51 protein-coding genes (2 of these 51 cut by a window edge) are annotated in these 57281 nt (G+C 70.8%); 18 read left to right on the plus strand and 33 right to left on the minus strand.

Going from position 1 to position 57281, the window contains the following annotated elements:
• From AB0M63_RS28205 to AB0M63_RS28255, 11 genes are all read right to left on the minus strand, one after another.
• Window positions 1-586, minus strand: partial view of an acyl-CoA dehydrogenase family protein gene (locus AB0M63_RS28205; protein ID WP_366021402.1) — the 5' portion only. 563 nt of this gene lie to the left of the window's left edge; the window shows 586 of its 1149 coding nt (coding positions 1-586); it begins with the start codon at window positions 584-586; the stop codon falls past the left edge of the window.
• 11 nt (window positions 587-597) lie between these two features.
• Window positions 598-1743: a thiolase family protein gene (locus tag AB0M63_RS28210; RefSeq protein WP_366021403.1), complete on the minus strand. Its 1146-nt coding sequence runs from the start codon at window positions 1741-1743 to the stop codon at window positions 598-600.
• On the minus strand, window positions 1743-2564 hold the full coding sequence (locus AB0M63_RS28215; protein WP_366021404.1) for an enoyl-CoA hydratase-related protein: 822 nt from the start codon (window positions 2562-2564) through the stop codon (window positions 1743-1745). The genes AB0M63_RS28210 and AB0M63_RS28215 overlap by 1 nt, the downstream gene beginning before the upstream one ends.
• Window positions 2561-3757, minus strand: coding sequence for a CaiB/BaiF CoA-transferase family protein (locus AB0M63_RS28220; protein WP_366021405.1), 1197 nt, complete (start codon window positions 3755-3757; stop codon window positions 2561-2563). Before AB0M63_RS28220 ends, AB0M63_RS28215 begins: the two co-directional genes overlap by 4 nt.
• Window position 3758: 1 nt before the next feature.
• Window positions 3759-5342 carry a FadD3 family acyl-CoA ligase gene (locus AB0M63_RS28225; RefSeq protein WP_366021406.1) on the minus strand — a complete coding sequence of 528 codons (1584 nt, stop codon included), beginning with the start codon at window positions 5340-5342 and terminating at the stop codon, window positions 3759-3761.
• 15 nt (window positions 5343-5357) lie between these two features.
• Entirely contained in the window at window positions 5358-6497 is a 1140-nt protein-coding gene (locus AB0M63_RS28230) for an acyl-CoA dehydrogenase family protein (protein WP_366021407.1), read from the minus strand.
• Window positions 6494-7465: an acyl-CoA dehydrogenase family protein gene (locus tag AB0M63_RS28235; protein WP_366021408.1), complete on the minus strand. Its 972-nt coding sequence runs from the start codon at window positions 7463-7465 to the stop codon at window positions 6494-6496. The genes AB0M63_RS28230 and AB0M63_RS28235 overlap by 4 nt, the downstream gene beginning before the upstream one ends.
• 2 nt (window positions 7466-7467) lie before the next feature.
• Window positions 7468-8268 carry an enoyl-CoA hydratase/isomerase family protein gene (locus AB0M63_RS28240; protein ID WP_355915984.1) on the minus strand — a complete coding sequence of 267 codons (801 nt, stop codon included), beginning with the start codon at window positions 8266-8268 and terminating at the stop codon, window positions 7468-7470.
• A gap of 110 nt (window positions 8269-8378) precedes the next feature.
• Complete coding sequence (locus AB0M63_RS28245) at window positions 8379-9221, minus strand: FCD domain-containing protein (RefSeq protein ID WP_366021409.1); 843 nt, start codon at window positions 9219-9221, stop codon at window positions 8379-8381.
• 54 nt (window positions 9222-9275) lie between these two features.
• Window positions 9276-10043 carry an SDR family NAD(P)-dependent oxidoreductase gene (locus AB0M63_RS28250; RefSeq protein WP_366021410.1) on the minus strand — a complete coding sequence of 256 codons (768 nt, stop codon included), beginning with the start codon at window positions 10041-10043 and terminating at the stop codon, window positions 9276-9278.
• Window positions 10044-11210, minus strand: a complete 1167-nt coding sequence (locus AB0M63_RS28255) for an acyl-CoA dehydrogenase family protein (protein WP_355915975.1) — start codon at window positions 11208-11210, stop codon at window positions 10044-10046. It lies immediately after the preceding gene.
• A 141-nt stretch (window positions 11211-11351) separates the two neighbouring features.
• On the opposite strand from AB0M63_RS28255, the gene AB0M63_RS28260 reads away from it, so the two are divergent.
• From AB0M63_RS28260 to AB0M63_RS28270, 3 genes are all read left to right on the plus strand, one after another.
• On the plus strand, window positions 11352-11735 hold the full coding sequence (locus AB0M63_RS28260) for a MauE/DoxX family redox-associated membrane protein (RefSeq protein WP_355915972.1): 384 nt from the start codon (window positions 11352-11354) through the stop codon (window positions 11733-11735).
• Complete coding sequence (locus tag AB0M63_RS28265) at window positions 11732-12199, plus strand: peroxiredoxin (RefSeq protein ID WP_366021411.1); 468 nt, start codon at window positions 11732-11734, stop codon at window positions 12197-12199. The genes AB0M63_RS28260 and AB0M63_RS28265 overlap by 4 nt, the downstream gene beginning before the upstream one ends.
• Before the next feature lie 64 nt (window positions 12200-12263).
• Window positions 12264-14603 (plus strand): SpoIIE family protein phosphatase, encoded by a 2340-nt coding sequence (locus AB0M63_RS28270; RefSeq protein ID WP_366021412.1) that lies wholly within the window; start codon window positions 12264-12266, stop codon window positions 14601-14603.
• A gap of 9 nt (window positions 14604-14612) precedes the next feature.
• Here AB0M63_RS28270 and AB0M63_RS28275 read toward each other — a convergent pair whose 3' ends face one another.
• Window positions 14613-15047, minus strand: coding sequence for a cupin domain-containing protein (locus AB0M63_RS28275; protein WP_355915963.1), 435 nt, complete (start codon window positions 15045-15047; stop codon window positions 14613-14615).
• A 94-nt stretch (window positions 15048-15141) separates the two neighbouring features.
• Window positions 15142-15972 (minus strand): aldo/keto reductase, encoded by an 831-nt coding sequence (locus tag AB0M63_RS28280; protein WP_366021413.1) that lies wholly within the window; start codon window positions 15970-15972, stop codon window positions 15142-15144.
• 165 nt (window positions 15973-16137) lie between these two features.
• On the opposite strand from AB0M63_RS28280, the gene AB0M63_RS28285 reads away from it, so the two are divergent.
• The gene (locus tag AB0M63_RS28285; RefSeq protein ID WP_366021414.1) at window positions 16138-16695 is read left to right on the plus strand and encodes a HEAT repeat domain-containing protein; all 558 of its coding nucleotides are present in this window, start codon (window positions 16138-16140) and stop codon (window positions 16693-16695) included.
• A 128-nt stretch (window positions 16696-16823) separates the two neighbouring features.
• Window positions 16824-17798: a TauD/TfdA family dioxygenase gene (locus tag AB0M63_RS28290; RefSeq protein WP_366021415.1), complete on the plus strand. Its 975-nt coding sequence runs from the start codon at window positions 16824-16826 to the stop codon at window positions 17796-17798.
• Between the two features lie 2 nt (window positions 17799-17800).
• Here AB0M63_RS28290 and AB0M63_RS28295 read toward each other — a convergent pair whose 3' ends face one another.
• The 5 genes from AB0M63_RS28295 to AB0M63_RS28315 form a co-directional block, all read right to left on the minus strand.
• Window positions 17801-18829, minus strand: a complete 1029-nt coding sequence (locus tag AB0M63_RS28295) for an LLM class flavin-dependent oxidoreductase (protein ID WP_366021416.1) — start codon at window positions 18827-18829, stop codon at window positions 17801-17803.
• A 67-nt stretch (window positions 18830-18896) separates the two neighbouring features.
• Window positions 18897-20402: a metallophosphoesterase gene (locus AB0M63_RS28300; protein ID WP_355915949.1), complete on the minus strand. Its 1506-nt coding sequence runs from the start codon at window positions 20400-20402 to the stop codon at window positions 18897-18899.
• Window positions 20403-20519: 117 nt separating this feature from the next.
• A complete protein-coding gene (locus AB0M63_RS28305; protein ID WP_355915946.1) occupies window positions 20520-21533 on the minus strand; it encodes an MHYT domain-containing protein in 1014 nt (337 codons plus the stop codon).
• 154 nt (window positions 21534-21687) lie between these two features.
• Window positions 21688-21870, minus strand: coding sequence for an antitoxin (locus tag AB0M63_RS28310; protein ID WP_355915943.1), 183 nt, complete (start codon window positions 21868-21870; stop codon window positions 21688-21690).
• Window positions 21871-21963: 93 nt separating this feature from the next.
• A complete protein-coding gene (locus tag AB0M63_RS28315) occupies window positions 21964-23214 on the minus strand; it encodes an MFS transporter (RefSeq protein ID WP_366021417.1) in 1251 nt (416 codons plus the stop codon).
• A 289-nt stretch (window positions 23215-23503) separates the two neighbouring features.
• On the opposite strand from AB0M63_RS28315, the gene AB0M63_RS28320 reads away from it, so the two are divergent.
• Complete coding sequence (locus AB0M63_RS28320; protein ID WP_366021585.1) at window positions 23504-25876, plus strand: M4 family metallopeptidase; 2373 nt, start codon at window positions 23504-23506, stop codon at window positions 25874-25876.
• 85 nt (window positions 25877-25961) lie between these two features.
• Here AB0M63_RS28320 and AB0M63_RS28325 read toward each other — a convergent pair whose 3' ends face one another.
• The 9 genes from AB0M63_RS28325 to AB0M63_RS28365 all read right to left on the minus strand — a co-directional run bounded on the left by AB0M63_RS28325 (window position 25962) and on the right by AB0M63_RS28365 (window position 34198).
• Entirely contained in the window at window positions 25962-27119 is a 1158-nt protein-coding gene (locus AB0M63_RS28325) for a glycoside hydrolase family 64 protein (RefSeq protein WP_366021418.1), read from the minus strand.
• A gap of 177 nt (window positions 27120-27296) precedes the next feature.
• On the minus strand, window positions 27297-28052 hold the full coding sequence (locus AB0M63_RS28330) for a dienelactone hydrolase family protein (protein ID WP_366021419.1): 756 nt from the start codon (window positions 28050-28052) through the stop codon (window positions 27297-27299).
• A gap of 100 nt (window positions 28053-28152) precedes the next feature.
• On the minus strand, window positions 28153-28773 hold the full coding sequence (locus AB0M63_RS28335; protein ID WP_355915933.1) for an L-threonylcarbamoyladenylate synthase: 621 nt from the start codon (window positions 28771-28773) through the stop codon (window positions 28153-28155).
• A gap of 205 nt (window positions 28774-28978) precedes the next feature.
• Window positions 28979-30205 carry a cytochrome P450 gene (locus tag AB0M63_RS28340; RefSeq protein WP_366021420.1) on the minus strand — a complete coding sequence of 409 codons (1227 nt, stop codon included), beginning with the start codon at window positions 30203-30205 and terminating at the stop codon, window positions 28979-28981.
• Window positions 30202-31419 carry a cytochrome P450 gene (locus AB0M63_RS28345; protein ID WP_366021421.1) on the minus strand — a complete coding sequence of 406 codons (1218 nt, stop codon included), beginning with the start codon at window positions 31417-31419 and terminating at the stop codon, window positions 30202-30204. Before AB0M63_RS28345 ends, AB0M63_RS28340 begins: the two co-directional genes overlap by 4 nt.
• Window positions 31416-32024: an ATP/GTP-binding protein gene (locus AB0M63_RS28350; protein WP_355915924.1), complete on the minus strand. Its 609-nt coding sequence runs from the start codon at window positions 32022-32024 to the stop codon at window positions 31416-31418. The genes AB0M63_RS28345 and AB0M63_RS28350 overlap by 4 nt, the downstream gene beginning before the upstream one ends.
• Complete coding sequence (locus AB0M63_RS28355) at window positions 31996-32358, minus strand: DUF742 domain-containing protein (protein ID WP_366021422.1); 363 nt, start codon at window positions 32356-32358, stop codon at window positions 31996-31998. Before AB0M63_RS28355 ends, AB0M63_RS28350 begins: the two co-directional genes overlap by 29 nt.
• Window positions 32355-32777, minus strand: coding sequence for a roadblock/LC7 domain-containing protein (locus AB0M63_RS28360; protein ID WP_355915918.1), 423 nt, complete (start codon window positions 32775-32777; stop codon window positions 32355-32357). The genes AB0M63_RS28355 and AB0M63_RS28360 overlap by 4 nt, the downstream gene beginning before the upstream one ends.
• On the minus strand, window positions 32774-34198 hold the full coding sequence (locus AB0M63_RS28365) for an ATP-binding protein (protein WP_366021423.1): 1425 nt from the start codon (window positions 34196-34198) through the stop codon (window positions 32774-32776). The genes AB0M63_RS28360 and AB0M63_RS28365 overlap by 4 nt, the downstream gene beginning before the upstream one ends.
• Before the next feature lie 225 nt (window positions 34199-34423).
• Between AB0M63_RS28365 and AB0M63_RS28370 the strand changes: the two genes are divergently transcribed.
• The 4 genes from AB0M63_RS28370 to AB0M63_RS28385 all read left to right on the plus strand — a co-directional run bounded on the left by AB0M63_RS28370 (window position 34424) and on the right by AB0M63_RS28385 (window position 39877).
• Complete coding sequence (locus AB0M63_RS28370) at window positions 34424-35506, plus strand: alpha-hydroxy acid oxidase (RefSeq protein WP_366021424.1); 1083 nt, start codon at window positions 34424-34426, stop codon at window positions 35504-35506.
• 216 nt (window positions 35507-35722) lie between these two features.
• Window positions 35723-37072, plus strand: coding sequence for a transaminase (locus AB0M63_RS28375; protein WP_366021425.1), 1350 nt, complete (start codon window positions 35723-35725; stop codon window positions 37070-37072).
• Window positions 37073-37095: 23 nt separating this feature from the next.
• Complete coding sequence (locus tag AB0M63_RS28380; protein WP_355914736.1) at window positions 37096-37536, plus strand: Lrp/AsnC family transcriptional regulator; 441 nt, start codon at window positions 37096-37098, stop codon at window positions 37534-37536.
• A 94-nt stretch (window positions 37537-37630) separates the two neighbouring features.
• On the plus strand, window positions 37631-39877 hold the full coding sequence (locus tag AB0M63_RS28385; protein WP_366021426.1) for an MMPL family transporter: 2247 nt from the start codon (window positions 37631-37633) through the stop codon (window positions 39875-39877).
• A gap of 3 nt (window positions 39878-39880) precedes the next feature.
• On the opposite strand, the gene AB0M63_RS28390 is transcribed toward AB0M63_RS28385, so the two are convergent.
• Window positions 39881-40975: a PP2C family protein-serine/threonine phosphatase gene (locus tag AB0M63_RS28390; RefSeq protein WP_366021427.1), complete on the minus strand. Its 1095-nt coding sequence runs from the start codon at window positions 40973-40975 to the stop codon at window positions 39881-39883.
• Between the two features lie 197 nt (window positions 40976-41172).
• Between AB0M63_RS28390 and AB0M63_RS28395 the strand changes: the two genes are divergently transcribed.
• On the plus strand, window positions 41173-42708 hold the full coding sequence (locus AB0M63_RS28395; RefSeq protein ID WP_366021428.1) for a DUF4331 domain-containing protein: 1536 nt from the start codon (window positions 41173-41175) through the stop codon (window positions 42706-42708).
• 50 nt (window positions 42709-42758) lie between these two features.
• Here AB0M63_RS28395 and AB0M63_RS28400 read toward each other — a convergent pair whose 3' ends face one another.
• The gene (locus AB0M63_RS28400) at window positions 42759-43946 is read right to left on the minus strand and encodes a beta-1,3-glucanase family protein (RefSeq protein WP_366021429.1); all 1188 of its coding nucleotides are present in this window, start codon (window positions 43944-43946) and stop codon (window positions 42759-42761) included.
• A 330-nt stretch (window positions 43947-44276) separates the two neighbouring features.
• Between AB0M63_RS28400 and AB0M63_RS28405 the strand changes: the two genes are divergently transcribed.
• The 3 genes from AB0M63_RS28405 to AB0M63_RS28415 all read left to right on the plus strand — a co-directional run bounded on the left by AB0M63_RS28405 (window position 44277) and on the right by AB0M63_RS28415 (window position 48287).
• Entirely contained in the window at window positions 44277-46694 is a 2418-nt protein-coding gene (locus tag AB0M63_RS28405) for a GH92 family glycosyl hydrolase (protein ID WP_366021430.1), read from the plus strand.
• Between the two features lie 224 nt (window positions 46695-46918).
• Window positions 46919-47809 (plus strand): GNAT family N-acetyltransferase, encoded by an 891-nt coding sequence (locus AB0M63_RS28410; protein WP_366021431.1) that lies wholly within the window; start codon window positions 46919-46921, stop codon window positions 47807-47809.
• Window positions 47810-47942: 133 nt separating this feature from the next.
• On the plus strand, window positions 47943-48287 hold the full coding sequence (locus AB0M63_RS28415; RefSeq protein WP_355914715.1) for a hypothetical protein: 345 nt from the start codon (window positions 47943-47945) through the stop codon (window positions 48285-48287).
• Here the strand turns inward: AB0M63_RS28415 and AB0M63_RS28420 are convergent, their stop codons facing one another.
• Window positions 48288-49175 (minus strand): Gfo/Idh/MocA family oxidoreductase, encoded by an 888-nt coding sequence (locus AB0M63_RS28420; protein ID WP_355914712.1) that lies wholly within the window; start codon window positions 49173-49175, stop codon window positions 48288-48290.
• Window positions 49176-49477: 302 nt separating this feature from the next.
• Here AB0M63_RS28420 and AB0M63_RS28425 point away from each other — a divergent pair, with 302 nt between their 5' ends.
• Both AB0M63_RS28425 and AB0M63_RS28430 read left to right on the plus strand, forming a co-directional pair.
• Window positions 49478-50335, plus strand: coding sequence for an aldo/keto reductase (locus AB0M63_RS28425; protein WP_355914709.1), 858 nt, complete (start codon window positions 49478-49480; stop codon window positions 50333-50335).
• A gap of 89 nt (window positions 50336-50424) precedes the next feature.
• Window positions 50425-52197, plus strand: coding sequence for an ABC transporter ATP-binding protein (locus AB0M63_RS28430; RefSeq protein WP_355914706.1), 1773 nt, complete (start codon window positions 50425-50427; stop codon window positions 52195-52197).
• Window positions 52198-52204: 7 nt separating this feature from the next.
• Here the strand turns inward: AB0M63_RS28430 and AB0M63_RS28435 are convergent, their stop codons facing one another.
• A complete protein-coding gene (locus AB0M63_RS28435; RefSeq protein WP_366021432.1) occupies window positions 52205-52717 on the minus strand; it encodes a GNAT family N-acetyltransferase in 513 nt (170 codons plus the stop codon).
• Complete coding sequence (locus tag AB0M63_RS28440; RefSeq protein ID WP_366021433.1) at window positions 52714-53682, minus strand: helix-turn-helix domain-containing protein; 969 nt, start codon at window positions 53680-53682, stop codon at window positions 52714-52716. Before AB0M63_RS28440 ends, AB0M63_RS28435 begins: the two co-directional genes overlap by 4 nt.
• Before the next feature lie 144 nt (window positions 53683-53826).
• On the opposite strand from AB0M63_RS28440, the gene AB0M63_RS28445 reads away from it, so the two are divergent.
• Entirely contained in the window at window positions 53827-54294 is a 468-nt protein-coding gene (locus tag AB0M63_RS28445) for a hypothetical protein (protein WP_366021434.1), read from the plus strand.
• A 4-nt stretch (window positions 54295-54298) separates the two neighbouring features.
• Here the strand turns inward: AB0M63_RS28445 and AB0M63_RS28450 are convergent, their stop codons facing one another.
• The gene (locus AB0M63_RS28450; protein WP_366021435.1) at window positions 54299-56338 is read right to left on the minus strand and encodes a SpoIIE family protein phosphatase; all 2040 of its coding nucleotides are present in this window, start codon (window positions 56336-56338) and stop codon (window positions 54299-54301) included.
• Between the two features lie 200 nt (window positions 56339-56538).
• Between AB0M63_RS28450 and AB0M63_RS28455 the strand changes: the two genes are divergently transcribed.
• Window positions 56539-57281, plus strand: partial view of a serine hydrolase domain-containing protein gene (locus AB0M63_RS28455; RefSeq protein WP_366021436.1) — the 5' portion only. Its footprint extends 406 nt past the window's final position; the window shows 743 of its 1149 coding nt (coding positions 1-743); it begins with the start codon at window positions 56539-56541; the stop codon falls past the right edge of the window.

Here is a 57281-nt window from a genome sequence, read left to right on the forward strand (position 1 = left end):
AGCCCGGCATGCCGTCCTCGACGACCAGCAGGGTGAGCCCGGCGCGCCGGTTGTCCGGGTCGGTCGACGTACGGACCACGACGATCACCAGGTCGGCGAGCAGGCCCCCGGTGATGAAGGTCTTCGCGCCGTTGAGGACATACGAGTCCCCGTCGCGGACGGCGGTCGTACGGATCCCGGCGAGATCGGATCCCGTGCCCGGTTCGGTCATCGCGATGGCGGTCAGCAGCTTCCCGGACGCCAGACCGGGGAACCAGCGGGCGCGCTGCTCCCGGTCGGCGTAGGTGAGGAAGTACGGCAGGACGACGTCGAGTTGGGTGCGTACCGTGCCCAACGTCACCAGGGCGCGGGCGGCTTCCTCCTGGAGGACGACGTTGTAGCGGTAGTCGTCGAGGCCCGCTCCGCCGTACTCCTCGGGGACGGCCGTGCCCAACAGGCCCAGCGAGCCGAGCTGTTCGAAGAACGAGCGGGGGAGCCGACCGGACTCCTCCCACTCGGCGTAGTGGGGGACCACCTCCTTGCCGATGAAGTCCCGCGCGAGCCGGCGGAACGCCTCGTGGTCGTCGGTGAAGACGTCTCGGCGCACAACATCCCCTGTCAGGAAGTGAGTTCGACGACGGTGGCGTTGGCGGTGCCGCCGCCCTCGCACATCGTCTGGAGGCCGTAGCGGATTCCGTGGTCCCGCATGTGGTGGATCATCCGGGTCATCAGGACGGCGCCCGACGCGCCGAGCGGATGCCCGAGCGCGATGGCGCCGCCGAGCGGGTTGAGGAGGGCCGGGTCCGCGCCGGTCTCGGCCAGCCAGGCGAGCGGGATCGGCGCGAAGGCCTCGTTGACCTCGAAGACGCCCACCTCCGACAGGCCGATGCCTGCCTTGCGGAGCACCTTCTCGGTCGCCGGGATCGGTCCGGTCAGCATGAGGACCGGATCGGAACCGGTGACCACTCCCGCGCGGTAGCGCACGAGCGGTGTCAGCCCCAGCTCGCGAGCCTTCTCCGGGGTCGTCACCAGCAGGGCCGCCGCACCGTCGGAGATCTGGGAGGAGTTGCCCGCGTGGATCACGCCGTCGTCCTGGAAGGACGGTGTCAGCCGGGCGAGAGTGTCCGTGCTGGTACCTCGCCGTATGCCTTCGTCCGCTGTCACCGTGCCCGTGTCGGTGGTCACCGGCACGATCTGTGCCTCGAACGCCCCGCCGTCCTGCGCGGTCGCCGCGCGTTCGTGCGACAGCGCGGCGAACTCGTCGAGGAGAGCACGGCCCAGTCCCCACTTCTGCGCGATCAGCTCGGCGGAGACACCCTGGTTGAAGTCGAAGTCCTCGTAACGGGCGAGGACTTGGGGGCCGTACGGCGTCCCGCCGGCCCGTGAGGCGCTGAGGGGGACCCGACTCATCACCTCGACGCCGCCCGCCACCACGACATCCTGCTGACCCGACATCACCGCCTGGGCGGCGAAGTCCAGCGCCTGTTGGCTCGATCCGCAGGCCCGGTTCACCGTGGTCCCCGGGATGGTCTCGGGCCAGCCCGCGGCCAGGACCGCGTAACGGCCGATGTTGCTGGACTGGTCGCCCAACTGGCCCACGCAGCCCCACACCACGTCGTCGACCACCTCCGGATCCAGTCCGGTGCGGTCGACGAGCGCGTTCAGGACGACGGCGGAGAGGTCGGCGGCGTGCACACCGGCCAGTCCGCCGTTCCGTTTGCCGACGGCGGTGCGGACCGCTTCCACCACGACTGCCTCACGCATCACGTGTCCTCCGTTGCTTTGGGCGCCGGTGTCCTCGGCACGGCCCAGCGGCCCGTGTAGCGCGCCGGGCGCCGCTCCGTGAACGCGGCGTACGCCTCCGGGACGTCCGTCGTGGCGAAGTTCATGGCCTGTGCCCGCGCCTCGCCGGAAAGGGCCTCGCGCAGGGTGCGATCGGCGTTCTCGTTGAGGAGTGCCTTGTTCTGCGCGAGGGCGACCGGTGCTCCGGCCACCAGCCGGGCGGCGAGGTCGTCCACGAAGGCGTCGATCTTGTCGGTGTCCACGACCCAGGTCACCAGGTTCAGGTCGCGGGCCTCCTCGGCGTCGATCGTCTCGGCCAGCAGCACCAGCCGTTTCGCCTGCTGCAACCCCACCAGCTTGGGCAGCAGCCATGAGCCGCCGCAGTCCATGGACAGGGCCCGGCGCGCGAAGATCTGCGAGAACGTGCTCTCCGGGGTGGCCACGACGAAGTCGCAGCCCAGGGCGAGGTTCCAGCCCGCGCCGACCGCCACACCGTTCACCTTGGCGATGGTGGGGATCGGCAGTTCGTGCAGGAGGAGCGTGACCTCGGTCAAGGTCCGCATCCGGTAAAGGGGATGCTCGTCGCTGACGCCTTTGCGGATGTCGGCACCGGAGCAGAACGCGCCGTCGGCACCGGTCAGTACCAGCGCACGCACCGTACGGTCACTGCCCGCTGCGGAGAGCGCCGCGCGCAGGGCGTCCCACAGTTCGGCATCGATCGCGTTCTTGCGCCACGGCCGGTTCAGCGTCAGGGTCCGGACACCGTCCGCGTCGCTCGCGAGAAGCACCGGCTGCTCGCTCATCGCACCGCTCCCTGCGTCCGGAGAACGGTGATCTCCTCGGCGGTGAGGCCGAGTTCGGCCAGTACGGCGTCGGTGTGCTGGCCGAGAGCGGGAATCGCGCCCATCGGAGGGTCGTATCCGGCGATGACCGGGGGCGGCAGCAGCGCCGGGACCGGACCGGACGGTGTGTCGATCTCGCGCCACCGGTCGCGGGCCCGCAGATGGGGGTGGGCGATGACGTCGCTGGTCGTGTTGTAGCGGGAGTTGCCGATCCCGGCCGCGTCCGCGCGGTCCTGCACCTCCGCGAGGGGGTGCCGTGCGCACCAGGCGCTGATCTCCGGCTCCAGCAGGGCACGGTGTTCCACCCGCCCGGCGTTGCTCCGGAACCGTGCGTCGTCCGCGAGGTCGGGACGGTCGAGCAACTCCCTTGCCAGGCGCTGCCATTCGCGGTCGTTCGTCGTTCCGAGGATCACCGTGTGGCCGTCGGCGGTGCGGTGGGCGCCGTACGGTGCCACGGCGGGGGAGCTCAGGCCGAGCGGCTGCTGTTCGACACCGGAGTGCTGGGTGTAGGTGAGCGGATACCCCATCAGCTCCGTCATCGTGTCGAACAGGCTCACCGCGACGGACGACATGCCCGGTCCGACCCCGCGCTCCTTGCCGCACAGCAGCGCGACGACCGACAGGGCGGCGTAGAGGCCGCTGCACACGTCGGCCATCGGCGGTCCCGGCTTGGCCGGCGCTCCGGGGTGGCCGGTCACCGCGCAGGCGCCCGACTCGGCCTGCACCAGGAGGTCGTAGGCACGCTTGTGGGAGAGGGGGCCGCCCGGGCCGTAGCCGTCGATCTCGACGGCCAGCAGGTCGGGGTGACGGGTCCTCAAGTCCTCTGGGGAGATGGCGAGTTTGGTCGTGGTGCCGGGGGTGAGGTTGGAGACGAGGACGTCGGCGCGCTCCAGCAGCCGGTGCAGGACGCCCATGCCGCCGGGTGACTTCAGGTCCAGAGCAACCGACTCCTTGCCTCGGTTGACCCAGACGAAGTGCGCCCCCAACCCCTTGACCACGTCGTCGTAGTGGCGGGCGAAGTCGCCGCCCTGCGGGTTCTCCACCTTGATCACCCGGGCGCCGAAGTCGCCGAGCGTGCGGGTGCACATGGGGGCGGAGATCGCCTGCTCCAACGCCACCACGGTGATTCCGGCCAGCGGCCCGGTGCTCGTCATGTCAGCCCGCAGCCTTGAAGCCGGCGCGGAGTTCGTCCTTCAGCACCTTCTGGCCGGCGTTGCGCGGGAGTTGGTCGACGAATCGGACGTGCCGGGGGACCTTGAAGTTCGCCATGTTCTCGCGGGCCCAGGCGATGATTTCCGTCTCGGTCGGCGGGTGCTCCGGATCCGGGACGACGAAAGCACAGCCGACCTCGCCGAGCCGTTCGTCGGGAACGCCGATCACGGCGACCTGATGGACGTGCTCACAGCCGAGAAGCAGCTTCTCTATCTCCGCCGGATAGGCGTTGAAGCCGCCCACGATGTACATCTCCTTCTTGCGGTCGACGATGGCGAGGTTGCCGTCGTCGTCGAGCCGTCCGATGTCCCCGGTGTGCAGCCAGCCCTCGGCGTCGATCGTCGCCGCGGTCGCCTCGGGGTCGTCCCAGTAGCCGCGGGTGACGTTGAAACCGCGCACGAGGATCTCGCCGTCGAGGCCGATCGGGACGTCGAGACCGTCGGGGGCGACGATCCGGACCTGAACACCGGGAATGGCACTTCCGGTCGTGCGCGCGACCGTCTCCTCGGAGTCCCCGACCCGGGTCGTGGTCACCAGCGCGGTCGACTCGGTCAGGCCGTAGGCGCTCATCACGATGTCGAACGACAACTCCGTCTTCATGGCGCGGATCAGCGATTCCGGGATCGTGGTGCCCCCCGTCATGGACACCCGCAGCGACGACAGGTCGTGGTCGGCCCGGTCCGGATGGTTGACCAGGTCGTGGAAGATGGTCGGCGGTCCGAGGAGAATGCTCACCCGCTCCCGGGCGATGAGGTCCAGTGCCCGCCCTGCGTCGAAGACGGGCATGGGGATGACGGTCACTCCGTGCATGAGGGAGGCCAGCCATCCCGCTTTGTAGCCGAAGCAGTGGAAGAAGGGCGGGATCACCAGGAAGGTGTCGGAGGCACCGAAGGTGTACTCCTCGGCCATCCACCCGTACGCGCGCAGGGACTGGCCGTGCGTGAGCAGCACGCCCTTCGGGTGGCCGGTCGTGCCGGACGTGAACATCACGTCCGACACGTCGTCCGGCGTCAACCGGTCGATCGACTCATGGGCCACGGACGCGGGAACGCCCTCTCCCGCACCGAGAAAGTCGTTCCAGGTCAACTCGGCCGCGCCCTGCGGACCGAGCACCGACACCGTCTTCTGGAGGGCCGGCAGTCCCGGATCGGCCTTGCGCAGTTCGCCGATGTAGTCGTTGCCGAGGAAGGGCGAGGCGAACACGGCCGCCGCCTCCGACTTGCGCAGGATGTACGAGATCTCCTGTGCCTTGAACCGGGTGTTGAGCGGAACCAGCACCGCCCCGGCACCGTGGATGCCCAGCGCGGCGAAGATCCACTCCGCCGAGTTGGGGGCGCACAGCCCGACCCGGTCCCCCGGCTTGACGCCGAGCGCGACGGTCGCGCGGACCGCGTCGATCATCCCCTGCTCCAGCTCCCGGAACGTCCACCGGCGGTCACCGTCGATGAGTGCCGTGGCGTCCCCGAAGCGCCGGGCGGCCAGTCTGATGACGTGGGGGATGCTCAGGAATTCGTCGTCGTAGCGCATCAGTTGGCTCCAGGGCTAGCCGTTCGAGGGGAGACGCAGGATCCGCTTGGCGATGATGTTCCGCTGGATCTGCGAGGTGCCGCCGTAGACGGAGGCCGCACGGGAGTAGAGGTAGTCCCCGAACAACTCGCCGCCGCCCTCGACGAGTTCGGCCGGGAAGACCTCGAGTGCCGTGTCATAGAGGCGCTGTTCGGTCCTCGTCATCAGCAGTTTGTCCACGGACGACTCCGGACCCGCGACCTGCCCGGCGAGACGTTCGGCGGTACGGCGACGGGCATGCGCCACGAGCACCTCGTAGTCCACGACACACCGGCCGATCCGGGACAGCAGACCGTCGGGAAGGCTGCCGGCCCGCTCGGCGGCATGGCGCCGCAGCCGCTCGACGAGCAGCCCGTACTTCGAGATGTGCCCGGTGTCCAGGGCGTTGCGCTCGTACGACACCGTCGTCATCGCCAGCGCCCAGCCGACGCCCTCGGCGCCGACACGCTCGGACTCCTCGATGCGGACGTCGTCCAGGAACAGCTCGCAGAACTCGTCGTCGCCGTTGGCCGCGCGCAGCGGCCGTACTGTCACGCCGGCGCGGTCCAGGGGCAGGACGAACGCCGAGATCGACTTGTGGGCCGGTGCCGAGCGGTCGGTGCGGGCCAGCAGCAGACACAGGCCGGAGTACTGGGCGTAGCTGGTCCAGAGCTTCTGGCCGCGCACCGTGTAGTGGCCGTCGTGCCGCTCGGCGAAGGTGCTCATGCCCGCCAGGTCCGAACCGGCGCCGGGCTCGCTGAAGCCCTGGCACCACACCTCGTCACCGGCCAACATCCTTGGCAGGAACCGCAGTCGCTGTTCCTCCGAGCCGAACTCCAGGAGCGCGTGGGCGAGATAGCCGATCCGGGGGACACCCGGCGCCCGGCAGGCGCCCAGTTCGTCGCTGATCGCGACCTGGTGCAGGGCGGTCAGGCCCCGTCCGCCGTAGCGCTCGGGGACGTCGAGGCCGACCCAGCCGCCCGAGTGCAGCAGCCGGTGCCAGCGGTGCAGGAAGACCGGTACCGGTTCGCCCGACTGCCGCTCGGGGAGCGGGTGTTCGGACAGCCAGGCACGGAACTCCTGCCGCAGCCGGTCCAGATCGGCCGGGTCACCGAAGTCCAGCGGAGTGTCGGTCATCGCGTCGCCTCCGGTACGGCCAGCGCGGGCAGCAGGTCGGCTGTCGTGGCGAGCAGCGTCACACCGAGTCGCACCTTCCGCAGATACAGGTGCGCGACGTGCTCCCATGTCTGGGCGATGCCGCCGAAGACCTGCATCCCGGCGTAGATCGCGTCCAGCGCCGAGGAGTTGACCTCGGCCTTGGCGGCACGTGCCGCCGCAAATGCCCGCTGTGGGTGCTCGTTGTCGAGGCACCAGGCCGCGTAGCGCGTGACACTGGTGCACGCCTCCACCAGGACCGTCGCGTCCGCGAGGAGATGCTGTACGGCCTGGAAGGAACCGATGGCCTGTCCGTACTGGCGGCGGACCTGGGCGTATTGGACCGCCTGCTCCACCAGCGAGCCTGCCGCGCCCACGAGTTCAGCGGTCACGACGACCAACGCGTAGGCCTGCCAGCGGAGGTGGTCCGGGGCACTGAGCCGGCCCACGGCCTCCACGGGAGCACCCGAGGGCACCGTGCGCAACGAGCGCACGAGGTCCGTGCTCGGCGCCGCCGGGCCCAACTCGACTTGGGTGACGGTCCCGTCGGAGGTGACGCAGAGCGCGCTGTCGGCTCCTTCGCTGTCCCAGGCGACGAGTTCGGCCGGCGTCCGTCCGGGGAAACGGAGTTCGCGGGTGAACGCGACGGTGGGTGTCGTGTGCGAGGCGTCGGCGCCGAGCAGCCGGAGCAGCTCCGGGGCGAGCAGGACCGTACCGAGCAGGGACGTGGTGAGCGGCCGGCGTCCGTGTTCCTCCGCGAGCAGCGCGCACTCCTGGGAGGTCGCCGCCGGGGGAGACGAGCGCCGTAGTTCTCTCAAACCCAGTTCTTCCAGGGCCTGTTGGGCGGCCGCCCGGGTCGACGGCTTGATCTCGTCCGCAGAGGTCACGCCGTACCGGGTCGCCAGTGCGCGCACCATGTCGCGGACCAGGACGAACTCCTCGCGCTCCACGCTCAGCGCTCCTCAGGGGGGTTCGCGCGCCGCTCGGCACGGGTCGCGAGCTCGGTGATGATGCGGATGTGGTCGGGGCTGGTCATCGTGGCCCGCTCGGCCATCAGCGCGGCCTCCATGCCGCCGCGCGAGACCTGCTCGACGACGGCGGCGAGGGCCAGCTTGGTGGCGCGGAGGGCCTCGGCGGGCTGGGCCGCGAGCCGGTGGGCCAGGGCGAGCGCCTCGCGCATGAGGTCGTCGGGCGGGACCGTGCGGTTGGCGAGGCCCAGTTCGACCGCCTTGGGGGCGGGGATGCGATCCCCGGTGAAGAGGTACTCCTTCACCCGCAGCAGGCTTGTGAGCAGCGGCCACAGCGTCACTCCGCCGTCGCCCGCCACCAGGCCGACCGAGATGTGCGGGTCGGCGAAATAGGCGTCCTCGGCCATCAGCACGAGGTCGCAGGCCAGGGCGAGGCTGCAACCCAGGCCCACCGCAGGGCCGTTGACGGCGGCGATCACCGGCAGCGGGAAGCGGATCATCTCGGTCTGGATGGTGCGGTCGAGCCGGATGGACCGCTCCCGCAGTTCCGGATCGGTGTGGTGGCGCAGGAGATGGTCGAAGTCGCCGCCGGCGCTGAACGCCCGGCCCGCGCCGGTGAGGACGACGGCTCGCGCCTTCGTGTCGTCCGCCAGCTCGCGCCACACCTCGGACAGCCGTCGGTGCAGTTCCTCGGACACGCCGTTCAGCCGGTCGGGGCGGTTCAGGGTGACGATGCGGACGTCTCCGTCGGCGGCCACGGTCAGGACGGGACTCACCTTGCTCATACCGTGATGGTATTAAAGGTCAGACCGAAACTGTCAATGGGGTTGCACCAAGAAGAGAATCACATTCTCGGGTTCGTTTGGTCCAGTTCTCCTGAGCCGGTTGTCCTGGCTCAGTTCTCCGGATCGGTGAGTTCTACGCCGTCCCGCCGGTCCACCTCTGCCGCGGCCCGGGCGAAGCCGCACACATGACGTGTCATACGGCGCATCGCCGCCTCGCTGTCGCGGTCCCGGATCGCCTCGGTGATCCGGGCGTGGGCGCGGGCGGTGAGCCTGCGGATGTCCGCGTCCATGAACTGCTCGATGTTGGTGGCCGCGTGGATCGACTGCGAGAGAGCGCTCATGAACCCGATGAGAAGCTCGTTCTCGCCGGCCCGCGCCACCGCGTTGTGCCAGTGGATGTTGGCGCGCAGAAAGCGCTGGATGTCCTCCCCCGCCGCGACGAGGTCCGCGTGGGCGTCGTCGAGTTCCGCGAGGTCGGCGTCCGTCCGTCGCCGGGCCGCGAGCGCCGCGCACGCCGGCTCGATCGCCTCCCGGGTCTCGTGCAGGTCCTCCAGGCGGATCCGCTGCCCCCGGATCACCAACCGCACGGTGTCGGCGAGCGATTCACGGCCCGGCCGGTGCACGAAGGCCCCGCCCCCGCGGCCCGGCCTGATCTCCAGGAGCCGTTCGACCTCCAGGATGCGCAGCGCCTCGCGCACCGTCGCCCGGCTCAGCCCCGTCTGCTCGACGAGCTGCCGTTCCGGCGGCAGTGCCATGCCCTCGGTGAACTCCCCGGAGAGGATCCGCTCGCGCACCTCCGCCGCCAGCACGTCCGAGGCCTTGGGGACGGTGAGCGTGCCGAAGCGCGGCCGGGGCTCTCCGGCTCCGGCGCGTCCCCGGACGGTGCGGGAAGGGTGCTCGGCGCTCTGCACAGGTTCATGCCTCTCGTCGCAGGCCGCGCTCATCGCGCTCATCGCGCTCGTCGGCCTCTTTGGCTGAACCATTCAACACAGCACGCGCGCCGCCTGTCACATCACCATGCCGCCGTCCACCGGCAGCACCTGGCCGGTGATGAAGGAGGCCGCGTCCGAGGCCAGGAACACGAAACTGCCCGCGATCTCGGCCGGCTCGGCCCACCGGCCCAGCGGAATCCGGGCGAGCATCTGCGCCGCGAACCTTTCGTCGGTCCGGATCGTCTCCGTCATGGGCGTGGCGGCCAGCGGAGCCAGGGCGTTCACGAGGACGCGCCTGCGGGCCAGTTCACGGGCGAGGGACTTCGTCAGGCCGATGATCCCGGCCTTCGCGGCCGAGTAGTTGACCTGCCCGAGCGTGCCGACCAGGCCGGCCGACGAGGTGACGTTGATGATCCGCCCCTTCCCGTCGTCCGGCAGGAACGGCAGCGCGGCCTGCGCGCAGTGGAAGGTGCCCATCACATGGATGTCGAGGACCCGCCGGAACGCGTCCTCCTCCAGCTTGTCGAACATGGCCGGGGCGATGACTCCGGCGTTGTTGACCAGGATGTGCAGCGTCCCGTCGGCGAGCGCCGCCGCGCGTGCCACCGCCGCGTCGGCGCCGGACCGGTCCCGTACGTCGAGTGCGGCGCTGTCCGCCGTGAAGCCGGCGGCATTGATCTTCCCCACGACGGCCTCTGCGGCTGACTCGTCGACGTCGGTCACCAGGACCGCGGCACCCGCCCGCGCCAGCGCCTCGGCGACCGCGGCACCGATACCGCCCCCGGCGCCGGTGACCAGCGCCGACCGCCCGGTGAGGTCGAACAGCCCTGTGCTGTCGGTCATTCAGTAGCTCCTCGGGAGTCCCAGCGTGTGCGATCCCAGGTAGTTCAGGATCATTTCCTGACTGATCGGCGCGATGCGCATCAGACGGGCCTCGCGGAAGTAGCGGGCCACGCCGTACTCCTCGGAGTAGCCCATGCCGCCGTGGGTCTGCAGGGCCCGGTCGGCGGCCGTGAACCCGGCGTCGGCGCACAGGTACTTGGCGGTGTTCGCCTCCCGCCCGCAGGGCCTTCCGTTGTCGTAGAGCCAGGTCGCCTTGCGCAGCACGAGTTCGGCGGCGTCGAGGCGGGCCAAGGAGTCGGCGAGCGGGAACTGGATGGCCTGGTTCATGCCGATCGGGCGGCCGAAGACGACGCGCTCCTTGCCGTACTGGACGGCCTTGTCGAGTGACGCCCGGCCGATGCCCAGCGCCTCCGCCGCGATCAGCATGCGTTCCGGGTTGAGGCCGTCGAGGAGATAGCGGAAGCCCTGGCCCTCCTCGCCGACGCGGTCCTCGACAGGGATGCGCAGATCGTCGATGAACAGCTCGTTCGAGGTGACGGCGTTGCGGCCCATCTTCGGGATCGGGCGGATGTCGATCCGGTCGCGGTCGATGTCCGTCAGGAACAGGGTCATCCCGTCGGTCTTCTTGCTGACCTCGTCGGCCTTGCTGGTGCGGGTCAGCAGCAGGATCTTCTCGGACTCCACGGCCTTGGAGATCCACACCTTGCGGCCGTTGACGACATAGTGGTCGCCGTCGCGCCGTGCGTACGTCGTGATGCTCGCGGTGTCGAGCCCGGCGCCGGGTTCGGTGACACCGAAACAGACGTGCAGGTCGCCGCTCGCGATCCGGGGGAGTGTGCGGCGCTTCAGCTCCTCGGAGCCGTGCACCACCACCGGATGCATGCCGAAGATGTTCAGATGGATCGCGCTGGCCGCGTTCATGCCGCCGCCCGACCGCGCCACCTCCTCCAGCAGCAGGCTGGCCTCGGTGATGCCGAGGCCGTGGCCGCCGTACTCCTCCGGGATCGTGATCCCGAGCCAGCCGCCGCCCGCGACGGTCGCGTAGAACTCCGCCGGGAACTCGTGCGCCTGGTCCTTCTCCATCCAGTACTGGTCGTCGAAGTCGCGCAGCAGTCCGGCGACGGACTTGCGGATCGTTTCCTGGTCCTCGGTCAGTTCGAAGTCCATGGACTGTGGACCCTTCTTCGGTCTGGTTTTGAAACATATCAAAGGTCAGACCGAAGCAGTAGAGCCCGGTAAGCAGGCCTGGACGCCGCCGCCTCCCTACCGTCGAGTAATATCGCGCGCCAGGCCACCAGAGGAGGAACCGTGCCACGGTCCGAACGCTCGTCGCTGCTGCTTGCCGGGCTGTTGGCGACTGCCGGGGTCGCCCACTTCGCGGCGCCGAGACAGTTCGACGCGACCGTCCCGAGGGCTCTGCCGGGCACACCGCGGGCGTGGACGTATGCGAGCGGTGCCGTCGAACTGGCGCTGGCCGCGGGGATCGCGGCGCCGCGCACCCGTCGTACGGCCGCACTGGCCGCGGCGGCGTTCTTCGTCGGGGTGTTCCCCGCCAACGTGAAGATGGCGGTGGACTGGCGCAACCGTCCGGCCCCGCAGAAGGCGGCGGCCCTCGGGCGGCTGCCGCTCCAAGTGCCCCTCGTACTGTGGGCGCGCAGTGTCGCGAAGAACAATGGGGAGGGACAGTCGTGACGGGACGCCCGAACGTCGGTGACAAGATCGAGGACTTCACGCTGCCGGACGAGACCGGCGCGGAGCGCAGCCTCACGGAACTGCTCACCGAGGGGCCGGTGGTGCTGTTCTTCTACCCGGCCGCCCTGAGCGCCGGCTGCACCGCCGAGGCCTGCCACTTCCGGGACCTGGCCGCCGAGTTCGCGGCCGTCGGCGCACGACCCGTCGGCATCAGCGGTGACACGGTCGACAAACAGCAGGAGTTCGCCGGGAAGCACACCCTCGGCATGCCCCTCCTCTCGGATGTCGACGGGGCGATCCGGGAGCGGTTCGGCGTGAAGCGCGGATTCTCGCTCGCGCCCACCAAGCGGGCCACCTTCGTCATCGGCGAGGACCGCACGATCCTGGAGGTCGTCTCCAGCGAACTCCGGATGAACACCCACGCCGACCGCGCCCTCGCCGCCCTCCGCGCCCACCGGAAGTGACACCGAGGCCGCAAAAGCCGTATCGCGGTTGATGCCGCGCGGTAAAGGGACCATCCTGGACGATATGGAGCAGGCCTCCGCCGCGGCGGTCATCGATGCCCGGGGCATCGTGACGGGGTGGAGCGAGGGTGCCCGGACACTGACGGGATACCCGGCCGAGGAGGCCGTGGGACGGTCGGTGGGGGCACTCCTCGCCCAACCCCCGTCCGCCGCGTCCGTGGCCGCGCTCGCCGGCCCGGTGGTGCTGCGGCACCGGGACGGTTCCCCGCTCGGGATCGACGTGCGGGCGTCGGCGATGCTCGGCGCGGACGGTACGCCGCAGGGATACGTCCTCACCGTCGAACCGCCCGCTCCACCCGCGCCCACTCTGGCCGAGCAGGCCTTCGAGCAGGCGTCGATGTCCCTGTCCGTCTTCGACACCCAGCAGCGCTATCTCCGCCTCAACGACGTCGCCTGCCGCGTGATGGGCGTACCCGAGGACGTCCTGATCGGCCGCTTCTTCCCGGAGAGCGTGGAGGACGCCGAACACAGCCGGGGCTTCCTGCGCAATCTGCGCCTGGTCGCCGAGACGGGCCGGCCGGTCCGCTACGACAGTTGGGCGGGCGCCCCCGCGCTGAACCGGGAGCACGCCTGGAGCATCGAGATGTGGCCCCTCAAGGACGCCTCCGGAGAGCCGACCGCGGTCGCCCTCGCGGCGTTCGACAGCACCGAGCAGTATCTCGCCCGGCAGCGGCTGGCCCTGCTGAACGAGGCGGCGGCCGGCATCGGCACCACCCTCGACGTGGTGCGCACCGCCGAGGAACTGGTGGAGCTGCTGGTTCCGCGCTACGCCGACTTCGCCAGCGTGGACCTGCTGCCGTGGGTGCTCGGCGCGGACGAACCACCAGCCGCCCTGGACGGCGAGATCGTGCTGCGCCGGGTCGCCCACGGCTCCCTCGAGGAGGGCACACCGGGTGCCGCCGTCCACCTCGGGCAGATGGACAGCCACCCACCCTCCTCGCCACCCGTGCAGGCCCTGCGCGAGGGGCGGGCGGTGCGCAGCCAAGCCGGCGAACCCGACTTCGTCCGCTGGGTCGAGGACCGCAACGCGCGCTCCCCGGAAGGCCGTTCACACCGTGAGGGCGTCCACTCGATGATCGCGGTGCCCTTGCGGGCGCGCGGCACCACGCTCGGCGTGGCGGTGGCGGTCCGCATGGCCCACCCGGACGACTACGCGGCCGACGACGCCGTACTCGCCGAGGAGTTGGCCAGCCGCGCCGCCGTCTGTATCGACAACGCGCGCCGCTTCGCCCGCGAACGCTCCACCGCGCTCGCCCTCCAGCACAGCCTGCTGCCCCGGGGCCTGCCCGGACAGGCGGCGGTCGAGGTGGCCCACCGCTATCTGCCCTCCGGGTCGCTCGCGGGCATCGGCGGCGACTGGTTCGACGTGATCCCGCTGTCCGGCAGCCGGGTCGCCCTGGTCGTCGGCGACGTCGTCGGACACGGCATCCCGTCCTCGGCGACCATGGGCCGTCTGTGCACGGCCGTGCGTACGCTCGCGGACGTCGACCTGCCGCCCGACGAACTCCTCACCCACCTCGACGACCTGGTCACCCACCTCGCGACGGACGACACCGGCGACGAGGTCGCGGAGCTCGGCGCCACCTGCCTCTACGCCGTCTACGACCCCGTCTCCCGCCGCCTCACCATGGCCGCCGCCGGACATCCGCCGCCGGCGCTCGTGCTCCCCGACGGCACCGCGAGCCTCGTCGCCATGACGGCGGGACCACCGCTCGGCGTCGGCGGACTCCCTTTCGAGGCGGTCGAGTTGGAGCTGCCCGAGGGGTCCACCGTGGCCCTGTACACGGACGGCCTGATCGAGGACCGCGACCGCGACGTCGACCACGCCGGCGTCGAACTGTGCCGTGCGCTCACCGCGTCCGCCGAGTCGCTCGACGCGCTGTGCGACTCGGTGCTGAAGGCCGTGATGCCGGAGGAACCCAGCGACGACGTGGCCCTGCTGCTGGCCCGCACCCGCGCGCTGGGCGCCGACCGCGTCGCCACCTGGGACATCGAACCGGACCCTTCGCACGTGGCCGGCGCCCGGCAGGCCGCCACCGAGCAACTCACCGCCTGGGGACTGGACGAGGAGGCCTTCGTGACCGAACTCGTCGTCAGCGAACTGGTCACCAACGCCATCCGCTACGGCGTACCGCCCATCCAGCTCCGCCTGATCCGCGACCGTGCCCTCATCTGCGAGGTCTCCGACGGCAGTTCCACCTCACCGCATCTGCGCCGCGCCCACGTCTACGACGAGGGCGGACGCGGACTCCTGCTCGTCGCCCAGCTCACCCAGCGCTGGGGCAGCCGGCAGACCGGCGGCGGCAAGACGATCTGGGCAGAACAGCCGCTGCCGCCGCGCTGACCGGACCGCTCACTCGAAGGGACAGCCGGGGTTCGGCGCGTCCTCCGAGAACGGGGCTCCGTGCGGCAGGACGTACAGCACGTCGAGGACGAGAGGCGTGCTCCCCAGGTTGCGGCCGATGTGCACATTGCCCGAACCGGCCGGCTCCTGGATGGGACTCCCCGCCCGGTACACGCCGTCGGAGGCGCAGCTCGCGTCGAAGTGGCTGAGCGTGCCCTGCTTGACGAAGCCGTACAGGGGGCCGTCGTGGTAGTGCCAGCCGGTGGCCTGGCCGGGCGGAATGGTGATCTCGCGCAGGGTGTAGTCGGTGTCGCCGACCGTGGTCTGGCTGATCAGCCGGGCGGTGACACCGGGGCCCGCAGGAGTCGCCTGGGCGGCGGTGCCGACCAGCAGGGCCGCGGCGGCCACCGACCCGGTCACGGCGGTACGGAACGCGTTGCGCATACGAGGGCCTCTCGGCTAGATCCTGAGCATCCGCCGTGAACATAGAGGCAGGGAAGGGCAGTTGGCAGCCACAACACGAACTTCCCCGGAATCCTCAGAACTCCTCGTGCGTCTCCGGATCCCCGCCCAGGCGCTGCGGAGCGTGCTCGGAGAGAGCGGCCAGTTGGGCCGGGCCGAGCTCGAAGCCGAAGATGTCGAGGTTCGCGCGCTGCCGGTCCGGGTCCGCCGACTTGGGGATCGGAAGCGCCCCCAGTTGGGTGTGCCAGCGCAGCACCACCTGCGCGGGCGTCACACCGAAGGCCTCCGCGACCGTCAGCACCGTGGGGTCGCCGAGCAGCTCGGAACCGCGACCGAGAGGGCTCCAGCTCTCGGTGAGAACGCCCTTCTCGGCGTCGAAGGCGCGCAGTTCGTCCTGCGGGAACAGCGGATGCAGCTCGATCTGGTTGACGGAGGGCAGCACACCGGTCTCCTTCTCCAACCGCTCGATGTGCTCGGGCGTGAAGTTGGAGACGCCGATCGACCGGACGAGACCCTCCTCGCGGAGCTTGATCATCGCCTTCCATGACTCGACGTACTTGCCGACGCGGGGCAGCGGCCAGTGGATCAGGTACAGATCCACGTACTCCACGCCGAGCCGCGCCCGGGACTCCTCGAAGGACGCGAGGGTCTCCTCGTAGCCGTGGTGGCGTCCCGGCAGCTTCGTCGTCACGAGGATCTCCTCGCGCGGCACCTCGCTGCGGGCGATGCCACGGCCGACGCCGGTCTCGTTGCGGTAGTTCGTGGCCGTGTCCACCAGGCGATAGCCCATGCGCAACGCGCCGTCGACGGCCTCCTCGGCCGTCGCGTCGTCCATCGGCCAGGTTCCCAGGCCGATGGCGGGGATCTTCGTTCCGTCGTTGAGGGTGTGCGTCGGGATGCTGATCACGGTCGACCTTCCCTTGACTGTGCGGTACACCAAGTATGGGCAGCCGACGCCACGGCCCGCGAGGCAGGGCCGTCCGGCCTGATGGAAAAGGCTTTGTGAGGGCCGAGTTCAGGGGCGCAGACTCGTCGTGGCAGAAAGGCGGAAAGGCGGAAGGAAGGAACCCCGATGTCACCGACCGCCATCCCCGAAACCGCACTCGTCGACGCGCTGGGCAGTGAGCCGCGCCGCCCCGGCGCCTTCCGCGAGCTGCTCCGGCGCGGACCCGATGCCGTACCCGCCGTCCGCCAGGGGCTGCGCCACGCGCACCCGCGGGTGCGCGAGCAGTGCTGCAAGCTGCTGGACGAGCTGCTCGTCCCGGACGCCGTGGACGACCTGACCGCCCGGCTCGACGACCCCGACGCACGCGTGCGGATCGCGGCCGTGCACGCCCTGTCCTGCGACCGGTGCAAGCCGGACGCGCAGGCCTGCTTCCCGGACCGCGTCGCGCTGCTGCCCCGCGCGATCCGGCTCCTGGAGCGGGACCCGGACCCCCAGGTGCGGGCCAGGGCCGTCGAACTCGTAGGCCTGTGGGTGCACAGCCGCCCGGACGCCCTCGCGGCCCTGACCCGCGCCCGCGACGCCGACCCGTCCCCGCCCGTCCGCAAGAAGGCCGGGTGGTTCACGCCAGGCGGACCGATCCACCGCCGGACCGCCCCCGGGCCCGCGCGCGCCACGAGCCGCTGAACCAGGCCCGGCCGGCAGCCCGGTCGCCGCCCACGGTGATCGCTGTCACGATCTTCCTTGGAACCGGTACGACCTGGGTACGACCCGGAAGGGACGACCGACCGGGCACGTACGACGACGGAGCACGCATGACGACGGACAGCGGTACGACGGACGAGCCGACACGGGTGGACGGCATGGAGGTGCGGCCGGCCGCCGGGCACATCGGCGCCGAGATCACCGGTGTCGACCTGGCCGGCGACCTCGACGACGCCGTGGTCGCCGCGATCCGCGCGGCGGTGCTGCGCTGGAAGGTCGTGTTCTTCCGGGACCAACGGCTCGATCACGCCGGACACGTGGCGTTCGCGCGGCGGTTCGGGCAGCCGGTCGTGCTCGGGCGGCGCGGCAGCGCCTCACCCACCGGCTTCCCCGAGGTCGAAACGACCGCCGACCGGCTGGAGTTGGGCGGCCGGTTCGGCATGGAGCACGAGGAGTGGCTGGAGCGGCGCCGGCACACCCTGCTGCGCGGCTGGCACTGCGACCACGGCGCCCGCGTCGACCCGCCGGCCGCGACGATCCTGCGCGCCGAGACCGTCCCGCCGTACGGCGGCGACACCACCTGGTCGAACCTGGCCGCCGCCTACGCCGGACTGTCGCAGCCGGTACGGGAGTTCGTGGACGGACTGCGGGCCGAGCACCGGCTCGGCGTCGGCTACCAGCCCCGGCCCGGCGACGACGCGTACGTCCGCCATCTGCTGGACCACCAGGTCGCCTCGGTGCATCCGCTGGTACGGGTGCATCCGGAGACGGGGGAGCGGGTGCTGTTCGTCAACGGCTACTACCTGGAGCAGATCACCGACCTCTCCCGCGCGGAGAGCGCCGCGATCCTGGAGCTGCTGCTCGCGCAGGCGACCCGGCCCGAGTACACGGTCCGGTTCCGCTGGGAGCCGGGCAGCGTGGCCTTCTGGGACAACCGGGCCACCATCCATCTCGCCCCGAGCGACAACGCCCACCTCGGCTTTCCCCGGACCATGCACCGCGTGATGCTCACCGGCGACATACCGGTCGGGGTGGACGGCAAGCCGTCGGAGCCCATCGTCGGTACCGAGCCCGGCCGTTGGTGAGGTCAGACGGCGTCCTGCCACCCGAGGGCCGGACCCAGCCTCGTCGCCATGTCGGTGAGGATCTGCACATAGTCCTCGTGCTCGAAGGTGAACGGCAGCGCGAACGCCACCTCGTCGACCTCCCTGAACGCGGCGTGCGCGTGCAGGAGTTCGGCGATCTCCTCCGAGGTGCCGACCAGGTCCGGCGCGAACATCAGCCGGGCCGGACCCTGCGGTGACGCGGTGCGAGGGGTGCGCTTGCGGGCGAACTCCTCGTACTTCGCCCGCTGTTCGGGCGACGCGGAGTCGGTGGGGATGACCACCAGCCCCTGCGAGACACGGGCCGCGTCGCCGTCGGGGTGATGGGCGCGGAACGTGCGGATGTGGGAGAGCTGGATCTCCGCGAAGTCCCTTGACTCGTCCGGCCCTTCGGCCTTGACGACACTGCTCGTCAGGAAGTTCATGCCGTGCTCACCGGCCCACTTCGCCGAACTCGTGCTGGCCCCGCCGTACCAGAGACGACGGCCCAGGCCGGGGGAGTGCGGCTGCACCCGGTCGGAGAACACCTCGAAGCCCTCGACCCCGCTGAAGTCGGTGGCCGGCTTGCCCCGCACGAAGTCCAGGAGCCGCCGCACCCGCTCGTAGCCGAAGTCCTCGGCGTCGCCCGTGTCGGGGTACAGCGCCTCCTTGACCTGGTCGTAGTGCATCGGCGGGCCGACGCTGACACCCGGGTTGATGCGGCCCCCGGACAGGATGTCGACGGTCGCCAGGTCCTCCGCCAGCCGCAGCGGGTTCTCCCAGCCGAGCGGGATCACCGCGGTGCCGAGTTCGATGCGGCTGGTGCGCTGCGAGGCCGCCGCCATGATCGCGACGGGGGAGGAGATGCCGTACTGGAGGTGACGGTGGCGCAGCCAAGCGCTGTCGAAGCCGAGCCGCTCGCCCAGTTCGATGATCTCCAGCGTCGACTCGTGGCCCCGGCGCGGATCTGCCTCGTCGAACAGGCCGATCGTCAGGAATCCCAGCTTCCGCAACGGGCGTGAGGTGGGCGGCACGGGCTCCTCCAGCGGTCGTGCGTCAATTCTGCCCTGATTGTCGCACCCGGACATTGCGGGAGTGTGATCAGTTCAGCGGGATGACGACCTCGTCCTCGACCGGCGGATCGATCTCCTGCGCGCGGTTGCCGGTGGCCGCGAAACAGCGCAGGCGGACCGCCTCCGGGGTGACGTCCAGCCGCAGGAAGCACTTGAAGAACGGCGGGCTGTAGGTCACCGAGCTCGGCGAGAAGAGCTGGGTGTAGATCTTGCGCACCGGAAGGCGGAAACGGGAGGTGCGCTCGGGCCGCCCGCCCGCGCCCAGCAGACTCGCGACCAGCCGGATCCGCCGGGTGACGCGGACCGGCGGGCCGGGGGTACGGGTCGGTGGGATGCCGAGGCGCTCGCAGATCACGGCCGACGCCTCGGCCTCGGTGAGGGTGAAGAAGCGGCGCAGCCGCAGCCGGCGTCCGTACAGCCCGCTGTAGAAGGCTAGGGAGTCGCCGCGCAGCGGATAGCAGCGGAAGTCCTGCTCGGTGACGTTCGCGATGTTCACGCGCGGGACGGTGTGGGTCGCGTGCATGAACGCGCCGCCACCGCCCGCGACCACGTACTGGAGCGTACGGCCGTCCGCCAACCGCACCGGATACCGCTGGTAGTTGTGGATGTCGCCGCCTATCGCGGCCACGAAGTGATGGGCCGGGTCGCTCACGATGTCGTCGACCGTACCGCCGCCCTCGATGGCGCAGGGGTGGTGCTCGCCGTCCACGTACAGCGGCGAGCCGGTGATCAGGATCTTCGGCGTCGGTCCCTTCGCCACTTCCCGTAGCCAGGCGCCCTGTTCGGCGTCGATCGTGCCCAGCAGGCCGGTGTCGATGCCTATGATCCGCACCGGTCCCGCGTCGATCGCCCAGTAGGGGCCCGGCTGGACGGCCTGTTGCAGCGGAGAGGACCGCAACTCCCGAGCCTTGTCCAGGTGTTGGCCATCGGACGGTCGGGGGCGGTGCCACAGCAGTGCACGCCACCAGGCACGCGTCAGCGGGCGCGGCGACCGCGGTGCGGGCAGCGGGGGCGCGTCGTCGCAGAAGACCCGCATGAAGCCGCCGAGGCCCTCGTACCAGTCGTGGTTGCCGGGTATCGCGTAGATGGGCGCCGGATAGTGCTGGTACGGCCGGAAGAACTTGGTCTCGTAGTCGTCGGCCGTGCCGACGGGATAGATGACATCGCTCGCGATGACGGCGAAGTCCGTCCCCTGACTCACCTTCAGAAAGCCCGGTACGACCGCGTATTGAGGATCGTCGCCCTCGCCCGTGTCGCCGATGACCATGAAGGAGAAGGTGTCCGCGTCATCGCGCCGGATCACCTTGTCGGCAGGTGCGCCGGCGGCCGTGCGCTGCGCCACCCAACGGCTTCGGGTGCTGCCCGTGGGGTCCCCGAACCAGGACGCCAGCACCCCGTTGCGCGCGGCCCACAGGGTCTTGGGGTCGAGCCACGAGACCTTGTCGACATGGGACGGCATGAGCTGCTGGTACGCCCCGCGCTCCGCCGATCCCCAACCGGCGCCCTCGGGAGTATCACGTGAGGATTCAGACACCGGTGCACCGTAACAACGAGACCTGGCGGGGAGATCGGCAGGGCCTTGGCAGCATCACCCCGCATCCTCATCGAGGTGTACGGGCGACCGAACTCCGGTCGTGGCGCCCGCGGTTGGTCACCACTCCCGGCGCCGGCGCTGCGTCCCGTACGGGTCCTGGCGGCCGGGTGAGGGGTTGGGCGGGGCGCTGTAGGCGCTTCGGGGACTCGCCGGTGGGGCGGCGGGGCCCCGGTAGGTGGCCCGGCCGCGGCGACTGCCCGGCGGGGCGGGCGGGCTCTCGTACCGGCCCGGAGCACCGGCGGTCGGTCGGCCCGCTGTGTCGACGAACGCGTCGGGCTGCTTGCGGGCGGTGTCCGAACCCGCGACGGGGTGGTGGGCGAAGGAGCGGTCCCAGTTGCCCTCGCCCATCACCAGCAGCGGGTCGAACATCACGACGACCCCGGCCAGCACCAGGAAGACGATCGGCCCCAACAGCATGGGAAGCAATAAGGAGTTGGGCGAGTCGCCCGACCATGCCCCGCCGGTGCCGTGCAGATGGACGCTCATGGCGGCCATGCCCGTGTAGTGCATCCCGGTCACGGCCACGCCCATCACCAGGCTGGCGCCCAGACTCGTCAGGAAACCCCGGATGGAGACAGCCGCCCACAGGGCCGCCGTCGCGGCGACGATGGCGATCACCACCGAGAGCGCGACCGTGGTGGTGCGGTACTCGATCGTGCCGTTCAACTGCAGGGCCGCCATGCCCAGATAGTGCATGGCGGCGACTCCGAGACCGGTGATGACGCCGGCCGCGGACAGTGTGCCGGTGGTGGCGCCGCGGTAGCCCACGGCGAACACACCGATGCCGACCACGATGATCGACACCGCCAGACTCAGCACCGTGAGGCCGACGTCGTAGCCGATCCGGGTCTCCTCGACCTGGAAACCGATCATCGCGATGAAGTGCATCGTCCAGATGCCGCTGCCGATCGATGTCGCGCCGAGCGCGAGCCAACCGGCCTTCCACGACTGCTGGTTGTGCAGGGACCGCACCACGCAGCGCAGTCCCAGAGCCCCTCCGAGACAGGCCATCAGATAGGCCGCCACCGGGGTCACCGCACCATAACGGAACCCGTCGATCGTGCCTTGCATGAGCCAACTCCCCCCAGAGTTCTGGCTTCTTGTGGAGGGAGTATGTATGGATCGAGGCCCAGCCGCGCAACCTTTTCACACCGGAAGTCGACCAACTCTCAGCTTTCGGGAGGCTACTTCGGTCGCAACGGGGTCGATACGGGGACAGAAGCGGTCAGGGCTGTTGCGGCTTGTCGCGGTCGATGTAGTCGTTGGCCTTGTCCTGCGCCATGTCGACCTGCTTGGCGTGCTTGCCGCCCGTGCGGTCGTCGATCATGTCTCCCGCCCGGTCCACGCCTTGCTTGGCCTTGTCGGGGTGCTGACCCAGCATTCCCTTGACCTTGTCCATGAACGACATGGGTGTCCTCCTTCGGACGTGCGTTGGCCCTCCCAGCATCCCCCGCCTTCCCGCGAGCCGCATTTCGGTGCGTACCGGCGGCCGGGACCGGCGTCATACCGCGCAGGTCGGGGCAGGTTCTGCCGCATCCGTGTCGCGGGCCTCGCGGGTGCGGGACACGGCGAGCAGGAGGGCCTGGAGGACCGCTCCGGACAGGCCCACCCACAGGGCGAACCGGTAGCCGACCCGGTCGGCGAGCAGGCCGCCCAGCGGTGCCCCGACCGCGACCATCCCCCAGTTGAACGAGCGGATCGTGGCGTTCATCCGCCCGCGCAGCCGGTCGGGAGTGACCGCCTGGCGGTAACCCATCTCCACGGGACTCTCGACCGCGATCGCGAAGGAGACGACGAAGAAGGCCGACGACACCGAGGCCAGGGCCCACGGCCCGCGCTGGGCGAGGACCAGCGGCAGCCAGCCGACGGCGGCGAGGAGACGGCCGGCGATCAAGGTGACGGCGACATCGAACCTCCGCGCCACCCGTGCGGACAACGCGCCGCCCAGCACTCCACCGAGGCCCGCGCAGGCATACGCCACGCCCAGACCGAAGTCCCCGACCCTCAGCTCACGCAGCGCGAAGACCACGAAGACGGTACTCACGACGGTATTGAAGAGAAGCATCAGATGCGAGGTCAGCGCGATGGACGCCAGGGTGCGATGGCGGTAGACCCAGGCCACCCCCTCACGCAGTTCGCGGACCACACCGAGCCGCGCGTCTCGATCGGGCACGGGATCGTCGGCCCGCACCGAACCGAGCAGCAGGCCGGACACCAGATAGCTGACGGCGTCCACGAGCACGGCGAGCGGCGCGCCGACGAGCCTGATCAGCACGCCGGCGATCAGCGGTCCGGTCGACCCGGCCGCCGCGTCGGCCTGCCCCACCCGGGCATAACCCGCGTTGAGAAGCTCCTTGGGGACGAGCCGCGGCACGTAGGAGTGGTTGGCGGCGTCGAAGAACAGACACAGTGTCCCGAAAGCGAAGACACACGCGCACAGTGCGGCGATGCCGAGCCGGTCCAGGGCGTACAGCAGCGGGATCGCACCGAGCAGGGCGGCCCTGCCGAAATCCATCGCCACCATCACCGGCTTGCGCCGGCAACGGTCCACCAGCACCCCCGCCACCAGGCCGAACAGCAGATAGGGAGCCCAACGGGCCGCGCTGACCAGCCCCACGTCCGTCGCGGACGCGCCCAGGGTGACGGCGGTCAGGATCTGCAGCGCGAGCCCCGATACCTGCGAACCGAACGCCGAGACCGCCGAGGCGGTCCAGAACCGTACGTACCCAGGAACCTCCACCAGGCGCGGCATGATCGGACCGTATCAGCCAAGTGCCGCCGGACCGGCGGGAGTTGGCGGTCGGGAATCCGCGACAGAGGGAAAACCCTCGACTGCCCGGAAGCAGGGTGACATGGACGGGTCAACGCTGTCATCCTCCACGCAGCCACCCCCACGGATCCTCCACGGATTGGTCAAAGTTCTCCCAGTCCCGCACGGCTCAGCTCTGCCCGGACAGCAGACCCGGCTGCCCGGTCTGTCACCGGCCGCGTCCGCGGTCGTCGCAGGAGGAGTACGAGTGAGACGCATTCCCCGTAAGCGGATGGCGGTAGGAGCCCTGGTCTCCACCGCCGCCTTCCTGGCCGTCGGTATCCAGTCGGTGCCCGCGACCGCGAAGCCCGCGTCCCCCCACCCGAGTCCGCTGCTCACCGGCAGCCTGGAGGCGAAGCTCACCCCGGCCCAGCGCACCGCCCTGGTGAAGAGCGCCACCGCGAAGAGCGCGACGACCGCCCGCACCCTCGGCCTCGGCGCCAAGGAGAAGCTGGTCGTCAAGGACGTCGTCAAGGACAACGACGGCACCGTCCACACCCGCTACGAGCGCACCTACGCCGGCCTCCCCGTGCTCGGCGGCGATCTCGTCGTGCACACCCCGCCCGCCAGCCGGGCGACCGGCACGGTGAGCGCCACCTTCAACAACAAGCACACCCTCACGGTCCCCTCGACCACCGCGTCCATCGCCAAGTCGGCCGCCGAGACCAAGGCCCTGACGACGGCGAAGACCCTGGACGCCAAGGCGCCGAGCACCGACAGCGCCCGCAAGGTCATCTGGGCCGGCGACGGCACCCCGAGGCTCGCCTGGGAAACGGTGATCGGCGGCTTCCAGGACGACGGCACCCCCAGCCAGCTGCACGTCGTCACCGACGCCACCACCGGCAAGGAACTCTCCCGCTTCCAGGGCATCGAGACCGGCACCGGCAACACCCAGTACAGCGGCACGGTCTCGCTGAGCACCACGCTGTCCGGTTCGACGTACCAGCTCTACGACACCACGCGCGGCGGCCACAAGACGTACAGCCTCAACAACGCCACGTCCGGCACCGGCACGCTGATGACGGACGCCGACGACGTCTGGGGGACGGGTGCCGGCTCCAACACCCAGACCGCCGGCGCCGACGCCGCCTACGGCGCCCAGGAGACCTGGGACTTCTACAAGAACACCTTCGGCCGCAGCGGCATCAAGAACGACGGCGTCGCCGCGTACTCGCGCGTCCACTACAGCACGGCGTACGTCAACGCCTTCTGGGACGACAGTTGCTTCTGCATGACGTACGGCGACGGTTCCGGCTCCACCCACGCGCTGACCTCGCTGGACGTGGCCGGCCACGAGATGAGCCACGGCGTCACCTCGAACACGGCCGGGCTCAACTACACCGGTGAATCGGGCGGGTTGAACGAGGCGACCTCCGACATCTTCGGCACCGGTGTCGAGTTCTACGCCAACAACAGCAGTGACGTCGGCGACTACCTCATCGGCGAGAAGATCGACATCAACGGCGACGGCACGCCGCTGCGTTACATGGACAAGCCGAGCAAGGACGGCGGCTCCGCGGACAGTTGGTACTCCGGCGTCGGCAACCTCGACGTCCACTACTCCTCGGGCCCGGCGAACCACATGTTCTACCTGCTCTCCGAGGGCAGCGGCACCAAGGTCATCAACGGCACCACCTACACCAGCACCACCTCCGACGGCGTGGCCGTCGCCGGTATCGGCCGGGCCGCCGCTCTGCAGATCTGGTACAAGGCGCTGACGACGTACATGACGTCCAGCACCAACTACGCCTCGGCGCGCACCGCCGCGCTGAACGCCGCGGCAGCGCTGTACGGCACGAGTTCCGCGCAGTACGCGGGAGTCGGCAACGCCTTCGCGGGCATCAACGTCGGCAGCCACATCACCGTGCCGACCAGCGGTGTCACGGTGACCAACCCGGGCAGCCAGTCCTCCACCGTCGGCACCGCGGTGAGCCTGCAGGTCTCGGCCAGCAGCACCAACAGCGGCTCCCTGACCTACGCGGCGACCGGACTGCCGACCGGCCTGTCGATCAGCAGCTCCACGGGCGCCATCACCGGTACTCCGACGACGGCGGGCACCTACAGCACCACGGTGACCGTGACCGACAGCACCGGGGCGAGTGGCACCGCGTCCTTCACCTGGACCGTGAGTTCCAGCGGCGGGGGAGGCACCTGCACCTCGACGCAGTTGCTGGGCAACGCGGGCTTCGAGTCGGGCAACACGACCTGGACCGCGACCAGCGGAGTCATCACCAACGACACCGGTCAGGCCGCGCACGCCGGCTCGTACTACGCCTGGCTGGACGGCTACGGCTCGACCCACACCGACACGCTGACCCAGTCGGTGGCCGTACCGAGCGGCTGCAAGGCGACGCTCACCTTCTATCTGCACATCGACACGGCCGAGACGACCACCAGCACCGCGTACGACAAGCTGACGGTCACCGCCGGATCCACCACCCTGGCCACCTACTCCAACCTCAACAAGGCCACCGGGTACACGCAGAAGACCTTCGACCTGTCCTCCTTCGCCGGCACCACCGTGGCGTTGAAGTTCAGCGGCGTCGAGGACTCCTCGCTGCAGACCAGCTTCGTCGTCGACGACACGGCATTGACGACCAGTTGATCCGCGCGATGCGTCCGATCCACCCGTGAGTCCGGCACCCCGCACGCGCTCCCAGGCGTGCGGGGTGTTCGGGTTCCGGTTTCCCTCAGCTCAGCGGGTCCAGTGTCAGGTAGGCCTGTTGCGGGTTGCCGTCGTTGACCAGGGACTCCTGGGCGCCGACGTCGTCGAACGCGAACGCGTACGCCTTGCCGTCGGCCATCTGCGCGTGGATCTTGCGGGCGTAGTGGTTGGTCACCACGTCCTGGTAGAAGTTCGCCGTGGTGGTGTCCGGCTGGTTGGGGTTGACCAGCAGTGTGGAGCGGTTGAAGCCCGCGCACAGGGTGCGCGAAATGGGCCCGCGCACCAGGTCGTTGGGCGCGTCGAGGTACTTGTAGCAGCCGAAGATGCTGGCCGCGTCCGGCTTCTGGAAGCTGGTGACGACCGCGCCGGCGCTGTTGGTGAAGTTCATGACGTTGCCCGACACCCGGCCGTAGTACTTCGTGTTCGGCTGGTCGGCGAACGGTGTCACGGTCAGCGTCGAGGTCGAGTACTTCGACCAGACGCGGTTGACGTAGTCGTCCATCACCGTGCTCGGCAGGGCGCCGGTCTCCACCCCGTACCCCGGTGAGAGCGCTCGCAGGACCGTGCCGTCGGACCGGGTCTGGATCAGGTTGGCCCAGCCGCCTGGCTGTCCGCGCAGGGCGTTGAAGAACCCGGTGTACCCGCCCGACTTGAGGTGCCCGGTGGAGGCCGTGGTCCCGTCGGCACGCTGCACCCCGACCGCGTAGGGCGCCGAGAACATGTCCACCTGGGTGCTGTTGATCCACAGCCCGGAGTCGGACCAGTTGAAGAGGATGTCGCGGTTCGGGTCGGTCGGGTTCTGCACCGCGGGCTGCACCAGGCCGCCGGTGGTCAGCTTGAAGACGAGCTTCTGGCCGTAGGAGAAGTAGATACGGCCCGAGAACTTGGGGATGCGGATGGTCTTGGACTGCCCGGCGGCCGGTCCCGGGATCGACGCGTCCGGTGCCGGCGTGGGCGGGTTGCCTCCGGCCGGCCAGGCGTGGAACGTGCCGTTGGCGTCGGCCCAACCCTGCTGGCCGGTGGCCAGGTTGGTGCCCAGGTCGTAGACGTAGACCGCGTCGCCGCGGCCCGAGTTGTTGGTGATCTTCAGCGGGATGGTGGCGGGCACCGCGGCGTCCGCCGTCAGTGGTGTCGCCAGCGCGAGCATCGTGGCCACCGCGGTCGCGGCACCCATGCGACGCATGAGTCGGATGAGCACTCCTCACCTCCGTGTGGGGGGTGTACGGAATTGGTCCGTACCTATCTGAGAGCGCTCTCAGAGTCGCGCCGAGACACGTCCATGTCAATGCGGGGAACGAAAGGCGCCCACGGCAACTCATGCCGTGGGCGCCCGGGTTGGATCGGAGGGGGCGGTCTTCGATCAGAAGGTGCGCTTCAGCAGGTCGAGCAGTGCGGCCCAGTGACGCTCGTCGGCCGCCGCGTCGTACGACGAGGTGTCGGCCTGCGTGTAGCCGTGCTCCGCGCCCGGGTAGACCTCGCAGCGGTGCCGGACGCCCGCCGCGGTGAGCGCGTCCTCGAACCGCTTGATCTGCTCCTCGGGCAGCGAGTGGTCCTGGTCGGCGTGGCCGAAGTAGACCTCGGCGGTGATGTGTTCGGCGGCCAGGTGCGGGCTGTCCGGCTCGTCGGTGGCCAGCCGCCCGCCGTGGAAACCGGCCACCGCGGCCACCCGGTCCGGGTAGGCGCCGGCGGTGTACAGCGCCAGCCGGGCGCCCATGCAGTACCCGGTGACCGCGACCGGCCCGTCGGCGACCAGCGGTGAGTCGGTCAGCCAGTTCAGATAGGCGCCGACGTCCCGCCTGATCAGGTCGGGCGTCAGCCCCGTCATCAGCGGGCCGAGCTGCTGGAAGATCGCCGGACGCGCCTCGGGATCGATGAACTCGGGGAGCTCGACCACCGGCGCGCGGCCGTGCCCGTAGAACACGTTCGGGACGAGGACCGTGTAACCGGACCCGGCCAGCCGGTCGGCCATCGACCTCAGGTGCGGGCGCAGCCCGAAGCCGTCCTGGTAGAGCAGCACGGCCGGACGGGGGAGCTCATCGCCGGGACGCACCAGATAGGCGTCGGCGATGCCGTCCTCGGTGGGGATGTCCACGGCTGTGCCCTGTACGGCGGTCATGGTGGGGTGCCTCCCAGCGGATCGGCGCCGGGCCGGCTGCCGGTCCGGCGCGGCGTGTCCGATCATCGTGGCACGCCGGATCGCGGGCCCTTCGCCGGGGTCACTCGAAGCGGGAGACGTCCCCCGCCCCCTTGCGGACGATCTCGGCCTCGCCGCTGGAGAAGTCGATGACCGTGGTCGGTTCCGTGCCGCAGTCCCCGGAGTCGACCACCGCGTCCACCACGTGGTCGAGCCGGTCCTTGATCTCCCAGCCCTGGGTCATCGGCTCCTCCTCGTCGGGCAGGAGCAGGGTGCTGGACAGCAGCGGCTCGCCCAGCTCGGCGAGCAGCGCCTGGGTGACGACATGGTCGGGGATGCGGACGCCCACGGTCTTCTTCTTCGCGTTCAGCAACTGGCGCGGCACCTCCCTCGTCGCCGGGAGGATGAACGTGTAACTGCCGGGCGTGGAGGCCTTGATGGCGCGGAACACGTCGTTGTCGATGTGCACGAACTGGCCCAGTTGGGCGAAGTTCTGGCACACCAGCGTGAAGTGGTGCCGGTCGTTGAGATGCCGGATCGTACGGATCCGCTCCATGCCGTCACGGTTGCCGAGCTGGCAGCCCAGCGCGTAGCAGGAGTCGGTCGGGTACGCGATCAGCGCACCCGAGCGCACACTGTCCGCGACCTGGGAGATGGTGCGCGGCTGCGGGTTGTCGGGATGCACGTCGAAGTACTTGGCCACCCGCCGAGCTTATGCCGTGCCCGTGCGGGTCGTCGCGCGGGCACCGTCCGATGCCCGATTCGCCGGGCGTACCCCGGCGAATCGGGGGAAGCCGACAAGAGCGCTCGGGACTCTCCCCCGAACCCGGGCAGGACCGGCTCCGCCCGCGGCCCTCCTCCGAGGCCGCGGCGGGGCGGTTCCAGCGCCTGTCGACCGGGTGCCCGGCTCAGCCGTGCAGCCGGACCGGCACCTCCTGCCAGCCGAAGGCGATGAACGACGGCACCTGGCGCAACTCGTCCGCGTCGACGGCCAGCCGGGCGTCCGGGAAGCGCTCGAAGAACGCGGGCAGCGCGGTCAGGGCCTCCACCCGGGCGAGCGGCGCGCCGATGCAGCGGTGCACACCGATGCCGAAGGCCAGGTGGTCGTCGGCTCCGCGGGCGGCGTCGAAGACGTCCGCGTCGGGACCGTAGTGGGCGGGATCGAGGCCGGCCGCGGCGATCGTGGTGAGGATGGCGTCCCCCGCCGGCACGGTGACCTCGCCGACGGTGAGGTCACCGACCGCGAACCGCAGCGGCAGCGAGGCGATGGACGGGTGAACGCGCAGGGTCTCGTCGACGACCGCGTCCCAGCCGATCCTGCCGGCGCGTACGGCGGCCAGTTGCTCGGGGCGTCCCAGCAGGGCGACGATCGCGTTGCCGATCAGGTTGACCGTCGTCTCGAAGCCCGCGCCGATCACCAGCAGCAGCGTGTACAGCAGTTCCTCGTCGCTGAGCCGGTCGCCGTCCTCGTCGCGCACCCGGATCAGTTCGCTGGTGAGGTCGTCGCCGGGGTGCTCGCCGCGATGGGCGATCAGCGCGGACAGCACCGTGCCGATCTGGTGCTGCACGGACGCCGCGCGCTCCGGGGACGGGTCGGAGGTGTCCATGATGGAGGCGATCAGGTGCCTGGTGTCGTCCACCAACTCGTCGGGCACGCCGAACAGTTCGCAGATGATACGCATCGGCAGGGGGTGGGCGAGCGCCGCCTTGATGTCGACCACCTCGGCGTCGCCGGCCGCCACCGCGTCGAGGAGTTCCGCCGTGATCGCCTCCACCCGGGTCCGCATCGACTCGGTGCGCCGGTGGGTGAAGCTCGGTGCGACGAGCTTGCGCAGCCGCGTGTGGTCGGGGCCGTAGGCGGAGAGCATGTTGGTCACGCCGATCCAGCTCATGACCCAGGCCCAGGAGGGGTGTTCGCCGATCTCGGGCCAGAGTTTCCAGTGCGGCCGGGGGTCCTTGCTGACCTGCGGGTCGAGCATCAGTTGCTTCAGGGTGTCGTGGTCGGTGGGCGCCCAGGCGGGGATGCCGCCGGGGAGTTCGACGGGCACGATCGGGCCGAGGGCACGCAGCCGGGCGCTCTCGGCGGCGATGTCGGCGCCGAACGGGTCGAGCGCGATGCGGTCGGTCACGGTCACGACTGGTCTCCTGGCTGGTCGGGGGAGCGGGGGCTGAACCGGACGGGCAGAGACGTGAGAGAGCGGTGGAAGGGGCCGGGCCGCCAGGTCAACCGCTCGCGGGGCAGGACCGGTCGGAGGTCGGGCAGCCACAGCGTGAGCCGCTCTATCGCCTCCGTCGCGATGAGCAGCGTGTGCTGCTTGACCGGGCAGGCGTGCGGGCCCGCCGACCACGACAGGTGCGAGGCGTCCTTCGGATGCCGGCCGTTGACGACCTCCTGCTCGGCGAAGTGCGCGAGCGCGCCGTACGAGACGACGACCGGTACTGCCGGTCTGATCCACACGCCGTGGAACGTGACGGGCGAACGGGCATAGTGGATGCCGTAGTTGGCGAGCGGTGTCTCGTGGTGCAGGACCTCCGCCACGGCGTCCATGACCGGGCGGGCCCCACTGGTCAGGGTGGAGTAGTAGACCGAGGTGCCGAGGATGCGGGACAGCGCGTTGGACACCAGGTTCGCGGTCGGCTCGTGGCCCGCGCCGAGGGTGAGGAACACCTGCCAGGTGACCTCCTCCGGGCTCAGCCCGGCCGGATGGTCCAGGAGCCAGCTCGGCAGGTCGTCGCCCCGCGCCTTGGCCTTGGCCGCGATCAGTTCGAGGACGTAGCCGCCGAACTCGGCCTCGCCCTCGGCCGCTTGGGCACCGCCCTCCATCATCATGCCCAGTGCCCGGTCCAGCCGCTCGCTCTGGCTGTCGGGCAGCCCGAAGAGGCTGTTGAACACCAACGCCATCAGCGGCCGGGCGAAGTCGCCCACCAGGTCGGCCTCTCCGCGCGGTCCGATCCGGCTCACCAGCACATGCACCGCCCGGTGCACCCGGGCCCGCAGGTCGTGCGGCTCGATCCGCTCGAAGGCGTCGATCAGCGAGGCGCGGTAGCGGACGTGCGCGGCGCCGTCCGCGAACAGGGAGTTGGGCCGCCAGCGCATCATCCCGAGGACCGGGGAGTCCTCGGCGACCGTCGTCTCCCACGGCCGGGGATCGTGCGAGAACGTGTCCGTGTCGCGCAGCAGGTCCAGCGCGGCCCGCCGCTCGATGACCACGTACGCCGGTACGTCCGGGGCGAGTTCGGCCCAGCCGACCGGGCCCTGGGCCCGCAGGGCGGCGTAGTGGCCGTAGGGATCGCGCGCGAAACCGTCCTCCCACAGTCGGACGGGACGGGTGAGGGGAGTCGTGGTCACCTGTGCTCCGGAGGGTCGCGGTCGATCAGATGCTGGACCAGGGCGAGCAGGGCGTCGATCGACGAGTTCGCGTCCCGGGCGTCACAGGTCACCAGCGGGGTGCCCGGCGCCAGGTCCAGGGCGGCCCGCAGTTGTTCCTCGGTGTGGTGCCGGGGCGCGTCCGGGAAGGTGTTGAACGCGACGGCGTACGGCAGCCCGCTCTCCTCCACCAGCCCGAGCACGTCGAACGAGGCGTCGATGCGGCGGCCGTCGACCAGGACGAGCGCCCCGAGCGCGCCGTACGCGATGTCCTCCCACAGCGCCCGGAACCGCTCCTGCCCGGGCGTACCGAAGAGATACAGCACGATCCCGCCCGGCAGACTGATCCGCCCGAAGTCGATCGCGACGGTCGTCGCCGTCTTCTCCCGCACCCCGTCCAGATCGTCCACGTGGACGGACGCCTCGGAGAGCCGCTCCTCGGTGTGCAGCGGCCGGATCTCGGACACGGAGTCGATCAGGGTCGTCTTGCCCACCCCGAACGGACCCGCGACCAGGATCTTGACCAACTCGCGGGCGGTGTCCGGGAGATGGATGCCGCTAGGGGTGCTTGAGGGCGCGTAGGCCATCGGCCACTCTCTTCAGCAGGTCGGGGTCGAAGCGTTCGGCGGGCGGGATCGGGGCGCGGGCGAGCAGCAGGCTCCGGTCGAGGAGGCCGGCGGCCAGGACCCGCACCGCGGACACCGGCAGCTCCAGCAGGGCCGCCGCCTCCAGCACGGTCAGCGAACCGCCGTGCAGGGCGTCCAGCAGGGCGAGTTGGGCGGCGGCCAGGCCGGCCGGGACGGGCTCGCCGCTGCCACTGAGCACGGTCAGCCGCTCCAGTTGGGGGCGGCTCGGCCGGGCCACACCGCCGGTCGACAGATACGCGGGAACCAGAGGACGGCCGCCGCGACGGCCGGTCATGCCGGTGCGCCGCCGTCGACCTCTCGTGGAGCGGAGGTCATCGCCTTCTCTCCCAGCCGCGCCACCTGCGAGTGCACCCGGTGCGCCAGCAGGTCCAGGCGCACCTCGCCGTCGCCGTAGGCCGCCACGCAAGTCCCGTGATCCGTCGGGACGATGAGCACGTACCCGTGGTCGGACTCGATGACCACCTGCCGAATCTCGGCCCTCTCCCGGTCCGCGAACGCTGCCGCGGCGGTCCGACACGCCCCCTGCACCGTGCTGGTGATCGCGGCCACCCGCTCGCCCGAGGCCTGGGACAGCGCGTCGGTGTACCCCCGCACCAGCCCGTCCCGGGTCAGCAGTACCGCGGCCACCACGTGCGGCACCTCCAGGATCGGATCGAGCACCCAGGCCGTGTCGCCCCCATCGCGGCTGATCATCTAGCCGCTCCCCCCTCGTAGTCGTTCCGATCGAGCCGACCGATGTCGTGCGCTACAACTGCCTCTGGTTCTACGGGTTCCAGGGGCCTCTCTCCTACGGCGACCCCGGCGCCGTCGCTCGCGGCGCGCGCGGCGGCGGTGCCGGACTGGAGGGCGCCGAGAGCGGCGGCGGCCTGTTCCGGGCAGCGCGCCGGCAGCGGTGCCTCCGGCGCGGCCGGCGCGCCGCCCGGGGTACGCCGGCGTCGGCGCGGCAGGCCTCCGGCGTCGGGTACGGCCTGGTGACCGGACACTTCGGCCCCGGCCCGCACGTCGCGTTCGGAGCCGTAGGAGTGGGCCGGGGCGGCGGCCCGGCGGGTCGAGCGCGGGGCGCTGGCCGCGGGCGGTTGCCGCTCGGGGTCGATACGGCTGAGCAGGTGGCTGTCGATCCGCAGGACCGCGCGTACGCCGCCGTAGGGAGAAGGCGAGGACACGTCCACGCCGAGGTCGAACTGCCGGGTCAGCCGGCCGATCGCCGCGAACCCCATGCGGGGCGGGTCGCCCAGGTCGGTGAGCAGGATCGGGTCGGAACCGGCCACCATCCGCCGGGCGTGGTCGCGTTCGTCCTGGGTCATGCCGAGCCCCGCGTCGTCGACGGTGACACAGGCGCCGTGATGCACGTGCTCCAGGTTGACCACGACGTCGGTGTCCGGCGCGGAGTGCCGCAGCGCGTTGTCGAGCAGCTCGGCGACGATGACGGCGACCGGTTCGACGGCGTGCGAGACGAGCGCGGTGCCCGCTTCGAGATGGTTGTGCACCCCCACCCGGTGGTATCCGGCGAGCCGCGCCTGGCCGCCGGTCACCGCCTCGACGAGGTGCGACTCCTCACGCGCGAGTCCGACCCAGGCCCCGCACACGACCGCCGCCACCTGAGCGCGGCGCAGCGACTGCTCGTTCTCGTGGTCCAGCATGAACAGGGTCTGCGTCAACTCGGGGTCGTCGTACCGCTGTTGAAGCGTCCGCAGGGCGTCCTGCAAGCGGTACAGCGCGGCCTGGATCTCCCGGGTGGCTCCCCGCATCCCGGCCTGTGCGGCGGCGTCGACGCGGGTGCGCTGCGCGGTGAGCTCCGAACGCAGCGCGCTCAGCACGTTCTCCAGGGCGATCCCGAGCGGCGAACCGATGAACTGCGGCTGCGCCGGCCCCGGCACGGCGACCCGCGTATGGGTCAACTGCCGTGCGGCGGCCGGTACCCGCTGCATCGCCAGATGCTCGACCTCGGCCGCCAACGCCGCCTGAACGCCGTCGAGTCGGTCCCGCAGCTCGGCGATCTCCTCGCGTTGCAGGGCGCGTTGACGCCGTGACCGCAGCAGCCCGGCACCGAGCACGAGCGCGGACAGCGTGCCGGCGGCGAGCGCACCGGTCACCAGGTCCGGTAATTCGGTCATCGAATCGAGTCCAAGCGCAGTCGGGCAGGGCTGAGTTCGGGCCCCTGAGGCGGGGCGCCCGGAGCACAGTACACACCGTCATCGACCGCTCTCGGGCGGTGTCACAGGACTTCCCTTCGAAACCGACCGGACTCTGTTCACTTCTGCGCCAACTGTCTGAAATGGCGTGTGGGGAAAGGGAGTTGAGTGGTTGGGGTCGGTGTATCGCACACGAGGGGGAGCGGTATGACGGGCGTGGCGCGTTGGCTGGACGGCATCGAGGACGAGGCGGCAGCTCTTCTGCCGCCGGAGATCCACGCCTACTTCCGCAGGGGCGCGGGCCAGGGTCTCAGCGCCGCCGAGGCCGCCCCGGCCTGGGACGGGTTCCGCCTGCGTCCGCACATCCTGCGGGACGTGTCGCGGTGCGAGACCTCGACGACCGTGTTGGGCACGGCAGTTGGCACACCGGTCCTCGTCGCCCCGAGCACCCTGCAACGCCGAGCGCATCCCGAGGGCGAGGCGGCCACCGCGCTCGGCGCGGCCGGTGCCGGTTCGCTGCTCGCGGTGACCTCCAACACCGCGGTCCCGTTCTCGGCGCTCGAACCCACGGGCGCGCCCTGGTGGGTGCAGGTGTACGTGGCCCGCGACCGCTCCCTGACCGAGGAGACGCTCCGGCGTGCGGTGGCGGCCGGGGCCCGGGCGGTCGTACTGACCGCCGACACCCCCGTCATCGGCTCCCACGGCAGACCCGGCGCACATGTCGCCGACTTCGTGGGCCCCGAGGACCTCTACGGCAATGTCACCGGCACCCCCGACCGGGAGGCCGCCGAGCACGCGCCCGACCTGGGGCCCGACGTCATCGGCTGGCTGCGGGACCTGACCGGCCTGCCGGTCGTCGTCAAGGGCGTCCTGCGCGGTGACGACGCCCGCGCTCTCGTGGACGCGGGTGCCGCCGGTCTGATCGTCTCCAACCACGGCGGCCGCCAGCTCGACGGACTGATCCCGACCGCGTGGGCGTTGCCGGAGGTCGTCGACGCGGTCGCCGGGACGGGCGCCGAGGTGTACGTGGACGGCGGACTGCGCCGAGGGACCCACATCTTCACCGCGCTCGCCCTGGGCGCCCGCGCGGTGTTCGTCGGCCGCCCGGCCCTGTGGGCACTGTCCCTGGCCGGTGCCCAGGGCGTGCGCCGCCTCATCGGTGACCTCACGGCGGAGCTGGTCGAGACGATGCGGCTGACAGGCGTGGCCGAACTCCCGGAGATCGGGCGGGACTTGCTCCATCCGTGGGCGGACCTCAGCCTGTCGGCAGGGTCACCCCCCACCCGTTGACCTACTCGGTGCGCGGGCGGTCGAAAGCCGACGGAGTCGGGTCCAGGGTCCGCAGGACTGCCTGGTACGGGGCGAGGCCCGACCACGTCCGTCAGCGGGCCGGCGTACGCGTGAATCGATTGTCGTAGCTGCGGAATCCGCCGCCATATCTTGCTCACATCACATTTTCTGTCGTACCGTCCAGACATTCCATCGCCGACACCACCGGGGTACCCCATGGACCGCACCCGCCTCCAGGACCTCCTCGCCCGCGAGCGCGCCGAGGCGGATCGGGCCAACCCGCGTTCGAAGGCCGCCTACGCCCGTGCCGATCACCTCTTCGGACGGGTGCCGATGACCTGGATGAACAAGACCGCCGGGGCCTTCCCCCGCTACCTCGACACCGCCCGGGGCGCCCGCGTCACCGACATCGACGGGCACGAGTACGTCGACTTCAGCCTCGGTGACACCGGAGCGATGGCCGGTCACTCGCCCGCGGTGGTGGCCGAGGCGGTGCGGCGCCGGTTCGCCGAGCAGGGCGGGGCCACGGCGATGCTGCCGACGGAGGACGCCGAGTGGGTCGGCGCCGAACTCACCCGCCGCTTCGGGCTGGCCCGCTGGAGCTTCTCGCTGACGGCGACCGACGCCAACCGCTGGGCGATCAGGCTCGCCAGGGCCGTCACCGACCGCCCCAAGATCCTGGTGAACAGCTACAGCTACCACGGCAGCGTCGACGAGTCGCTCATCGTCGTAGGACCGGACGGCCAGGGCACAGCCCGTCCCGGCAACGTCGGCGCCCCCTGCGATGTCACGCTCACCAGCCGTGTCGCCGAGTTCAACGATCCCGCCCAGCTGGAACGGGAGTTGGCGCACGGCGACGTCGCCGCCGTTCTCATGGAACCCGCGCTCACCAACATCGGCATCGTGCTCCCCGAGCCCGGCTACCTGGCCGCCGTACGCGAACTGACCAGGCGCCACGGCACGTTGCTCATCATCGACGAGACCCACACCTTCTCGGCGGGACCGGGCGGCTGCACCGCGGCATGGGACCTCGAACCCGATCTGCTCACCATCGGCAAGGCGATCGGCGGCGGCATCCCGGCCGGCGCCTACGGCCTGTCCGCCGAACTCGCCGACCGGTTGCTCGGCCGTGCCGACCTGGACCTGGTCGACATGGGCGGGGTCGGCGGCACCCTGGCGGGCAACGCGCTCTCCGTCGCCGCGATGCACGCCACGCTCGAACACGTCCTGACCGACGAGGCGTTCGCCCATATGACGAAGCTCTCCGAACGCTTCGCCGCCGGTGTGCAGCAGGGTATCGACGCCCACGCGCTGCCCTGGACGGTGAGCCGTCTCGGCGCGCGCAGCGAGTACCGCTTCGCGTTCCCGGCCCCGCGCACCGGCACCGAGTCGGAGGCGGCGGGGGACCCGGAGCTGGAGGACTTCCTCCACCTCTATCTCGCCAACCGGGGCATCCTGCTCACCCCGTTCCACAACATGGCGCTGATGTGCCCCGACACCACCGAGCAGGACGTCGACACCCACACCCGGGTCCTCGCCGACGCGCTCGCCGAACTGATGCACTGACAAAGGAAGTTGGGAGCAGGCACGTGGACGACATCGACCGGGCCATCCTGCGCGAGTTGCAGACCGACGGACGTATCGCCTACGCCGATCTCGGACCGAAGGTCGGCCTGTCCGCGTCGGCCGCACGGCAGCGGCTCCAACGCCTGCTGGATTCCAGGGCGGTTCAGGTCGTCGGGGTGACCGACCCGATGGCCATGGGCGGCCAGGCCATGGCGCTGCTCGGTATCGAGGTGGACGGCGACCCCCGTGCGGTCGCCGACGAACTCGCCCTGCGCGACGAGGTGGTGTATGCCGTGCTCACCTCCGGCGGGTTCGATCTCTTCGCCGAGGTGGTCGCCCCCGGACCGCGGGACCTGCTGGATTTCGTGAACGACGTGGTGCGGCCGGTCGAAGGGGTCCGGAACGTCCAGTCGTTCCCGTACTTCGGCATCCACACCCACCGGTTCCTGTGGGACGTGGGCTGACCGCCGCCTGAGCGCGGGCCCGAGATGCCGGAGTGATCCAACGGGCGTCTAATGGGGATGTCGGAAATGTCCCCTGGCGGAAAAGGCCGAGGTCATGACGCCCACGGATTCCAGTGCAGGGGGCAGCGGGGCCGCAGCCAAGGGGGTGCTGCGCAGGCTGGGGGAGTGGTGCGCCCGGCACTTCGTGATCGTCATCGTGGTCTGGCTGGTGGCGCTGGCCGCGCTCCAGGTCCTCAACAGGTCCTTCGGGGGCGACTATTCGGACGACTTCTCGCTGTCCGGCGTCCAGTCCCAGCACGGTCTGCAGGTGCTCAAGGAGCACGATCCGGCGGCCGGCGGCTACGGCAGCCAGATCGTGCTGCACGACAAGGACAAGCAGCTCACCTCGTTGAACTCGCAGATGTCCGAGACGGTCGGCGACCTGCAGAAGCTCCCGCACGTCCTGTCGGTGCAGAACCCGCTGCCCCAGCCCGGCACGCAGCCACCGACGTCCTCCGGGCAGAACGTGGGGCCCCTGTCGTCCGACGCGAAGACCGGTTACATCACCATCCGCTTCGACGTCCAGCCGTCCACCCTCGGTGACGGCTACCTCCACGGCGTCGACAACTCCGTGAAACCGCTGCGCGCCGCCGGCGCCCAGGTCGAGTACGGCGGCCCGCTCGGTGAACTGGCCCGGCCCGCCGCCGACGACCGGGTCAGCGAACTCATCGGGTTCGCCGTGGCGATCGTCGTCCTGCTGATCGGCTTCGGCAGTGTGATCGCCGCCGCGATGCCCCTGGTGACCGCACTGATCAGCGTGATCGGCGGACTCGCCTGCCTCGGACTGCTGGCCGCCGCGTTCACCTTCGCGACGGTGTCACCGACCCTGGCCACGATGATCGGCATCGGGGTCGGCATCGACTACGCCCTGTTCCTGATCACCCGCCACCGGCAGAACCTCATGAACGGCACGGATCCGGTGCGCGCCGCCGGACAGGCCGCGGCCACCAGCGGCCGGGCGGTGCTCGTCTCGGGCTGCACCGTGATCATCGCGCTCGCCGGACTGTTCGTGTCCGGCGTGCCCTTCATCGGCAAACTCGGGCTCGCCGCAGCGGTGACGGTCGTGTCGGCGGTCATCGGCGCGCTCACCCTGGTGCCCGCCCTGCTCGGGCTCATCGGCAAGCGCATCGACCGCTACCGGGTGCGGCGGCCGGTGGCCGAGACCGACGCCGAACCGGGCACCGAGCCGACGGGCACCTGGCACCGCTACGCCCAGCGCGTCGAACACCGGCCGTGGACCTTCCTCGCGGCGGGCGTCGCCGCCGTGGTCGTCCTCGCGATCCCGGTCTTCTCGATCCAGCTCGGCCACATCGGCGACGGCGCCGACCCCACCTCGTTCACCGACCGGCGCGCCTACGACCTGATGACCGACGCCTTCGGGCCCGGCTCCAACGGCCCGCTCACCGTCGTCGTCGACCAGAGCGGCGTCCCGTCCTCGCAGCGCTCCGCTCTCTCCTCCCAGGCGCAGAAGACCCTCGACGGGGTGCAGGGCGCCGCCAAGGTCACCCCGCTCACGACCACCAAGGACGGGGACGTCCTCGTCGGCACCGTCTACTCCAAGCAGTCCCCGCAGAGCGCCGACACCACCGACCTCACCAACCGGCTCGTCCACGACACCCTCCCGGACGCGGTCTCCGGCACCTCCGCCAAGGGCTATGTCACCGGCACCACGGCCGCGCAGGTCGACTTCCGCGACATCGTGTCCAGCCGACTGCCCCTGATCATCGGCGTCGTGGTCGCCCTGGCCTTCCTGATCATCCTCGCCGTGTTCCGCGGCCTCCTCGTCGCCGTCAAGGCCGCCGTCCTCAACGTCCTCTCGATCGCGGCCTCCTACGGTGTCGTCGTCGCCGTCTTCCAATGGGGCTGGGGCGGCCCCGCGCTGGGCGTCTCCGGCAAGGTCCCCATCGAGAGCTACGTGCCCATGATGATGTTCGCGATCATCTTCGGCCTGAGCATGGACTACGAGATCTTCCTGCTCTCCCGCGTCCACGAGGCCTGGCTGCGCACCGGGGACGCCGAGGCGTCGGTCGCCCACGCCCTGGAGATCACCGCGCGGGTCATCACCTGCGCAGCGCTGATCATGGTCAGCGTCTTCGCGGCCTTCGTCGTCAGCGACAACATCGTGGTCAAGATGCTCGGCCTCGGTCTGGCCGTCAGCGTGCTGATCGACGCCACGGTCGTACGGCTGCTGATGGTGCCCGCGGTCATGACCCTGCTGGGCCGGCACGCCTGGTGGACACCCCGGTTCCTGGACCGGGTCCTGCCGCACATCGACGCGGAGGGTGGGCACGAGGGGGCGTGAGCGTCAGCCGGCGGGTGCCGCGTCCGGGGTGAGCGCGAGCATCGTGACGTCGTCGCGGATCTCCTCGGAGTACCGCAGCACATCCGCCCACACCCGCTCCGCCAGATCGCCGGAGTCGCCGTCGGCGAGCGCGGCCAGCCGGTCGACGAACGGATAGAAGACACCGGTGGCGTTCCGCGCCTCCCAGACCCCGTCCGACGCCAGGAACAGCCGGTCCCCGGGCAGCAGCGGCACGGTGACACCGCCGAGCGGGCCCGAATCGACCAGACCGAGACCCAGCGGAGTCCACGGCACGACGCCGATCTCCCTGACCCGCCCGTCGCGCAGCAGCACCGGAGCCGGATGCCCGCAGGCCACGATCCGCACCGCCCGCGCGTCCGCCGAGAACTCCAGCAGTACGGCCGTGGCGAACAGCTCCGCGTGCGGCGAGCGCGCGGAGTCCACCACGAGCCTGCGGTCCAGGCGCGCCGTGACCGACTCCAGGTCCGGCCGGTCCAGCACCGCCTCCCGGAACGCCCCCAGCAACGACGCCACCGTCGCCACGGCCGACAGCCCGTGCCCCTGTACGTCACCCATCACCGCCCGCACCCCGAACGGCCCGTCCCGCACGTCGAAGAAGTCACCCCCGACCAGCGTCCCGCGCTGCGCTGCCCGGTACAGCCCCGCACACCGCACCGCCCCCACCCGCTCCGGCAACGGGGGCGCGACGGCCCGCTGCGCGGCCTCGGCGACCGTGCGCTCCAGGTCGAGCTGGGCGTCGCGACGACTGCGTACGAAGGAGATGAACACACTCAGCAACGCCACGAAGCAGATCGTCAGCAGGTCCGTACTGCCCGGATCGTTGAGGTGGAAGGCCGGGACGGTCAGCAGCGCGACGCTGAGCCCGCCGAAGAGCACGGTCGCCACGGGACCGTACGACAGACCGGCCAGCGGCGGGATGGCACCCAGCACGAAGCCGATGTCGAGCGGGCTCGGGCTCACCAGCGTCGCCACGCCCACACCGGCCACCAGCACACCCGGCAGCACCCGCACCCACAGGGGAGCGGGCGCGCCCCGCAGCCACCCCCGCCGGGCCGGCTCCCGGTTCCGGCGCGGCACGCGCACACGCACCTTTCCCACAGCACCACGCTCCTACGGCGGGACCCGCCCCGCACGCCGAGCGACGTCCGCCCTGCCGTGATCAATCCGTAGATCAACCGAAAGATCGGTCAGATCCGTCGATATTCACCAATCCGCGAGGGGTGGCTGTTCCGAATCCTCCAGCGTCAGGGAAGTTGGCATGGAGGACGGACGGTATGACACCTATCTCCAGGAGCGGTGCGAGGCTCAGGAGCCTCGCCACCCTCGTAGCAGGTGCGCTGGCCGCCGGGGGACTCGCAGCCGCCGGCGTGGCCACACTGGAACCCGGGGCGGCTTCCGCCTCAAGCCATCGGGAGGCACCGCTGATCTCGGGAAACCCCCGGTACGACAACACGGACGTGTACGCCTTCGTCAGTCCGGACAAACCGGATACGACGACGATCATCGCGAACTGGATCCCGTTCGAGGACCCGGCGGGCGGCCCGAACTTCTACACGTTCGCGGACGACGCCCAGTACGACATCCACATCGACAACAACGGTGACGCGCAGGGCGAACTGCTGCTGCGCTACACCTTCAGGACGCACACGAAGACCAAGAAGACGTTCCTGTACAACACGGGCCCGGTCACCAGCCTGGACGACCCGGACCTCAACGTCACACAGACCTACGACATCGAACTGCTCGAACTGCACAACCAGAACGTCGTGTCGACGACGAAGCTCGCCGACGACATACCGGTGGCTCCGTCGAACGTCGGCAAGGCATCCATGCCGGACTACGACACACTGCGACGCCAGGCAGTCCGCCAACTCGCCGACGGGGTCCAGACGTTCGCCGGCCAGGCGGACGACCCGTTCTTCCTGGACCTGCGTGTGTTCGACCTGCTCTACGGCGGCGATCTCTCCGAGGTCGGCAACGACACCCTCAAGGGCTACAACGTCAACTCGGTCGCCCTGCAACTGCCCACCGACATGATCACCGAGTCGAAGCAGCAGCCGGTCGTCGGCATCTGGTCGACCACACAGCGGAAGAACGCCCGGGGGAACTTCGAGCAGGTCTCGCGGCTGGGCAACCCGCTGGTCAACGAGGTCGTCAACCCGCTCAAGGACAAGGACAGGTTCAACGCGTCCGCGCCGTGGAACGACAGCCAGTTCCTGAAGAACGTCACCGAACCGGAGCTGCCGAAGCTCATGGAGTCCGTCTACGGGATCAAGGCGCCCGCGACACCGCGCACCGATCTCGTCGATGTCTTCCTCAAGGGCGTCAAGGGCCTCAACCAGCCGCCGGACGTGCGACCGGCGGAGATGCTGCGCCTGAACACCTCGATCGAGCCGGCCGCCGAGCCGAAACGGCTCGGTGTGCTCGACGGCGACAAGGCGGGCTTCCCGAACGGGCGCCGGCTCACCGACGACGTCGTGGACATCTCGCTCCAGGTCGTCGAGGGCGAACTGGTCGGCGCCAAGAACGACTTGGGCGACGCGGTCGACGCCGACGACCACAAGTTCGGCACCTCCTTCCCCTACCTGGCCGAGCCCGTCGCGGGTTCACGAGGCCCGCTCGCCAAGGGCGCGACCGGTGGCGACAATGTCCGCGACCAGGTGGGCAACGCCCTGCGACCGGCCGGCTCCGCCGACGGCACGAGTGACACCGGCCTGATCGCCGCTTCGGCGGCCTCGGGTGCGGTGGGGATCCTGCTGATCGGCGCGGGTCTCGCGTGGTGGCGTCGGCGCACGCGGCCGTCGGACTGAGTGGCATGGAACGAGAGAGGGCGGGGGCCGCGCTCCCGCCCTCTCCGGTTTCAGAACGGGGTGAGCGTGAGCCGGATCGCCGTGGGTGCCGTGTCCTGGACGTACGACGCGAAGTCCGCCACGTCGTCGAAGGCGAAGCCGTACGCCCTGCCGTCGGCGGTGGCGGCGTGCACCGCCTTCGCGTAGTGGTTCGTGAGGTCGGTCCCGTAGAAGGCCGAGGCGTCGGTGGTCGGCTGGGCCGGGTTCGACAGGAGCGTCGAGCGGTTGAAACCCGCGCCGAGCACGGCCGCCACCGGGCCCGTGGTGCCGTCGTTCGGGGCGGCCAGGTTGCCGTCGCAGAACAGCACGTCCCGTGTCGACGGCTTCGCGAACGAGACCGAGGCGGGGCCCGTGAAGGTGAACCTGTCGGCGCGGACCCGCCCGGTGAAGGCGCCCGCGTTCGTGGTGACGGTGAGGTCCTTGCCGGTGTAGGTGCTCCACACCTCGTCGATGTACGGCGCGAAGTAGTCCGCGGCGAACAGGCCCGCGTCCAGGCCGTGCCCCGGTGCGATCACCCGGGTGTCGTCCACGAGCAGCGGGGCGAACTCCTCGACCTGCCGCACCGCGGCGAACACCGACGCGCGCCCGCCGTCGCGCAGCGTCCCCGTCGTCTGGTCCTGCGCGCCGGTCAGCCGGATGCTCAGCGGCACGCTGAACATGTCGACCATCGTCGTGTTGCAGAACATGCCCGACGCGTTGTGCGTGAACTCCGCGCAGTCGTGCAGCACCCCGTAGTTGGGGTCGGACGTCACCCAGCCCGCCGGGTACTGCAGTGCCGGGCTGCCGTTGCCGTCGGCCACGGCCTTGAACTTGAGCTTCGCACCGAGCGAGACATAGATGCGCCCCGACAGGTACGGCAGTGAAATCGTCGTCTCCGCACCGGAGTTCAGACTGATCGCGTAGTCGGTGAAGCCGTCGGCGCCGTTGTCGGAGAGCGCTATCGGCGCGAGTGTCCCGTCGGGAGCGACCCGCACCTGCTTGCCGTCCACGTTTCCGACGATGTAGACGTGCACGCTCGCGTTGTCGAACGAGCCGCTGTTGTTGACCAGCGTCAGCGGGAGCGCGCCCGCCGCGGCCGAACCGGTGTCCGCGAGGGCGTAGGGGGCGAGCGCCGCGATGGCGGGAGCGGCCACGGCCGCGCCACCGAGGGCGAAGAGCATCTTGCGGCGGCCGAGTGCGCGCTGATGACGGGGAGTCATGTGGGGGGACCTCCGGGCGAGTTGGGGTGCGGCAGCGGACGGCGCCGACGATGAGAGCGCTCTCAGGCTGCGCGTCGGCACCGCCGCCGGGCCCCGATGTTACGCACGAGCACCGCCCCGGCCAACCGTTGAGTGAACCGTCGCCACGGCCCTGACCTGCGAAGACGAGATGAGACGGAGGGCTTAACCCCTGCTTAAGGACCACTTAAGCGCTCGGTGAAGCGTTCACGCGGGCTTCATCGCCCGTATCCGGGCGCCTCTTCCGTCCCATCGCATGCCCTCCTAGCCTCACGACACCTCATGTCCCTTTGTCGAAAGGCGACTTGCCGCATGCGTCAGCAACTCCCGCACACCGCGAGACGATTGGGCACCAAGGTCGCGATCCTGGCGATCACCAGCGCGCTCGCCGCATCCGCGCCCTTCCCCGCCGCCGCGGCCAACTCCCCGGCCGAGCGGCTCTCTTCGCTCGTCGACCCGCTGATCGGCTCCTCCAACGGCGGCAACACCTACCCCGGCGCCACCCTCCCGGGCGGCATGATCGCCTGGTCCCCGACCAGCACCACCGGCGACCAGACCAGCACGGGCGCCGCCAACGGCTACGAGTACGGCGCCACCCGCGTCCGCGGCCTGAGTCTCACCCATGTCAACGGCGCGGGCTGCAACCCCGGCGCGGCGGGCGACGTACCGATCATGCCGTTCGTCGGCGACGTCACCTCCTCGCCCTCGGCGGACACCAAGGACGCCGTCTACGCGTCGAACTTCTCGCACGCCGACGAGAAGGCCACCCCCGGCCGCTACACCCTCGGCCTCGCCTCCGGCGCCACCGCCGACCTGGCGGTCGGCAAGCGCGCCGGAGTCGCCGACTTCACCTTCCCCGCCGACCGCCCGGCGAGCCTGCTCTTCCGCGTCTCCAACTCCCTCAACGGCAGCGAGGACGCGCACGTCGACATCGACACCGCCCACCACAAGGTCACCGGCTGGGTCCTCACCGGCGCCTTCTGCGGACGCCGCGCCAACGGCGGCGTCAACAACCGCAAGAGCTACTACAAGCTGTACTTCAGCGCCTCCTTCGACCGCGCCTTCTCCTCGGTCGGCACCTGGCACGACAGCACGGTCTCACCCGGCTCGACGACCGCCTCCGGAGGCGAGGGATACGCCACCGGCGCCGACCGCGCGGGCCGCGGCTCCGGCGGCTGGATCGGCTTCGACACGGCGGCCGACAACGATGTCCACATGCGGATCGGCATCTCCTACGTCGGCCTCGCCGGCGCCGAGACCAACCTCCGCCAGGAGATCGCCCCGCACGCGCGCGTGGCCGACGTCGCCCAGGCCGGCGCCCGCGCCTGGGACCGCGAACTGAGCACCGTACGCCTCGACGGCGGCACCCCCGCCCGCCGCCAGACCTTCTACACGGCGCTCTACCACGCGCTCATGCAGCCCGACCTGATCAGTGACACGGACGGCCGCTACTGGGGCATGGACCAGGCCGTGCACCGGCTGGCACCCGGACAGCGGGCGCAGTACAGCAACTTCTCCGGCTGGGACCAGTACCGCGCCCAGATCCAACTGCTCGCCCTCCTGGAACCCACCGTCGCGGGCGACTTCGCCCAGTCGCTCTACAACTTCGCCCAACAGAACGGCGGAGTGTGGGACCGCTGGGTGCACATCAGCGGCGCCACCCACGTCATGACGGGCGACCCGTCCGCCGCGACCCTGGCCACCTTCTACGCCATGGGCGTCCGCAACTTCGACTACAAGGGCGCCTTCGATTCCCTCGTCCACCAGGCCACCGTGCCCGACGCGGACGAACTCTCGGACGCCGGCTGCCCCGGCCAGTGCGTGGGCCAACGCCCCAACCTGGCCCAGTACATGACCTCCCACTACGCCGCCCAGGACGCGTGCCACTGCTGGGGCGGCGCCGCCGAGACCCTGGAGGACGCCGTCGCCGACTCCGCCCTCGGCCAGTGGGCGACACTGCTCGGCCGTACCACCGAGGCGAAGACCTTCACCGAACGCGGCGCCTACTGGCGCAACGTCTTCAACCCCGCCACCGGCTACATCCAGGCCCGTAACCTCGACGGCTCCTGGGTGACCCCGTTCAACCCGGCGAGCGACCTCGGCTTCGCGCAGGGCTCGGCCGCCGCCTACGTCTGGATGGTCCCGCAGGACGTGACGGGACTGGCCGAGGCGATGGGCGGCCGCGAGACGGCCACCACCCGCCTGGACGGCTTCTTCCACACGGCGGACGGGGCGTGGTCGGTCCGGGGCGGCGACGCGCTGCGCTACGACCCGACCAACGAACCCGACATCCACGCGCCGTGGCTCTACAACTCCCTCGCACAGCCCTGGAAGACCCAGGCGACGGTCCGCCAGATCCTCGACACCGCCTACGGAACCGGTCCCAAGGGCCTGCCCGGCAACGACGACCTCGGCACCATGTCCGCCTGGTACGTCCTCTCGGCCCTCGGGATCTATCCGCGCACCCCGGGCAGCGCCGACCTGCTGCTCGGCGCACCCCTCTTCCCGAAAGCGGTCCTGGACCGGCCGGGCCGCACGGACATCGTCATCACCGCGCCCGACGCCGACGACACCCACCAGTACGTCGACGCCGTACGCCTCGACGGCCGCGACCTGACCCGCTCCTGGACCGGCGCGGCCCTGACCCTCAAGGGCGGCAGGCTGGACTTCCGGCTGGCCACGGAGCCGGACACGAGCTGGGCCACCGACCCGGCGGGACTGCCCCACTGACGTGCGGCGGCCCGGCGGAGGCGCACTCCGCCGGGCCGCCCGCGTAATTCGCTGGACGGGCGGACGGACCCGGCCCTAGCGTGAGCCCGCACACCCGGAGACCCACGGAAGGAGGCGAGTGCCATGCGATTCACAACACCCCTGCGCTCCCTCCCCGTTGACCCGGTGTGCCTCGACTGACCTGACCGGGAGCGCCTCACGCGGTACGCATCCCGGAGGAATCCATGACCGATCTGGTCATCCGCGCGCTCGACGCGAGCGACGCCCATCTTTTCGACGCACTTCCCGACGCGCTCGGCGCCCGGGCGCAACACCGGCTGACGACCTGGCGGCCCGACTGGCAGCGGGTGGCGCTGCGGGACGGCACGGTCGTCGCCCGCGCCGCCTGGTGGGCCGGCCCGGACGACACCGAACCCCTCGCCGTCGACTGCTTCGACCTGGTCGAGGGAGAGGAGGAGGCGGCCGCCGAGCTCCTGCGCAGCGTGCCCTGGCGCGTGGATGTGGAGCTGAACCTCCCCGCTGGCTGGCGCGACAGCCCCGAGGTCCGTGCCGCCGCCGAGGCCCGCTTCACCGCCCTGCGCGCGGCCGGTTACGACCTCCTCGTCGAGCGGTTCATCTACCGATGGACCCCGGCGTGCGGGCTGCCCGAGCGCCCCGGACGCCTCGTCTTCGCCCCCGAACCGGACGACGCCGTGTTCTTCGACGCCCTGCGCCGCATCCACTCCGTCACCCTCGACGCCCATGCCCGACGGGCCATCAGCCAAGGAGGAGTCGAAAAGGCCGCACAGGAGGAGATCGACTTCTTCCGCTGGTGCCCGTCCCCGCGCGAGTGGTGGCAGGTCGCCCGCACCCCCGACGGCGACCTCGTGGGCATCCACATCCCGGCCCGCAATCCGTCGGGCCCCTGCGTAGGCTTCATCGGAGTCGTACCGGAACAGCGCGGCCACGGCTACGCCCGCGACCTGCTGGCCGAGTGCACGCACCATCTCGCCGAGCGCGGCGCCGAGTTCATCGCCGCCGCCACGGACCAGGGCAACTTCCCGATGGCCGCGCACTTCGCCAAGGCCGGCTATCCCCTCATCCGGGAGCGCGCCACCTTCCAGTTCGTCGAGTAGCCGCACCGGCCCGTAGCCGTGCGGGCAGTCGGCCCGGTTCGTGATCCGTTCCGGGCCGACTGTCAGTGCCGGGTGCCATGCTGGCGACAGGTGGATCTACGGAACATCGCTCTACGGCGGGATGGAGGCGGGCATGGGGTTCGTCGGCGAGGTCTGGCAGGTGCGCGGGGGCGAGGAGACGGTGGGGGAGATCCTCATCGACGACGCCGACTTCCCTTGGCTGTCGGGCAAGTTCACCCCAGGTCCGGCCTTCGACGCCGTACGGGATCTGTTCATACAAGAGCTGGCGCTGGCGCAGGCGGACGACGACTGGTCCCTCTGGGAGGAGGCCTACGACGAGATCCGGCGGCGGGTCACGCTCACCTCGCCGGACGGGCCCGTGCCCGAGTTCCTGCTGCACATCGAGGGGGAGCGGGCCTGGTTCCGGTGGAGCGACGAGCCGTTCGACGAGGACGAGGAGGCACCGGGTGGCGAGTGATCAGCCGACGGTGTCGGTCACCATCGCCTCGGCCTGCGCCAGGATCTCGGTGACCCGCTGCCCGAAAGCCGCGTCGCAGGGGTGCGGCCGACCCGTGCGGACGGCCTCGCTCAGCGCGTCGGCGGCGCGGGTCAGGGCGGACACCGCACTGCCCGAGCTGTCCGGGAGGCCGGCCACCCCTGCCTCACCGCGCAGTTCGACCGTGACCCCGGCTGCGGCGGTCGGCGCCGTGAGGCTCAGCGTCAGCGTGCTCGTCGCACCGCCGACATGGTCCAGGATCAGCAGGGCCGTGTCCCGGGGACCCCGCACGGCCGCCGCCACCCTGCGGACATCACCGAGCACCGGCATCAGCACGGACAGGGCGTGCGGGCCGACGTCCCACAGCGCGCCCTTCTCCTGCCGCCAGGGGGACGCGGCGAACGGACTGTCGCTGGTGAACACCGAGCCGAGCCACTCGGCCCGAGCGGTGAACCAGCCCCCGGCGGCGGCCTGTTCAGTGATCCACGCCTCCGTCTCCGGCTGGAACCGGCTGGTGAAGAACACGACCGACGCGACCCCGGCCTCCCGCACCGCGTCGACCACGGCTCGTCCCTGCTCCACCGTCGGAGCGAGGGGCTTGTCCAGCAGCAGATGCCGGCCCGCACGAGCGGCCCGCACCGCCAACTCGGCCTGCACGGACGGCGGAAGGGCCACGGCGACGGCGTCCACATCCGCGAGGAGGGCGTCGACGTCGTCGTAGGCCGGCACGCCGTACCGGTCGGCCAGCTCCTTGGCCGCGTCCGGACGGCGGCCCCACACGCCCGCGAAGTCCCACTCCGCGTGGCCGTCGAGGGCGGGGGCGTGCGCCATCTGAGCCCAAGGGCCGGTGCCGAGCAGTCCGATGCGCATGGCGCTGCCTCTCCACGGGTCGAATCCACGGGTCGAACCTGATGCCGACCGGAGTCGATCCGACCGGCCGGTCGCCGGTGAGCGTGCCACATGAACGGGGCAGGTGCGCAAGCCCTTGCGGCGACCCACCGATTGAGCAGTCCGGCTGCTGGATGCGTTCGATTTCTTCTATTGGACCTGCGGACTCGGGCCGGAGAGGCTGGAAGCTGCGTCCTGCCCGCCGCGACCCGATCGGTCGTGGAGTGATGCGGCACGGCACGGTTCTGAGCTACAGCCGGAAGACCGGAAGAGGAGCACGAGCAATGGACACCCGCCGTATCGGTGACGTCGAGGTCGGTGCGATCGGCCTGGGCGGTATGCCCATGTCGATCGAGGGACGGCCCGACGAGGCACGCTCCCTCGCCACCATCCACGCGGCCCTCGACGCGGGCGTGACCCTGATCGACACCGCCGACGCCTACCACCTGCACGCCGACGAGGTCGGACACAACGAGACCCTGATCGCCAAGGCCCTCGCCTCCCACGACCGCGGCGCCGACGTCCTGGTCGCCACCAAGGGCGGCCATCTCCGTCCCGGGGACGGCAGTTGGACCCTGGACGGGCGCCCCGAGTACCTCAAGGAAGCCTGCGAGGCCTCCCTGCGCCGACTGGGCGTGGAGGCCATCGGCCTCTACCAGTTCCACCGCCCCGACCCCAGGGTCCCGTACGCGGACTCCGTCGGCGCGGTGCGGGAGCTGCTCGACGAGGGCAAGATCCGCCTGGCCGGGATCTCCAACGCGGACCCGGAGCAGATCCGGCTCGCGAACGACATCCTCGGCGGGCGGCTGGTCTCCGTGCAGAACCAGTTCTCCCCGGCCTTCCGCTCCAGCGAGCCGGAGCTGGAGCTGTGCGACGAACTCGGCATCGCGTTCCTGCCCTGGAGCCCGCTCGGCGGCATCGCCCGCGCCGGTGAACTGGGCTCCGCCTACGCGCCGTTCGCCCGGATCGCCGAGCGGCACGGCGTCAGCCCGCAGCGGGTGTGCCTGGCCTGGATGCTCGCCAAGTCACCGGTCGTCGTGCCGATCCCGGGCGCCAGCCGCCCCGAGACGATCCGCGACTCGGCCGCCGCACCCGAACTGGCCCTCTCGCAAAATGAGTTCGCGGAGCTGGACGCCGTCTGAGAGGGTGGCGACGCCCGAGGTGCAGCAGGGGCGGGCAGGGCGAGAAAGCCCTTGCCCGCCGACCGGTCGCAGGGGGAGGACCACCGTCGATGGCGTCGTCCACGGACAAACCGCTCGACCACCACTACCGTGACGAACACCCGATCCGGACCCTCGCCTACCTCTTCCGCGCCGACCGCAGACGCCTGGCCCTGGCCGCCGCCGTGTTCACCGTCAAGCACAGCCCCATCTGGCTGCTCCCGCTGATCACCGCGTCCATCATCGACACCGTGGTCCAGCACCAGCCGGTCAGCAGACTCTGGACCAGCACCGGAATCATCCTGTTCATCCTGCTGATCAACTACCCGCTGCACGTCCTCTACGTCCGCCTCCTCTACGGCAGTGTCCGCCGCATGGGCACCGACCTGCGCTCGGCGCTGTGCACGCGGATGCAGCAACTCTCCATCGGCTACCACTCCCGGGTCAGCGCCGGAGTGCTCCAGGCCAAGGTCGTGCGGGACGTGGAGACGGTGGAGCAGATGGTCCAGCAGACCGCCGAGACCGGGCTCGGCGCGATCACCGTGCTCACCGGCGGCCTGGTCATCATCGCCTTCCGCACACCGGAGTTCGTGCCCGTCTTCGTGGTCGTCGTGCCGGTCGCCGCACTCCTTGTGTCCCGGCTCAGGGCCCGCCTGCGCACCCACAACGAACACTTCCGCCACGAGGTCGAGACCCTGTCCTCGCGGGTGACGGAGATGACCCGGCTCATCCCGGTCACCCGCGCCCACGGCCTGGAGGGCAAGGCCCTGCGCCGCATGGACGGCACCCTCCGCCGGCTCCTCACCACCGGAAACCGCCTCGACCTGCTCAACGGCCGCTTCGGCTCGCTGGCCTGGGTCGTCCTCAACGTGGTCGGCGTGCTGGTCCTCGCCGGCGCGGCCCTCGTGTCGTACTACGGCGCCTGGGGAGTCACCGCGGGCGACGTCGTCATGCTCAGCGCCTTTCTGACCACGCTCACCAACTCCACCACGACCCTCGCGAGCCTGGCGCCGGTCATCACCAAGGGCCTGGAATCGGTCCGTTCGGTCGGCGAGGTGCTCCAGGCGCCGGAGCTGGAGGACAACGAGGGCAAGGCGGAAGTCGCCTCGGTACGCGGGGCCGTCACCTTCCAGCGCGTCGGCCACATCTACGACGAGAACCGACTCCGCCCCGCCGTACACGACTTCACCCTCACCGTCGTACCCGGCGAGACCGTCGCCCTCGTCGGCGCCTCCGGCGCCGGCAAGTCCACGGTGCTCAACCTCGTCATCGGGTTCATCCGCCCCACGAGCGGCCGAATCCTGCTCGACGGCACCGACATGAACACCCTCGACCTGCGCACCTACCGCCGCTTCGTCTCGGTCGTCCCCCAGGAGTCGATCCTCTTCGACGGCACGATCCGCGACAACGTGGCCTACGGCATGGACGACGCCGACGAGGAGTCGGTGCGCGCGGCGCTGCGCGACGCCAACGCCCTTGAGTTCGTGGACAAGTTGCCGCAGGGCCTGGAGACCCTGGTCGGCGAGCGTGGGGCGCGGCTGTCGGGCGGTCAGCGCCAACGCCTCGCCATCGCACGGGCGTTGATCCGGGACCCCCGGGTGCTCATCCTGGACGAGGCGACCTCGGCCCTGGACACCCGCTCGGAGGCCCTCGTCCAACAGGCCCTGGCCCGACTGCTGCGCGGCCGTACGACCTTCGTCGTGGCGCACCGGCTGTCCACCGTCCGCGGCGCCGACCGGATCGTGGTGCTGGGCGACGGCGAGATCCTGGAGATCGGCACGCACGACGAACTCCTGCGCCGGGGCGGGGCGTACACGGCGCTGCACAGTGGGCAGGTCGCCTGATCCCGGGTCAGGACACCGGCCCTACCACTCGCTCCATGCACACCAGCCGGTCCCGCGCGTCCCACGACTCGGTGGCGGTGAAGCCGAGGCGCTCGTACAGGGCGACGGCGGCGGTGCGCCAGGCCCACACCGACAACTGGACGGTGCCCGCGCCGCTTTGGGCGGCCTGAGCGAGCGCGGCGGTGATCAGACGGGAGGCGACACCCCGGCCGCGGAACTCCGGATCGGTCCAGAGCCTCTTGATCTCCGACCGCCCGTCGGCCGGAGCGGTCACCACCAGGCAGCCCACCACCGTCTCGCCGCACACGGCCAGCAGCACGGCGGCGTCGGCGAACGCGGCGCGTGGATCGCGGACTTCGGCCCGGTACCGGTCCGGCAGAGAGTCCACGGCGGTCACGGGTTCACCCTTCTCGTCCTGGGTGCGCAGATGGTAGGACGCCAACAGAGCGGCCAGGGCGTCGAGTTGCGAAGGGTCCTCGCCCGACCAGCGGACGACCGCGATCTCGGAGTGAGGGGTCATACCGGCGCCACCTCCGGGACCGTCCTGCCGTGGAACGCCGAGCGATACGCCTGCGGAGTCGTGCCGACCACCCGGCGGAAGCGCTCGCGGAAGGCGGTGGGGGAGCCGAACCCGGCCTGCTGGGCGACGCGTTCGATGGGGTGGTCGGTGTTCTCCAGCAGGTACTGGGCACGTCGTACCCGGGCTCGCAGCAGCCACTGGAGAGGTGTGCTGCCCGTCTGTTCGCGGAAACGGCGGCTGAACGTCCGCTCGCTCATGCCCGATCGTGTCGCCAGCGCACCCAGGGTGATCTCGTGCGAGAGGTTGTCCTCGATCCACCGGAGGACCGGTTCGAGGGCCGAGCCCTGGGGGACCGGTGGATGCCGGTGGACGATGAACTGGGCCTGCCCGCCTTCGCGTTCGAGCGGCATGACCGACAGGCGGGCCGCGTCCGCCGCGACCGCCGAGCCGAAGTCCCGGCGGATGATGTGCAGACACAGGTCGAGTCCGGCGGCGGCTCCGGCCGAGGTGAGGATCTGGCCGTTGTCGACGTACAGCACGTCCGGCTCCACGTCGACCAGGGGATAGGCGCGGGCCAGCATGTCGGCGGCGATCCAGTGCGTGGTGGCGCGCAGCCCGTCCAGCAGGCCCGCCTCGGCCAGCACGAAGGCGCCCACGCAGATCGACACGATGCGTGTACCCGCCGCCGCGGCCTCCCACAGCGCCGCCAGCACCCGGGCGGAGGGCGGCCCGGCCTGCTCCGAGCGGCCCGGGACGATGACGGTGTCGGCGTCCGCCAGTGCCTCAAGCCCGTGGTCGACCCGCAGCGCGAACCCGTCCGTCCGAACGTCCGGCGTCTCGCCGCACACCCGCACCCGGTAGGCGTTCCGGCCGTCGGGCAGGCGGGTGCGGCCGAACACCTCCATCGGTGTCGCCATGTCGAACGGCACCACATGGTCGAGGGCGAGGATCGCGATGGTGTGCATGAACGCCACCATAGGCGGATTCCTGCCAGGCAGGTGACATGGCCATCTGTCACCACAGCCTGGCCGGAGGTGCTGGCGAGAATCCGTTGAAAGCTGTCGTTCCAGCCTCTGTGCGGCCGGACGGGACCTGCCTAGCCTGGGCCGGTGACCAAGATCCTTCTCACTCTGCACGTCCTGGCCGCCATCGTCGCGGTCGGCCCCGTGACCGTCGCCGCCAGCATGTTCCCACCGGCGGCCCGCCGCGCCCTCACCGCCGCGGACGGCCCCGACGCGGGGGTGACGACCGTACGACTGCTGCACCGCATCTGTCGCCTCTACAGCGCGGTCGGACTGGCCGTACCCCTCTTCGGCTTCGCCACCGCCTCCGCGATGGGCGTCCTGGGCAGCGGCTGGCTGATCGCGTCCATCACCCTCACCGCCGTGGCCGCCGGCATCCTCATCGCCTTCGTCCTGCCGCGTCAGGACGAACTCCTGGAGGAACTGGGGGCGCGGCGGCCCGTGGAGCGAGCCGGAACCGTTCAACTCGCCATGTTCACCGGCATCTTCAACCTCCTGTGGGCGACCGTCACCGTCCTCATGATCATCCGTCCCGGCTCGACCACGGGTGCCTGACCGGTCAGGCGGTGACGCGCACCAGGAGCAGCGCGACATCGTCGTCGGGCTCCGGGCGCAGCGCGTTGAGGAGCATGTCGCTCGTCTGCTCCAGCGGGCGCCGGGAACTCTGCAGCAACCGCGTCAGCGTGTGCAGCCCCACGTCGATCGACTCGCCGCGGTTCTCCACCAGCCCGTCGGAGTACAGGGCGAGCAACGCGCCCGTGGTGAAGTCGACTTCGGCGGTCCCGAAGTCCACCCCGCCGACACCGAGCGGGACCCCGCCGGGAATGTCGAGGAGTTCCGCGGCACCGTCGGAGTGGATCAGGACCGGCGGCAGATGCCCGGCGCTGGACAGGCAGCAGGTGCCGCGCCCGAGGTCGACCACGCCGTACGCGCAGGTGGCGATCGTGTCGCCGAGGGAACCGGTGAGGTCGTCGAGGTGGTGCAGCAACTCCGCGGGCGGCAGGTCGAGTCGGGCGAGCGCGCGGGTCGCGGTGCTCAACTGGCCCATGATGGCGGCCGCTTGCACCCCCTTGCCCATCACGTCCCCGACGACGAGACCGGTCCGGCCCGGCCCCAGCGGCAGCACGTCGTACCAGTCGCCCCCGACCTCGCTCAGCGCCGGGAGATAGCGGGCGGCGATGTCGAGGCCCTCCTGCCGTGCCGGGGCCGGCGGCAGCAGACCGCGTTGCAGGGTCAGCGCGGTGGTGCGCTCCCGGGCGTAGAGGCGGGCGTTGTCGATGCAGATCGCGGCGCGCGCGGCGAGTTCCGAGGCGAGGAGGCGGTCCTGTGCGTCGAAGGGGCGCTCGTTGACGGTGCGGTAGAGGCTCAGCGTGCCCAGCACCTCGCCGCGGGCCACCAAAGGGACCGCCAGGTAGGAGTGGACGCCCGCCGCACGCAGGGTCTGCGCGGCACGCCCGTCCCGGGCGATGCGCCGCATCATCGGCTGGTCGACCCGCTCGACCAGGATCGGTCCTGCCTCGCGCACGCACCGGGTGATGATGCGGTTGGGGCCGTAGGTGGCCAGTTCGCCGACCGGGTCCGCCGCGTGGATGGCGTCGGTGAGGTATCCGGCGGCGACGGCCAGCGCCCGGAACTCGACCTGCGCGTCCTCGGTCACCGGAGTGATCGTGCCGTCCGTCACGACGGATTCCAGTACGTCGACGGCGGCCAGGTCGGCGACATGCGGCACCGCCACGTCGGCCAGCTCCCGCGCGGTCTGCTGGAGGTCGAGAGTCGTACCGATCCGCACCCCGGCCTCCGCCACGACGGACAGATGCTGGCGGGCCTGCGCGACCTCGGCGGCGGCCTGCTCCCGTTCGGTGATGTCCAGTACGGCCATCGCCAGTCCGAGGACCCGGCCCTGCGCGTCCTCGATGCGGTGGTACGACTCCGAGTACGCCCGGTCCTCGGCGTCGGCGGCCGTCCGGCCCACGGTCTGCTGGTCGAGCAGCGGCTTGCCGGTGATCAGCACATGGCGCATCCGCGACTCGATGGTCGCCACGTCCAGACCAGGCAGCACCTCACCGATCCGCCGCCCGACGACCTCGGCCTCCGGAAGGCCGTTGATCCGCTCCAGGGCCGGGTTGACCCCGACCCAGCGCAGCTCGGTGTCGAACACCGCGATGCCCACCGGCGTCTGCCGCACGAGGCTGTGGGACAGCGCCAGGTCCCGCTCCACGGTTCGTACCGTCGTCGCGTCCGCCGCGAGCCCCAGCAGATGCGCCTGACCCCGGCTGTCGCGCAACCGCATGGTGCGGAACTCCACCTGCCGCTCGGTGCCGTCCCGGTGCAGCAGGGGAAACACCCCCGCCCAGCGGGCACCCGTACCCACCTGGGCGAACAGCTCCCGCGCCCGGACCCGGTCGTCCGGCGACACCAGCAGCCGGTCCGCGCGCTGGGTGAGCGCCTCCTCGGGGGAGTAGCCCAGCAACTGCTCCGCCTCGGGGCTCCACAGCGTGATGTACCCGTCGGCGTCCAGGACCACCGCCGCGACCCGCAACAGGTCCAGCAAGCCTCCCGGGGCGGCCGTGACACCGTCCCCGGCACCGTACGCGTCCATCCCAGCCGCTCCTTCCGGCGCGGCACGGCACCGGCCAAGATCCGCACCGCGGGTCATCCGATTACGGCACAGCACGGCCCGCGCGGCAACACCGTGGGGGAGGGGAGCGGAGAGGGCCGTATGGAGCACGTACCCGCGCGGATGCCGACGAGCCCCCGGATTCTGGTCGTGCCCTGACCCGACTGCCCCCAGGACACCCGATGCCCTTCCCGCTCCGCCTCGTCTCCCTCGTGGTCGCCACCTGCGTGGGCGCCCTCGTGCCCGCGTCGCCCGCGGCGGCCGACGACCACTCCCTCCAACGCGGACTCGATGATCTGGTCGCCGCCCCCGACGGACCGCCCGGCGTGATCGTCGTCCTGCGCGACGGCGACCGACAGCGCGTCCTGACGGCCGGCACCGCCGACATCACCACCGGCCGCCCGCTCGAAGCCCGCGACCACACCCGGACCGCGAGCACCAGCAAGGCGTTCAGCGGAGCGGTGGCCCTGAGCCTCGTACGACAGCACCGGCTCGACCTCGACGACACGATCGGCGCCCGACTGCCCCAACTGCCCCGGGCCTGGCGGTCGGTGACCCTGCGCCAACTGCTCCAACACACCAGCGGGCTGCCGGACTACAGCCAGAGCCCACAGTTCCGGAGCCTCATCGCGGCCGACCCGCGCCGGCACTTCGACTCGCGGCGCCTGCTCGACTTCGTGGCCGGCGAACCGCTCGGCTTCGCCCCCGGTTCGCAGTACCGCTACTCGAACTCCGACAACATCGCCGTGGCGCTGATGGCGGAGGCGGCGACCGGCAGACTCTACGAGGACCTGCTGCGCCACCAGGTCTACCGGCCGCTGGGCCTGCGTGACACGAGCCTGCCGCAGGGCTACGAGATGCCCGAGCCCTACATGCACGGCTACGCCTTCGGCGGGCCCAACGGACCGGAGGACGTCAGTGAGGC

Origin of the sequence: Streptomyces sp. NPDC051576, assembly GCF_040681835.1 — a bacterium.
Lineage (GTDB): Bacteria > Actinomycetota > Actinomycetes > Streptomycetales > Streptomycetaceae > Streptomyces.

Bases quoted from the DNA above. Each gene is read 5' to 3' on its own strand.
- AB0M63_RS28450 (WP_366021435.1), bottom strand. From the start codon at position 56,338: ATGGACGCGTACGGTGCCGGGGACGGTGTCACGGCCGCCCCGGGAGGC.
- AB0M63_RS28245 (WP_366021409.1), bottom strand. From the start codon at position 9,221: ATGAGCGCGATGAGCGCGGCCTGCGACGAGAGGCATGAACCTGTGCAG.
- AB0M63_RS28430 (WP_355914706.1), top strand. From the start codon at position 50,425: ATGGCGTCGTCCACGGACAAACCGCTCGACCACCACTACCGTGACGAA.
- AB0M63_RS28440 (WP_366021433.1), bottom strand. From the start codon at position 53,682: ATGCACACCATCGCGATCCTCGCCCTCGACCATGTGGTGCCGTTCGAC.
- AB0M63_RS28325 (WP_366021418.1), bottom strand. From the start codon at position 27,119: ATGCGTCGCATGGGTGCCGCGACCGCGGTGGCCACGATGCTCGCGCTG.
- AB0M63_RS28435 (WP_366021432.1), bottom strand. From the start codon at position 52,717: ATGACCCCTCACTCCGAGATCGCGGTCGTCCGCTGGTCGGGCGAGGAC.
- AB0M63_RS28320 (WP_366021585.1), top strand. From the start codon at position 23,504: ATGGCGGTAGGAGCCCTGGTCTCCACCGCCGCCTTCCTGGCCGTCGGT.
- AB0M63_RS28285 (WP_366021414.1), top strand. From the start codon at position 16,138: ATGTCACCGACCGCCATCCCCGAAACCGCACTCGTCGACGCGCTGGGC.
- AB0M63_RS28400 (WP_366021429.1), bottom strand. From the start codon at position 43,946: ATGACTCCCCGTCATCAGCGCGCACTCGGCCGCCGCAAGATGCTCTTC.
- AB0M63_RS28425 (WP_355914709.1), top strand. From the start codon at position 49,478: ATGGACACCCGCCGTATCGGTGACGTCGAGGTCGGTGCGATCGGCCTG.
- AB0M63_RS28395 (WP_366021428.1), top strand. From the start codon at position 41,173: ATGACACCTATCTCCAGGAGCGGTGCGAGGCTCAGGAGCCTCGCCACC.
- AB0M63_RS28410 (WP_366021431.1), top strand. From the start codon at position 46,919: ATGACCGATCTGGTCATCCGCGCGCTCGACGCGAGCGACGCCCATCTT.
- AB0M63_RS28225 (WP_366021406.1), bottom strand. From the start codon at position 5,342: ATGCGCTACGACGACGAATTCCTGAGCATCCCCCACGTCATCAGACTG.
- AB0M63_RS28420 (WP_355914712.1), bottom strand. From the start codon at position 49,175: ATGCGCATCGGACTGCTCGGCACCGGCCCTTGGGCTCAGATGGCGCAC.
- AB0M63_RS28350 (WP_355915924.1), bottom strand. From the start codon at position 32,024: ATGGCCTACGCGCCCTCAAGCACCCCTAGCGGCATCCATCTCCCGGAC.
- AB0M63_RS28220 (WP_366021405.1), bottom strand. From the start codon at position 3,757: ATGACGAGCACCGGGCCGCTGGCCGGAATCACCGTGGTGGCGTTGGAG.
- AB0M63_RS28230 (WP_366021407.1), bottom strand. From the start codon at position 6,497: ATGACCGACACTCCGCTGGACTTCGGTGACCCGGCCGATCTGGACCGG.
- AB0M63_RS28310 (WP_355915943.1), bottom strand. From the start codon at position 21,870: ATGTCGTTCATGGACAAGGTCAAGGGAATGCTGGGTCAGCACCCCGAC.
- AB0M63_RS28385 (WP_366021426.1), top strand. From the start codon at position 37,631: ATGACGCCCACGGATTCCAGTGCAGGGGGCAGCGGGGCCGCAGCCAAG.
- AB0M63_RS28370 (WP_366021424.1), top strand. From the start codon at position 34,424: ATGACGGGCGTGGCGCGTTGGCTGGACGGCATCGAGGACGAGGCGGCA.
- AB0M63_RS28315 (WP_366021417.1), bottom strand. From the start codon at position 23,214: ATGCCGCGCCTGGTGGAGGTTCCTGGGTACGTACGGTTCTGGACCGCC.
- AB0M63_RS28270 (WP_366021412.1), top strand. From the start codon at position 12,264: ATGGAGCAGGCCTCCGCCGCGGCGGTCATCGATGCCCGGGGCATCGTG.
- AB0M63_RS28290 (WP_366021415.1), top strand. From the start codon at position 16,824: ATGACGACGGACAGCGGTACGACGGACGAGCCGACACGGGTGGACGGC.
- AB0M63_RS28375 (WP_366021425.1), top strand. From the start codon at position 35,723: ATGGACCGCACCCGCCTCCAGGACCTCCTCGCCCGCGAGCGCGCCGAG.
- AB0M63_RS28255 (WP_355915975.1), bottom strand. From the start codon at position 11,210: ATGGACTTCGAACTGACCGAGGACCAGGAAACGATCCGCAAGTCCGTC.
- AB0M63_RS28240 (WP_355915984.1), bottom strand. From the start codon at position 8,268: ATGAGCAAGGTGAGTCCCGTCCTGACCGTGGCCGCCGACGGAGACGTC.
- AB0M63_RS28275 (WP_355915963.1), bottom strand. From the start codon at position 15,047: ATGCGCAACGCGTTCCGTACCGCCGTGACCGGGTCGGTGGCCGCCGCG.
- AB0M63_RS28415 (WP_355914715.1), top strand. From the start codon at position 47,943: ATGGGGTTCGTCGGCGAGGTCTGGCAGGTGCGCGGGGGCGAGGAGACG.
- AB0M63_RS28250 (WP_366021410.1), bottom strand. From the start codon at position 10,043: ATGACCGACAGCACAGGGCTGTTCGACCTCACCGGGCGGTCGGCGCTG.
- AB0M63_RS28405 (WP_366021430.1), top strand. From the start codon at position 44,277: ATGCGTCAGCAACTCCCGCACACCGCGAGACGATTGGGCACCAAGGTC.
- AB0M63_RS28305 (WP_355915946.1), bottom strand. From the start codon at position 21,533: ATGCAAGGCACGATCGACGGGTTCCGTTATGGTGCGGTGACCCCGGTG.
- AB0M63_RS28215 (WP_366021404.1), bottom strand. From the start codon at position 2,564: ATGAGCGAGCAGCCGGTGCTTCTCGCGAGCGACGCGGACGGTGTCCGG.
- AB0M63_RS28330 (WP_366021419.1), bottom strand. From the start codon at position 28,052: ATGACCGCCGTACAGGGCACAGCCGTGGACATCCCCACCGAGGACGGC.
- AB0M63_RS28360 (WP_355915918.1), bottom strand. From the start codon at position 32,777: ATGATCAGCCGCGATGGGGGCGACACGGCCTGGGTGCTCGATCCGATC.
- AB0M63_RS28210 (WP_366021403.1), bottom strand. From the start codon at position 1,743: ATGCGTGAGGCAGTCGTGGTGGAAGCGGTCCGCACCGCCGTCGGCAAA.
- AB0M63_RS28365 (WP_366021423.1), bottom strand. From the start codon at position 34,198: ATGACCGAATTACCGGACCTGGTGACCGGTGCGCTCGCCGCCGGCACG.
- AB0M63_RS28355 (WP_366021422.1), bottom strand. From the start codon at position 32,358: ATGACCGGCCGTCGCGGCGGCCGTCCTCTGGTTCCCGCGTATCTGTCG.